Below are 57,671 nucleotides of genomic sequence, written 5' to 3'. Positions count from 1 at the left end.
CGAGCCATTTCTTCCATTGAAGGAAAGTCAATCACATCCAATTTCTGAGCCGACGCTACGACGCGTGGGTCACAGGTATAGATGCCATCAACATCGGTAAAGATTTGGCACTCATTGGCTTTAAGCGCTCCGGCAAGTGTGACAGCACTGGTATCTGAACCACCTCGACCTAACGTGGTGATATCCCCATTTTCATTGATACCTTGAAAACCCGCTACGATGACGATTTGATCTTGCTTCAACAAACCTTCAATCATATCAGTATCAATATGTTTAATCGTTGCGTCATTGTGTTGGTTATCCGTCACAATATTCGCCTGTGCTCCGGTAAGTGAACGCGCCGAATAACCGAGTTTATTCAGTGTCATTGCAAGCAGTGCCATCGACACTTGTTCACCAGCAGAGAGCAAAACATCAAGTTCTCGAGCCGTCGGTACGCTATCGACCTGCATTGCGAGGTCCATGAGTCGGTTTGTTTCACCAGACATCGCCGATACAACTACAACAACTTGATTACCATCATTTTTCGCCTTTATGATGTGTTCAGCTACTGCGTGGATTCTTTCAATTGAACCTACAGATGTTCCGCCAAACTTTTGCACGATAAGGGGCTTTTTCACCAGTCTTCACCTTCCCAAGACCAAAGTCTCATTCGAACCACAATCTACTTATTGAATATAAACTGCAGTAGTTATTACAAAACAAGTGGTCGATTTGAGTGTCATGAAACATTCAATTAAACCACTTGGTTAGGACAAAAAAATTACGCTCAATCAAACAAATGATTGAGCGTAATTTTATAAAGCAACGATTATAGGCGTTCTTCTAGCCATGGCTGCACTGATTGAATCGCTTCAGGCAGAGCTGCTACATCAGTACCACCTGCTTGCGCCATATCAGGACGACCGCCGCCTTTACCGCCAACTTGCTCAGCAACCATTTTAACCAGGTCACCGGCTTTAACTTTGCCAATAAGATCTTTAGTGACACCAGCAATTAAGCCAATCTTATCGTCGTTGATGTTAGCCAGTAAAATCACACCACTGCCTACTTGGTTTTTGATGTCATCAACCATGGTACGTAGGTTCTTGTTATCCGCACCTTCTAGAGCAGCAACCAACACTTTAGTGCCGTTGATATCCTGAACTTTACCCATGATGTTTGCGCTTTCCGCAGCAGCCATCTTGTCTTTCAGTTTCTGGATTTCTTTCTCTAGAGATTTCGCTTTTTGCGCCGACTCAACAAGTTTCTCTTCGTATTTCGCTTGTTGTTCTTCGATCGCATCTAATGCTGCTTCACCTGTTACCGCTTCGATACGGCGAATACCTGCTGCGATACCACCTTCAGAGGTAATCTTAAACAGACCGATGTCACCCGTGTTTGCAGCGTGGATACCACCACAAAGCTCCGTTGAGAACTCGCCCATAGACAGTACGCGAACTTCATCATCGTATTTCTCACCGAACAGGGCCATTGCACCTTTCTGCTTCGCAGACTCGATGTCCATGATATTCGTTTCAATCACGTGGTTGCGACGAACTTGAGCATTCACAAGACGCTCAACTTCTTTCAATTCCGCTGGCGTTACCGCTTCTAGGTTCGAGAAGTCGAAACGTAGGTTCTCAGGTTTAACAAGCGAACCTTTCTGCGCAACGTGCTCACCAAGTACTTGGCGTAGGGCTGCGTGAAGTAAGTGCGTTGCTGAGTGGTTTAAAGAGATAGCCGCGCGACGCTCTGCATCGACAACCGCTTCAACTTCATCACCTTTCGCTAACACGCCTTCCGCTAGAACACCGTGGTGCGCAATTGCGTTACCTAATTTCTGAGTGTCTTCTACTTTGAATAGACCTGACTCAGTTTTAAGTACACCAGCATCACCACACTGACCGCCTGATTCTGCGTAGAATGGCGTTTCACCTAGGATAATGATGGCTTTGTCGCCTGCTGATAAAGATTCAGCTGCTTCACCTTCAACGAAGATTTCAGCCACATTGCTGTTACCTTGAGTGCCCGTGTAACCACAGAACTCAGTCTCAGATGCAGTTTTGATCGTTGCGTTGTAGTCAGTACCAAATTGGCCTGCTTCACGAGCGCGCTGGCGCTGCTCTTCCATTGCTTTCTCAAAACCTGCTTCGTCGATAGTGAAATCACGCTCACGAGCAACGTCGTTAGTTAGGTCAGCTGGGAAACCGTAAGTATCGTAAAGCTTGAATACTGTTTCACCGTCAAGCTCTTTGCCTTCAAGTGCATCGAGTGCTTCATTCAGGATAACCATGCCGCGCTCTAGTGTACGGCCAAAGTTTTCTTCTTCAATACGAAGTACTTTTTCAACAACAGCTTGTTGCTTTTTAAGCTCGTCAGCAGCACTGCCCATCACTTCAGCTAATACACCCACTAGTTTGTGGAAGAATACGCCTTGTGCACCTAGCTTGTTACCGTGACGAACTGCACGACGAATAATACGACGTAGAACGTAACCACGACCTTCGTTTGAAGGCATAACGCCATCAGCGATTAGGAATGAACATGAACGGATGTGGTCAGCGATAACGCGCAGCGATTGGTTTGATAGGTCTTCGTGACCAACAACCTCTGCTGTCGCTTTGATTAGCTTCTGGAATACATCGATTTCGTAGTTTGAGTGAACGCCCTGCATGATTGCAGAGATACGCTCAATACCCATACCCGTATCAACAGCAGGTTTAGGTAGCGGTTCCATCGTGCCATCAGCATGACGGTTGAACTGCATAAATACGTTGTTCCAGATCTCGATGAAGCGATCGCCATCTTCTTCAGGCGTACCAGGGCGACCACCCCAGATATGTTCACCGTGATCGTAGAAGATTTCAGTACATGGACCACAAGGACCAGTGTCACCCATTGTCCAGAAGTTATCTGATTCGAACTGCTTACCGCCTTCTTTGTCGCCGATACGAACGATACGATCAGCAGGAACGCCTACTTTTTTGTTCCAGATATCGAATGCTTCGTCATCTGTCTCGTAAACTGTTACCAATAATCGGCCTTTTGGAAGTTGCAGTGTTTCAGTCAGGAACTCCCAAGCAAACGCAATCGCGTCTTCTTTGAAGTAGTCACCGAAGCTAAAGTTACCTAGCATTTCGAAGAAAGTGTGGTGACGAGCTGTAAAGCCAACGTTTTCTAGGTCGTTGTGTTTACCACCCGCACGTACACAGCGCTGAGCCGTAGTTGCTCGTGTGTAGGCACGTTTCTCGGCGCCTAAGAAGCAATCTTTAAATTGGTTCATACCTGCATTAGTAAATAGCAGGGTTGGATCGTTATGTGGAACCAACGATGAACTGTCTACGATTTGGTGTCCTTTGCTTTCAAAGAACTTAAGGAACGCGTTACGAACCTCATCAGTGCTCATGTACATGCAGCTCTTCCTGAAAATAGTCAAGTTAGAATTTTGCGACATTGTAGACCAAGCAAGCGCTGACGACTAGTTTTCTAAAAGAAAAGAGTAGATTGTTAAAACGAAAGCTAGACGAACAATAAAGCAACACTGAGTGGTGTCCATCACCCAGTGCTGCACAGTGACCCTTAGGTCATTATAGTTACTCCCCCTATTCCACAACTCGCTTAGCCAGCCAATCATCTAGCCATTTCTGCGTGTCTGTAAACCATTTACCACGTAGTCGGCTGACCCCCTTACTCTTAAGCCAATTATAGTTTTGAGGCGGCACATATTTTTGATCTAATAGTACTTGATAGAGCTTAAGCATTTCGTCAGAGTCCAAAATGTGGACACTTCCGTCGGCAAGTCTACGTAATCCAACACCATCAAGCTGTTGTTCTAACGAATCAGGCACAAAGAATAACGCGGGGAAATTATCTTCTAGCGCACTAAATGAATTGGAAGCATCATGATTATGGTGAATTAATTTAGAATCAGCATCTAACTTAAAGCGAGTATTAATATCACCAATCAGCACCCTTAACTCAGGGCTAATATTACCCTTACCAAACTGATACTCGAACCTAAGTCCAGAGTAGTATTTTTGAGAGTCGTAGGCCTGTTTTAATATAGGAGGCATCTCATTCACATTGTCAAATAAGTCATCAAGAATCGTTCGCATCCCCTCCCAGCTCTCAGAGTCCTTAATGATATTCACGAAATCTTCATCAATGGGAAAATTAGCACGGCTTTCCCATTGAACAAAGAAGTTATGATCATCGTACATGGCCCTTAAATCGGGAGTTAAATCGTCAAGACTGCGCCCACTGCGAGCTAAATCTTCTTCAATACGGACTTTATACTCAGACCAACTTATTCTAACTGGAGAATAACTATCCTCAGACAAATTAGAGTAGTGGCTAACAACTGCTAATAGATCATAATCGGCGATCATTAACTTACCGTTGCTTGCTAACGCCAAAACATTAAGGGGTTGGAATGCACCTTGCTCATTGAAGTATTTCACCGTGTATTTGTTATCTGCACCACTAAAATCTAACCTAAAAACAGTATTATTTCTTTCGGTAAGCAATAACGAACCATTCGCCAAAACACTATCAACCTGAATTTTCCCGGCACCCACTAACTCATCAATTCGCGCTGATGAAATTTTCAATGGCACGCTTGATACTAGACCGCGATCAATAACATCTTGTGAATATTTAGAGAACTTAGAGACTCTCTCTGGTGAAGTTCGGATCGAGGCTTTAGAAAAGCTTTGATCTACAGGGATAAAGCCCATCATAGGTCCCCAATCTGATGTCTTCGCTTTAACTTCAAAATTTTTAGTGACAAATTCACCACTTTCGATGAGCGATTCAGCCAATGGGTCAACTGGTCTTACACCAATAGCAATATCTTTCTCATTTGCTATGTTACCTAAAATTGTACGATGTTCAGCGGGCATACCATACCTAAAACCACAACCCGATAATGCACTACCACCTAATGAACATGAATACTGTGGCCGTTTACTAGACAACTTGACAAAATCATCATCTACTGCGTTGACTAGAGTACCTTTTGCATTCAAGCGGTTAGCTTTCCATTTCAGCTTAAACTTCTTGAGTTTACGTCGTCCCCCATTAAGCAAATCGTAAACATCGTTAATTGGTACAATTTCTTTATAAGATTGCTTCAGTGTAGCTACAAATACATCTTTCAATCGACTATATAACCGCTTTCTATCAAGAGAAATAGTACCTAATACTGGAACTTTTCCTTTCCTGAATATCGCACCAATCCCACGAGCAAAGGACTTTGAAGAGTTTTTAAGCGCCTTTAAAGTTAAAGACAATGTGACATCGCGCCCAACAGCTGCCGAAGCTGAAGCCTTAAATATAGGTACAAAAGTCATTATGTCCCCTACTACACCAGCGACTCCAGCACTATTATTCCCCATCTTAAAATCATCTATCGTCCCCCATAAAGGTAATATCGCCTTACCGATACTTTTAGAGAAACGACGAGCCTTTTCTCTACGACTTTCAATACTTTTGAAGATTTCTTTTTGATCAAATAGGTAATCTTTATAGAGTAGCATCAGCCCTCGATAAGTATTTGTAGCACTGCTGTTGTAAATGCCTCGGATACGGAAGCCATCATAATAACAACCTGGCGAATTAAACCCATTCAGACAAGCATCTCTTAGCCCCATAGTGACTGCTTTTACCAAGCTTTCATTCGAGTGTTGGTCCGTATCCACCGACACCCTAGATGTATCAATTAAGTGCTCCAATAGTTCAAACTTATTGCTAGGAAACGTATGGTATCCATAAGGACTGTAACTCCATAAATCACTCGAAAAAAGAGCATAATGGCTTTGATCGTAATATATATTAACTCCATTAACTTTTTTAAACGCTTCTGCAATAACATTTAAGTTAAATGAATAACTTGTACCGTCAGAGCCAAACGCTTTATTAAAATCAATCATTGAGTGGGTTTCATAGAGATATAAGGTGTGCTTCATTGCTAAAAGCTGAGAAATTGCTTTGGCATTACTTTCAAATACTAATTCCCAGTAATTAGTGATATCCGGAATGCTTGAGTAACCTTGTTTGTGCCAAAAAGACTCCTCCTCTTCATAATAATCTTCGAAATCACTGCTGCCAATAACAATATTTCGGATACTGCCCCTATTAACATAGTCTTTCCAGCGTGATTCGATCAAGTTTTGAGGAACCCCGATACTCCACATAACATGACGTGCTATGGTCTCTCTAGTAATATAGAGTCCAAATTCATCCGACTGTTGGTCTTCATTGTACTCTGCATTTAAAAGCACCGAAGCATCTTGTACTTTAGCTGTTTGGTTAACATAGCTTTCGTTCAATCTAAATAAACGCAACGCTTCTTCTGAGGAGAAATTGTTGAGGTTTTGGTATAACTCAACAGCTAGTTGGCGAATATTTACTGGTCGTTCTTCGCCCCCTTGTGCAACATCGAGCCAACCATAAATTGGGTGCTTCATTCGAGTAAGAGGGAGATCAACAGCCTGACCAGAACCATCAGTACTACCGTCACAAATAGCATCCCCATCATTTCCACTACGAATATACGTGTAGCCGCTATCGAATGAGAGACTGACTAAACAAAATAGCACATCATTCTTGTATCGTGTACTAGGATAAATTTGATAGCGATAGCTTCCGTTAGGCAGTAATTGATAAGAAGAGTTGCCTAGCTTGAAGTGTTCATCTACTCCATAGGTAAACTCTAACTGCACCGGAGAGTCTAGCGCTAGCCATTGTTCAGGGGTTAAATCAACGGTGAGCATAACACGCCGTCTGGTTAAACCCGACCTAACTGCACTGATAATCCCTGTGGCTTTGTCTAATACATCTACACTTGCAGGGTTCGTCACAAGGGTATCTAAATAGTATTGATCATAAAGGGTAGCCCATTCATAATCGCTGATTGTACTTTCTATTTCTTCATCAACAATTGTACTTAAACGGCGTGCTAAGGTCGCTTTTACATTTTCTACACTCCCATACGGGTAATAGATATCCTGTCGAAGTTCATCAAATAACATTCTTATAGCTATTAATTGTAGGCGTTCCTCATACCCTCCAGCTGTAGAGCCAAACACCATATCTTTAAAGTGGCCAATGTTATATCCGATAAGTGATGTTGACCCTTTAATCATATACTGGCTTTCATCAACGTATAAAGGTGTACCATTTAACATCAGCTCAACAAAATCTTCTTCTGTAGCCCCAGAGCCTTTATTGATTGAAATATAATACCCCGCAGCCACTTCCTCTGGATTAACAAGAGCATTTGCTACAATATCTTCAAGCGAAGCGGCCTCATAATCTTGTACAAGGCTAGCATAGAGCTCTTTAATATCTTCTTGGCTAAGGTTATTAACTGAATGAGCATTAATGTTAGAGTCTAACTGCAATAACACTGTAGAACGGATAAAATCAAGACTCGCATAGGTTGAATAACTATCTTGTACCAATAGATTTAGAAGAGATCTTCTTAATTTATCTTGGTACTTTAGATTCAAGCTAAAGTCATCAACATCAGCAGCAGAGGAATCAGCTAGACCATTAAGGAGTGTGTTAATTTCGCTACTACTTTGGTGTTTAAATTCATTAATAAATCCCGAAGAGTCAATGCTTAACTCCGTATTGTTAAATATATTTTCAGCCAACTCTAAATATTTTTCATTCTGATAAATCTTTCCTAACTTACGAATGGAATCCTCAATGTCACTAAAATCTGTGTACCCTGATATAGAAGATACTATTTTGTAATATATCGGCAAAGCTAAAGCATTTGCGACTTCATCATCCCCCAGCCAAAGCTGTGAGTTTTCGATATCGTTCAAACGAATAGAACTACTTTTTTCCGTTTCCAAAGGTGTCAAATATCTATTGGGTAAATACACATCTCGACCTAACAAAGTTACTTTATCAAAGTAGCAAGTAGCCCCATCATGCAGGTCAGCATTTAGCAGCACTGAAGTTTCACCGCTATAAGGGAAATGTTCATTGCCAGTATCAACAAGTACCGTTGAAATTGAATCTGAAGAGAACAAAAGCTCTAGTGTAGGTTCAGAGCTTTCATCTTCCGGTGGTATCACTACTGACTCTTTATAACTAAGGTAAGCCGTAACATCGGATTCAGCCTGAGCCTCAATAATGAAGGAATTAGGTATATCGACCCTAATATTGCATCCCATCGAGTGGCCTTCTTCATTCATCCCACTTCTAAACAATGTGAAGTGAAGCTCAGTACTCAACTCTTCTGCTGAGAAAGCAGAAGAAGGGTAAACAACATAAGCTCCCGCTAATGTAAAACCAAATAAAACGTAGAAGGGGAAAAGTCTTAACACTTTTTCTTTGACCATAAAAACACTCCATTATTCAGTACGTCATGCTGAATAATACATCAAAGAAAAACAATTTCCAACAAGTAGAGCTAACTTCAAATCCATATAAGGAATGTCTTTGCACGATGAATAACTTTAATACTCGCTTCTTTGCTTGAAAAACATACCTAATCAGTCCTGCTAAGAGATTCATCCCATAACTAACGTGGCTCAGGTTAGCCAAGAATTTATGCGTGTTTAATTAATCACTTCCTTTCTCTTCAAGTGCATAGCTAATTTGCTCAAAGCTATAACCACGGTACTGAAGAAATCGTACCTGCTTCGCGTATTCTTTCTGATCTATTGCTTTGACACCTTTGAATTTCTTTTCAGCAGCGCTTTTTGCAAGTTCAAACCAATCTTGAGGTTCCTCTTCCATCGCTTTTTCGATGACAAAGTCAGCCACTCGCTTTTGGTTGAGTTCTTGGCGAATACGGCGTTCACCGTGTCCTTTATAGACGTGCTGTCTCACTTGGCTCTTAGCGTAACGAAGATCATCTAAGTAATTATGTTCTAAGCAAAAGTTAATCGCCTCTTGGATTGATTCATCTTCGTAACCTTTTAGACTGAGCTTCTGATACATCTCATACTCACCATGGTCACGACGACTCAGTAATTGAATGGCTGCTTCTTTGCTAGATAAGGTTGGTGGTTTTCTTTGAAACATGGACAATTAATTTTTCAAAATCTAGATACAACAAAGCCCCGCATAGGCAGGGCTTTAATAATCAGTAGAGAGCTCGCTTATAGCTCTTGTTCTGGCATTTCGCCAAGTTCAGCATCATCTGGCTGAGCTTCAGCTGGTGAAAGTAGCATTTCACGTAACTTAGCATCGATAGCTTGTGCAGCTTGCGGGTTTTCGCGTAGGAACTTACCTGCATTCGCTTTACCTTGACCGATCTTGTCACCGTTGTAGCTGTACCAAGCACCCGCTTTTTCAACGAGCTTGTGCTTAACGCCTAGGTCGATAAGCTCACCTTCACGGTTAAAGCCTGCGCCGTAAAGAATTTGTGTTTCTGCTTGCTTAAATGGTGCAGCAATCTTGTTCTTCACAACCTTGATACGAGTTTCGTTACCAACAACTTCGTCACCGTCTTTGATCGAACCGGTACGACGAATATCAAGACGAACAGAAGCGTAGAACTTAAGTGCGTTACCGCCTGTTGTTGTTTCAGGGTTGCCAAACATCACACCGATCTTCATACGGATTTGGTTGATGAAGATACACATACAGTTAGATTGCTTTAGGTTACCTGTTAGCTTACGCATTGCTTGAGAAAGCATACGAGCCTGAAGACCCATGTGGCTATCGCCCATCTCGCCTTCAATTTCAGCTTTAGGTGTTAGAGCCGCAACCGAGTCAACAACCATGACATCGATAGCACCTGAGCGCGCTAGTGCATCACAGATTTCTAGAGCTTGTTCACCTGTATCAGGCTGAGAAACAAGTAGTGCATCGATATCTACGCCAAGTTTCTTCGCGTAAACTGGATCAAGTGCGTGCTCAGCATCGATAAACGCACATGTTTTACCTTGCTTTTGCGCTGCAGCAATACACTCAAGAGTTAGGGTTGTTTTACCTGAAGATTCTGGACCGTAGATTTCTACGATACGACCCATTGGCAGGCCACCAGCACCTAGGGCGATATCCAGAGAAAGTGAACCTGTAGAGATTGTTTCTACATCCATTGCGCGGTTGTCACCAAGGCGCATGATTGAACCTTTACCGAATTGCTTTTCAATCTGACCTAGCGCAGCGGCGAGCGCTTTCTGTTTGTTCTCGTCCATCACTTTCTCCAAATGATTCATCGTATGCTGATGATTCTCAAATCTAAACTCTTCCGTTCAGTCTTATATCCTGAACAATCAATGAAAGTCATTATACTGTTGATTCATACAGTGTCTATACCTGTATGGATTTTTTTTAACTTTTCATGATATCTATCTGATTTTTATTTAATTATATTTTGACTGTCCCTTTTCAGGCACGTTTAGACAGTTCTTCATACAGGGTTCGCATTGCACACTCTACCGCTTGCTGGCGTACTGCTGCTCTGTCACCAGAAAAGCAATGGGTCGCGACTTTTTGCCAACCTTTTTCGTCTGCCCAAGCAAAGCAAACTGTGCCAACTGGTTTTGACTCCGTTGCCCCACCAGGGCCTGCTATCCCACTGATTGAGACACCCACGGATGCCAATGAATTAGATAGTGCGCCTTGCACCATTTCAACCACGGTTTCTTCGCTCACCGCACCATGCTTCTCAAGCGTTTGTTCTCTCACTCCCAGCATTTCCATCTTGGCTTCATTGCTGTAAGTAACAAATGCACGATCAAACCAAGCTGAGCTACCCGCTATGTCGGTAATCGCAGTAGAAACGCCGCCGCCTGTGCACGATTCAGCAGTAGTCATAACTAATTTATTCTTTATTAATGCCTCACCTAGCTTTAGGGACAATAATTGTTGTGATTCCATGTCTAAAAACCTCATTGTGACTTTTCGGCCAAAGGTGATTCACGTATCCTAAGCCGCAATAGAAATTAACGAAAGCAATTAGACCGATGCCAGCCGTGAAAGCCGATCAAAAACACACGCCAATGATGCAACAGTACCTCAAGCTCAAAGCTGAGAACCCAGATATTCTGCTGTTCTATCGGATGGGCGATTTTTATGAGCTTTTCTATGATGATGCCAAACGCGCATCGCAGCTTCTGGATATCTCTTTAACCAAACGCGGCTCATCGGGCGGTGAACCTATCCCTATGGCTGGTGTGCCGTACCACGCGGTTGAAGGCTACTTAGCGAAGTTGGTTCAGTTGGGGGAATCAGTCGCTATCTGTGAGCAAATTGGCGATCCTGCGACAAGTAAAGGACCGGTAGAACGCGCGGTAGTTCGTATCGTGACGCCAGGTACGGTTACTGATGAAGCTTTACTCTCAGAGCGTATTGATAACCTCATTGCGGCGATCTATTACCATAATGGTAAGTTTGGCTACGCTACGCTTGATATCACTTCCGGTCGTTTCCAGTTAATGGAACCTGAGACAGAAGAAGCGATGGCGGCAGAGCTGCAACGAACCTCTCCTCGCGAACTGCTATTCCCTGAAGATTTTGAACCCGTCCAGTTAATGTCTGCTCGCAACGGTAATCGTCGTCGCCCTGCTTGGGAGTTTGAACTCGATACCGCTAAGCAGCAGCTCAACCAACAATTTGGTACAAAAGATTTAGTTGGCTTTGGCGTAGAGCAAGCCAAATTGGGCTTATGTGCGGCAGGCTGTTTGATCCAGTATGTAAAAGATACACAACGTACGGCCCTACCCCATATTCGTTCGTTGACGTTTGATCGCCAAGATCACTCGGTGATTTTAGATGCCGCGACTCGACGTAACCTCGAGATTACTCAGAACTTAGCTGGCGGTAATGACAATACCTTAGCTGAAGTCATGGACCACACCGCCACTGCGATGGGCAGCCGTATGCTGAAGCGTTGGTTACATCAACCAATGCGAGACATTGATACATTGAACCACCGTTTGGACGCCATTTCAGAGCTAAAAGATGAGGCTTTGTTTGGCGATCTTCATCCGGTACTCAAACAAGTGGGCGATATCGAGCGTATTCTAGCGCGTCTTGCTTTGCGCAGTGCTCGCCCAAGAGATATGGCTCGTCTTCGTTACGCAATGCAGCAATTACCAGAACTCTCTGAGTTAATGAGTTCATTGACTCACCCTTATCTAGCAAAACTGGCTCAATATGCCGCGCCTATGGATGAGGTGTGTGAGTTATTAGAACGCGCAATTAAAGAAAACCCACCAGTGGTTATTCGTGACGGTGGCGTCATTGCCGAAGGTTATAACGCTGAACTAGATGAGTGGCGTAAGCTGGCAGACGGTGCAACCGAATATCTTGAGAAAATGGAACAAGATGAACGTGAACGTCACGGCATCGATTCACTCAAAGTTGGCTACAACAATGTTCACGGTTTCTTTATTCAAGTTAGCCGTGGTCAGAGCCACTTAGTACCGCCACACTATGTGCGCCGCCAGACGCTAAAGAACGCTGAGCGCTACATCATTCCTGAGCTAAAAGAGCACGAAGATAATGTACTCAACTCTAAATCCAAAGCACTCGCCCTTGAGAAACAGCTTTGGGAAGAGCTATTCGACTTGCTTATGCCGCATCTGGAGCAACTGCAAAACTTAGCTTCATCGGTGTCACAGATCGATGTGCTGCAAAACTTAGCAGAGCGCGCTGAAAGTTTAGATTACTGTCGCCCGACTTTAACTAAGGAAGCCGGTATTCACATTCAAGGTGGTCGACACCCGGTAGTTGAGCAAGTGATGGATGAACCATTTATTGCCAACCCTATCGAGTTGCACTCTCAACGTAAGATGCTGATCATTACCGGCCCGAACATGGGTGGTAAGTCGACTTACATGCGCCAAACAGCGTTGATTGCCTTGATGGCTCATATTGGTTCATACGTACCTGCAGAATCAGCGCAAATTGGCTCGGTGGACCGCATCTTTACTCGTATTGGTGCATCTGATGACTTAGCGTCAGGTCGTTCAACCTTTATGGTCGAGATGACGGAGACGGCTAATATTCTGCACAACGCAACGCCAAACAGCTTAGTGTTGATGGATGAGATTGGCCGCGGCACCAGCACTTATGATGGCCTATCTCTGGCTTGGGCAAGTGCTGAATGGCTGGCGAAAGAATTGGGTTCGATGACGTTATTCGCCACGCACTACTTTGAGCTGACGGAGCTGCCAAACCAACTCCCTGCATTAGCGAATGTTCACCTAGATGCGGTTGAACATGGCGACAGCATTGCCTTTATGCATGCCGTTCAAGAGGGTGCAGCGAGCAAATCTTACGGTTTAGCGGTAGCTGGTTTAGCGGGTGTGCCAAAGAGCGTGATTAAGAATGCACGCGCTAAGTTGACTCAGCTTGAGCAAATCGGACAAAGTGAAACCTCGCCTACACCAAGCAGTGCAGTCGATATTGCCAACCAATTAAGTTTGATTCCTGAACCAAGTGAAGTGGAAGAAGCATTGTCCAATATCGACCCAGATGACCTAACACCGCGTCAGGCACTGGAAGAGTTGTATCGTTTAAAGAAACTGCTTTAATCGCCCAGAAACAAGAAAGAAAGCAACCAAAAATCCAAGCAAAAACGGCAGCCTAGTTAGGCTGCCGTTTTCTATTGGTTCTATTGCTACAGTTTTCGTCTTAACAACATCAAGGCAATGGTTAAGAACACAAGGCTTGGCATCACCGCACCAAACACAGGTGGAATGTTGTATACCAAACTGAGCGGGCCGAAGAACTCACTGGAGATATAGAAGGTAAAGCCCGCTATCACACCAGAAAGAATACGCGCCCCCATGGTAACACTACGCAGTGGACCAAAGATGAACGACAACGCCATCAGCATCATTACCGCAATCGAGAATGGCTGAGTCACTTTACGCCAAAACGCCAATTCATAACGAGAAGGGTCTTGCTCAGAGGCTTTTAGGTAAGTGACGTAATCATACAAGCCACCTAATGACAACTCTTCTGGTTTCACCGTTACCACCGCCAGTTTGTCTGGAGCTAACGAAGTCGTCCAACTGTATTCTGGCAAGCTCTGCTTAGAAATTTCAACTTCGTCGACCATTTCCGTCACCTGCACATCTTTCATTGTCCAAGTGTTATCTGATACGTAATCCACTTGCTTGGCATGAACCACACTTTCTAGGCGCTTGTTCTCATCAAAGCGCCACATGTTCATGCCGTAGATGGTGTCGTCTTCGACTTTCCCGATAAAGATAAAGTCATTGGCATCGCGCGCCCAAACACCTGTCCTAACAGATAACAGCGCGCCACCTGACGTCGACATCGCTCTTAGGTCACGAGCTGCCTTTTGCGCTTGCGGTGCACCCCACTGACCCAGTAACGTCACCATTATCATCAGAGGAACTGCCGTTTTCAGTACCGAGAGGCCGATATCAAGCTTAGAGAAACCTGCCGCCTGCATAACCACCAGCTCAGAGCTAGAGGCCAACATGCCTAAACCAATCAGAGCGCCTAGCAGAGCCGCCATTGGGAAGAACATTTCGATATCACGCGGAATACTCAGCAGTACGTAAAGCAGCGCTTGCAGCAAATCATAAGTGCCTTGGCCCACTTTACGTAGCTGCTCAACGTATTTGATGATCGCAGACAGGCCGACAAAGGTAGCCAAAACCAAAGAGGTCGTGGCAATAATGGTCTTGCCGATATAAAGATCGAGAATTTTAAACACGACTTACGCTACCTTATTCTTTCTTTGTCTGAGTTTGTCTTTAAAGCGGCGAACAGCAATGCTGTCCATCGAGTTAATACCGATAGCGGTTAACAACAATGCTGCATTGATTGGCCACATACCCACAATGGTAGGAATAGTGCCGTCTTCCAGTGCAGACTTGGTTGCACTGATTGATAAGAAGTAAGCTAAGTAAATCAAAATCGCTGGTCCCATCTTAGCAAAACGACCTTGGCGAGGGTTTACCGCCGACAGTGGCACAACCAGCATGGTTAACAGTGGGATACAGACCACTAATGAGATACGCCACTGTAACTCTGCCTGAGCACGTGGGTCAGGATTGCTCACAAGGTCAAGAGTAGGAATCGCTTCCCAATCACGCCCTTTACGTTTCACATCACGCTGACCAATCAGACCTTCATACTGGTCAAATTCCGTGACCATATAATCAACACGAGTCGGCACGCCTTCATAACGCGTACCATCGTACATACGAATCACCTGACGGCCATCGCTGAGTTCTTTGACTTCCCCTGATTGAGAGAAAGAGACACTCGGTAAGATAGAATCACGCGGACGCATCTGAGCAACAAAGACATGCTGGAGCTGTTTTCCATCAATATCATCGATAAAAACAACCGAAGAACCGTCTGGCGTACCTTGGAAGTGCCCCTTCTTAAGCAGGTCTACGGTATTCTCTGCCTCAACTTCTTCTTGCAATTGCACCAATTTATCTTGGCTATATGGCGCAAAATAGAATGAGTTAAAGCCGGCAATTAAACCAGTGATAACCGCTAGGTACAATGCCGCACGAATCAGGAACTTGTTCCCGATGCCTGTGGCATTCATCACGGTAATTTCACTTTCCGCGTACAAGCGCCCAAACGTCAGCAAAATACCTAAGAATAAACTTAAGGGCAGCATCAAAAGCCCCATCGATGGCATGCTTAACGCAACGTAGTGCATGACCAAACTTGCCGGGATATCACCATCTGAGGCATCAGCCAGTACTTTGATCAATTTTTGGCTGAGGAACACTAAAAATAGGATAAAAAATATCGCTAATTGACTCTTCAGTGTCTCGCGGATCAAATATCTAACAATAATCACGCTGAAATTACCTATACAAAACTTGTTTTTTTAATTGAATCACTATAATTTCCCGTTGAACCTTTTATTTTTAAATTTTTTGGCTAACTGTTAGTACGCTTATTTAAAGATAGTTCCGAGTAAGGAATCAACAAGTAAGATGACATTATCTAACATTTAGTTCTATTTGTCTTCAGGATGTAGGAGTACGCATGGAGTTCAGTGTAAAAAGTGGCAGTCCAGAGAAACAGCGCAGCGCATGTATCGTTGTAGGCGTGTTCGAGCCACGTCGCCTTTCTCCAGTTGCCGAGCAGCTAGATAAAATCAGTGATGGCTATATCAGCTCACTGCTGCGTCGCGGTGATCTGGAAGGTAAACCGGGGCAGATGCTACTGCTTCATCAAGTACCAGGAGTGCTATCAGAGCGCGTTCTACTCGTCGGTTGTGGTAAAGAACGTGAACTTGGCGAGCGCCAGTACAAAGAGATTATTCAAAAGACCATTAATACGCTTAACGAAACAGGTTCTATGGAAGCAGTATGTTTCCTAACTGAACTGCACGTTAAAGGCCGTGACACCTACTGGAAAGTACGTCAGGCAGTTGAAGCGACTAAAGATGGTCTTTACACTTTTGATCAATTCAAGAGCCAAAAACCAGAAACGCGTCGCCCACTACGTAAACTAGTATTCAACGTACCAACGCGTCGTGAACTAAACCTTGGCGAGAAAGCGATCGCACACGGTCTCGCAATCGCGTCTGGTGTGAAAGCATCGAAAGACCTTGGCAACATGCCGCCAAACATCGCTAACCCTGCTTACCTAGCTTCTCAAGCACGTCGCCTAGCGGATGACTACGAGACAGTAACGACTAAGATCATTGGTGAGCAAGAGATGGAAAAACTGGGTATGACTTCATACCTAGCAGTAGGTCGCGGCTCTAAGAATGAATCTATGATGTCTATCATGGAATACAAGGGCAACCCAGATTCTGATGCGAAACCAATCGTTCTTGTTGGTAAAGGTCTAACCTTCGATTCAGGCGGTATTTCACTTAAGCCAGGCGAAGGCATGGATGAGATGAAGTACGACATGTGTGGTGCTGCATCAGTATTCGGTACGATGAAAGCGCTGGCTAAGTTAAACCTACCAATCAACGTTGTTGCGGTTCTTGCCGGTTGTGAAAACATGCCGGGTAGCAATGCTTACCGTCCTGGTGACATTCTAACGACTATGTCAGGTCAAACGGTTGAAGTGCTAAACACGGATGCTGAAGGCCGCCTAGTTCTTTGTGATGCGCTGACTTACGTTGAGCGTTTTGAGCCAGAGTGTGTGGTTGATGTTGCAACGCTAACAGGGGCATGTGTTATCGCACTAGGTCACCACATCAGCGGCGTTATCTCAAACCATAACCCGCTGTCTCACGAGCTAGTGAATGCATCTGAGCAAGCAAGCGACCGTGCATGGCGTCTACCAATGGCAGACGAGTACCACGAGCAGCTGAAGAGCCCGTTTGCTGATATGGCAAACATCGGCGGCCGCCCTGGCGGTACTATCACTGCGGGTTGTTTCCTATCTAAGTTCGCGAAGAAATACCACTGGGCGCACGTTGACATCGCAGGTACTGCTTGGAAGTCAGGCGCAGCAAAAGGCTCTACAGGCCGTCCAGTCTCAATGCTTGTCCAATTCTTGCTTAACCGCAGTGGCCAAGACGCAGAGGAATAATCCTCACAATGTTAAAAAGGGCCGCAAGGCCCTTTTTTGTATCTCACGTAGAGTGGACTGACACCGTATGGCTAACGCAACGTTTTACATTATCCAACCTGACTCCAAGCAAGCAGACGCTGAAGGGTTTGGTGCGTATGTGATGTTTCTAGCCAAGCACTTTTCATCACAAGGCGCTAAGGTTTACCTTAACTGCCATGACAAAACTCAAGCCGAGCAAATCGCAGAGCAGTTCTGGCAAATCGATGCCAAAGAGTTTGTCGCGCACAACTTAGTCGGTGAAGGCCCCAAGTATGCAACCAACATTGAAATCGGTTACCAAGGCGTGAGGCCTTCTTGGAATAGACAATTAGTAATAAATTTGGCGGAAAATGATACAACCTTTGCGAACAAGTTTGCTGAGGTGGTAGACTTCGTCCCTTGCGAAGAAAAAGCCAAGCAACTGGCGCGAGAAAGATATAAAATCTACCGCCAAGCGGGCTATCAGCTACAAACGATCGAGATCGTACACAGCTAACAGCAACAAAATATGCAACCGGTCAATCCTTATAGTTAAGCTCTCCATTTAGAGAGTTCACTTATAAAGATTGACTCAGATTTACCATCAACCAGATAAGATTTTCTCTAAATAGTTGGGCTTAGAGCAAGGCAACCAATGAGTAAATCCCTATGAATATACATTAAGTATTTGATTAGGGTTTGCGAGTGCAGGTAACGCAGCTATCAGTCCAAATATGACGAGAAAAAAGGCGACTATGGAAAAGACATATAACCCAACTTCAATCGAACAAGCTTTATACCAAGCTTGGGAAGAGAAAGGCTACTTCAAGCCACACGGTGACACGACGAAAGAAGCTTACAGCATCATGATCCCGCCACCGAACGTCACTGGTAGCCTGCACATGGGCCACGCGTTCCAAGATACGATCATGGATACTCTAATCCGTGCTGAACGTATGAAGGGTAAAAACACCCTTTGGCAAGTAGGTACAGACCACGCTGGTATCGCAACTCAAATGGTTGTTGAGCGTAAGATCGCTGCAGAAGAAGGCAAAACTAAACATGACTACGGTCGTGATGCTTTCATCGACAAAATCTGGGAATGGAAGAACGAATCTGGTGGCACCATCACTAAGCAGCTTCGTCGCCTTGGTGCATCTGTAGACTGGGACCGCGAGCGTTTCACTATGGATGATGGCCTATCTAACGCTGTTCAAGAAGTGTTTGTTCGCCTATACGAAGATGACCTCATCTACCGTGGTAAACGTCTAGTAAACTGGGATCCAAAACTGCACACTGCAATTTCTGATCTTGAAGTTGAAAACAAAGACAAAAAAGGCCACATGTGGCACTTCCGCTACCCGCTAGCAAATGGCGTGAAAACGGCTGAAGGTAAAGACTACATTGTTGTTGCGACCACTCGTCCTGAGACAATGCTCGGTGATACTGGTGTTGCTGTAAACCCAGAAGATCCACGTTACAAAGATCTTATCGGTAAAGAAATCCTACTTCCTATCGTTAACCGTCTGATCCCTATCGTAGGTGATGAGCACGCAGATATGGAAAAAGGTACAGGTTGTGTGAAGATCACGCCTGCGCACGATTTCAATGACTACGAAGTTGGTAAGCGCAACAACCTACCAATGATCAACATCCTAACCTTCAACGCAGACATCCGTGATGCGGCTGAAATCTTCACGACTAACGGTGAAGCTAGCGATGTTTACTCTACAGAACTTCCTGCTAAATACCACGGCATGGAGCGTTTCGCGGCTCGTAAAGCGATCGTTGCTGAATTCGAAGAGCTTGGGCTTCTAGACGAGATCAAAGATCACGACCTAACCGTACCTTACGGCGACCGTGGTGGCGTAGTTATCGAACCAATGCTGACTGACCAATGGTACGTACGTGCTGCACCTCTTGCTGAGCCTGCTGTTAAAGCGGTTGAAGATGGTGACATCCAATTCGTTCCTAAACAGTACGAAAACATGTACTTCTCTTGGATGCGTGACATTCAAGACTGGTGTATCTCTCGTCAACTTTGGTGGGGTCACCGCATCCCGGCATGGTACGACAACGACGGCAACGTATATGTAGGTCGTACTGAAGAAGAAGTACGTGCCAACAACAACCTTGCACCAGTCGTTGTTCTTCGCCAAGACGATGACGTTCTAGATACATGGTTCTCTTCTGCACTATGGACGTTCGGTACTCAAGGCTGGCCAGAGCAAACTGAAGATCTGAAAACATTCCACCCTTCAGACGTACTAGTAACGGGTTTCGACATCATCTTCTTCTGGGTTGCGCGTATGATCATGATGACCATGCACTTCAACAAAGATGAAAATGGTAAAGCACAAGTACCATTTAAGACAGTTTACGTAACGGGCCTAATCCGTGACGAAAACGGCGACAAGATGTCTAAGTCGAAAGGTAACGTACTTGACCCTATCGACATGATCGATGGTATCGACCTTGAGTCTCTAGTAGAGAAGCGTTGTGGCAACATGATGCAGCCTCAATTAGCGAAGAAGATCGAGAAGAACACTCGTAAGACTTTCGAAAACGGTATCGAACCATACGGTACTGATGCACTGCGTTTCACTCTTGCTGCTATGGCTTCTACTGGCCGTGACATCAACTGGGATATGAAGCGTCTTGAAGGTTACCGTAACTTCTGTAACAAGCTATGGAACGCAAGCCGTTACGTACTAATGAACACAGAAGAGCACGATTGTGGCATGTCACTATCAGCTGAAGACCGTGCAAACATGGAATTCTCTCTAGCGGATAAGTGGATTGAATCTCAGTTTGAGCTAGCAGCGAAAGAGTTTAATGCTCACCTAGACAACTACCGTCTAGACATGGCAGCAAACACGCTTTACGAATTCATCTGGAACCAATTCTGTGACTGGTATCTAGAGCTAACTAAGCCAGTTCTATGGAAAGGCACAGAAGCTCAGCAGCAAGCAACTCGTTACATGCTGATCACTGTTTTAGAGAAGACGCTACGTCTTGCTCACCCAGTTCTACCTTACATCACTGAATCTATCTGGCAGAGCGTGAAGCCACTAGTAGATGGTGTTGAAGGTGAAACTATCATGACTCAAGCACTTCCTCAGTTTAACGAAGAGAACTTCAACGCTGAGATCGTAGAAGACATTGAGTGGGTTAAGACTTTCATTACAGCTATCCGTAACCTACGTGCAGAGTACGACATTGCACCTAGCAAAGGTCTAGAAGTAATGATCAAAGTTGCTAATGAGAAAGACGCAGCGCGTATCGAAGCGAACAAGGTAGTTCTGAACTCTCTTGCTAAGCTAGATAGCCTAACTGTTCTTGCAGGCGACGCTGAGACTCCTGCATGTGCGACTAAGCTAGTGGGTCAATCTGAACTGATGATCCCAATGGCAGGTCTTATCGACAAAGATGCAGAGCTTGCTCGCCTTGATAAAGAAGTGCAAAAGACGCACGGTGAAATCAAGCGTATCGAAGGTAAGCTAGGTAACGAAGGTTTTGTTGCTAAAGCACCTGAAGCGGTTATCGCCAAAGAACGTGAGAAACTAGTTGGCTACCAAGAGACACTAGCGAAGCTTGAAGAGCAGAAAGCAACTATCGCTGCACTGTAATCTTCGCCTCAAGTAACAACAAAAAAGCTGGTCACTGACCAGCTTTTTTTATACCCAATATTTTTTCGTTACTACTTTTAGGCTAGTTTTAATAAGAGATACAGCGAAAAGAGCCTCCTATGATACGCACTCTTCTATTGTTTGCTTTGTTACTCTCTCCATTGTCCAGCAGTGCTGATGAAGAGAGTAAAGTCATCAAAATTGTCGCCGGAGAATGGCCACCCTTTATTGGCGAGAAACTCGAGAACTTTGGCTATGTTGGCGATAAAGTGCAACGCGTGTTCGCCAGTCAGGGCTATCGAGTTGAGTTCCATTTTTTACCTTGGAAACGCGCGTACAAGAAAGCGAGTGAGGGAGAATATGTGGCAACTGCAGTATGGATGTATGCCGAAGAACGCACCGAACATTTCTATTTCAGCTCACCCGTGGCTCAAGAGCAGTTTGTCTTTTTCCACCTCAAAGAGACACCATTTCGTTGGCAAAGCTTGTCTGATGTTGAGGGGCAACACTTAGGTGGTGGGCTTGGCTACAGCTACGGCAAAGGGCTCGACCAATTGATCGAAAACCAAAAAGTACGCATTACACGCGTTGAAGATCCGACCAAAGCCTTTCAGTTACTGAAATATCGCCGCGTTACCCTTGTCCCTGAAGAGAAGCATATTGGTATGTTTACCTTAAGCCGTCTTCCTACTGATATGCAGGATTTGATCACCTATCACTCAAAACCATTTTTGAGTAACAATAGCTATCTGATGTTCTCCAAATCTCACCCAAAGGGAGCGGAATTGCTCGCCATCTTCAATCAAGGTCTGATGTTGATGGAGAATGCTCAGTAACTGACTCAACCGTTCACTTTTTCTCGTATTACACAATTCGATTCTGCGTTTCTCCAGCCACAAAGGCTGAGATATTATCCATTAATATTTTGGCCAGATTTTGAATCGAAGAATCACTGCCCCAAGCAACATGCGGGGTTAGCAGTAGGTTTGGAAGAGTATGGTTTGCGAGTAAAGGGTTACTGTCATCGGCAGGCTCTTGGGTAAAGACATCACAACCCGCCCCTGCTATTCCACCGCGCTTGAGAGCGTCAACCAACGCCTGTTCATCGACTAAACCACCTCGCCCAGTATTGATGAGAATGGCGCTGGATTTCATTGAGGCTAGCTCTGACGCACCAATGCAGTTCTGGGTTTGCTCATTGAGGGGGCAATGCAGTGTGATCACATCAGAAACCGCCAATAAATGCTCAAAAGGTACATAACCGTCACGGCATGTTGTCGCTCCTTTCCGCTCAGCAAACAACACATTCATCCCAATGGCCTTGGCCAAGGTTGCCGTTGCTTGACCCAACACACCACTACCAATCACACCTAATGTTGAACCTGCCGTATCGCTAATTGGATAAGTAAAGAAACAGAACTGCTTATTGCGTTGCCACTCCCCCAATGCAATATCGTTATGATAGCCTTTGAGGTTACGCTTGAGTGCAAACATCATTGCAATGACATGCTCCGGGACAGACTGAGTGGCATAACCTTGAACATTGGCGACCGCAATCCCCAGCTCCTGACAGCACTCAATATCAACATTATTAAAGCCCGTTGCTGCTATGGCGATCATTTTTAAGTTCGGCAGCTGACGTAACAGACTGCAATCTAAAATGACTTTATTGGTAATAACGATCTGCGCATCTTGTAAGCGCTCTAAGCGTTGATCTGGTGAGGTCAAATCATATTCGATCCATTGATGATCGAATGGTAGGTGAGGCAATTCAATATGAGCAGGGATCGTGGCTCGATCGAGAAAAACAACAGTAGGCAGCGACATAAGATCTCCTAGTGCTGCCAATAATTATGAGAGAGTTAGGGCCGAGGCAGCGTTTTATAGTCCGGTAATTCTCGCACAGGATCGAAATAGTTAAAGATCGCACTCTCTGCTTCAAGATAGAAGTCACACGGAACAAAAATACTTTCAAGCTGATGGGTGTGAGGGTGATAAAAACTCAGCTCAGCTGCATGCAGGCCTAACCTATCAGAGCACGTAAATGCTTCACCTTCAGAGTAAAACTCATCACCGACAATTGGGTGCCCTAATGACTGCATGTGAACACGCAGCTGATGTGAGCGACCTGTAATCGGTAGCAACCTAACAATGGTCGTGTTCTCTTCACGCTTAGCCACTTCAAAACGAGTTTGAGAGGGCTTACCATCCTCAAAGCAGACTTTCTGCCTTGGTCGATTCGGCCAGTCACAAATTAAAGGTAAATCGACTTCCCCTTCATGCTGCTCAAGGTGTCCCCACACACGTGCATAGTAGACCTTGTGTGTTAAGCGATACTGAAATTGCTTTTTCAAAGAGCGTTCAGCGTCTTTATGCTTGGCAAACAGCATTAAGCCCGAGGTATCCATATCAAGGCGATGGACCACTTGAATCTCTGGGTACATTTCCACTAAACGAGACCACAAGCTGTCGTAGTGTTCTTCTAATCGTCCAGGAACAGACAACAACCCTGGCGGCTTATTCGCTACCAAGATGTGTTCGTCTTCAAATACGATATCAACCCAAGGTTCACGCGGTGGGTTGTACTCGGTCATTGCCATGAAAGAATCTCTTTCCGATAAATACAAAAACGTCATTCCCGATAGTGACGAAGGAACGTAGTCGGGAATCTCTAACCATTTAAGAGATTCCTGATATCTCGTTCCTCAATTCAGGAATGACGCATTTAGGTCATTCCCGATAGCGACGAAGGAGTGTAGTCGGGAATCTCCAACCATTTAAGAGATTCCTGACATCTCGTTCCTCAATTCAGGAATGACGCATTTAGGTCATTCCCGATAGTGACGAAGGAACGTAGTCGGGAATCTCCAACCATTTAAGAGATTCCTGACATCTCGTTCCTCAATTCAGGAATGACGCATTTAGGTCATTCCCGATAGCGACGAAGGAGTGTAGTCCGGAATCTCTAACCATTTTAGAGATTCCGGACATCTCGTTCCTCAATTCAGGAATGACGAGTGAAGCGAAAATTAGTTGTGAGAGACAACAATCATACGTAACGAATCCAACTGATACTGAGCTTGGCTGATGTAACCATTGAGCTCTTTAATTTGTGCATCAATCGCTTCAATCTCTTCATCACGAATGTTCGGGTTCACTGCTTTCAGAGCCTGAAGACGCTCTAGCTCTGAATTCAAGCTTGCTTGCATCTCTTGTTGAGCTTGATTGCGAATCGCTTCCACTTTCTCAACAATCAGCTTCTCACCCGCTTCAATCATCTGATGAACTTGCGCTTGAACCGATGCCACTAGCTTAGTCGCAATGTGACGACCTACAGGGCTAAGCTGACGGTTAAAGCTTTCAAATTCAACCTGAGCAGATAGGTCGTTGCCCTTACCATCCATCATCAAACGAATTGGTGTTGTCGGCAAGAAACGGCTAATACCACTGCGCTTCGGCGCTTGAGCATCTACCTTGTACACCAACTCAAGTAACATGGTGCCCACTGGCAGCGCTTTGTTCTTAAGTAGTGAAACTGCGGTTGCACCCACGCCTTCACTCATCAGAAGATCAATACCACCTTGAATCATTGGGTGCTCCCAACTGATGAAGTTCATGTCTTCGCGAGATAATGCGGTTTCACGATCAAAGGTAATCGTCGCCCCTTCATAAGGTAGACCTGGGTAGCTTGGTACCAGCATGTGCTCTGATGGTGTTACAACCAGTGCGTTTTCACCTTTGTCATCTTGATCGAGACCAATGGTATCAAATAGGCTTAGAGCAAACGTCACAAGATTCGTATCACCGTCAGTCGCGGCAATCTTCTCTACGATCGCTTGCGCTTTATCACCACCATTAGAGTGCATCTCTAACAGACGGTCACGGCCTTGTTCTAACTGCGCTTTCAACTCTTTGTTCATTGCTGCAGATTCAGCAATCACTTCATCCAAATCACTGGTATCGCCAGATGCCAGCATCTCGATAAGACGATCTGAGTATTTGTCATACACAGTGCGACCAGTCGGACACGTTTCAGCAAAGGCATTCAGACCTTCATCGAACCAACGCGCTAGAATCGCCTGTGATGTCCCTTGAAGATAAGGAACATGAATATCGATATCGCGGTTTTGACCAATACGATCCAAGCGACCAATACGCTGCTCAAGCAGATCTGGGTTGAACGGTAAGTCGAACATCACTAATTGGTTAGCGAACTGGAAGTTACGACCTTCTGAACCGATTTCACTACAGATAAGAACCTGTGCACCGCCCTCTTCTTGAGCAAAATACGCCGCTGCTTTATCACGCTCGAGGATAGACATCCCTTCGTGGAAGACCGTTGCACGGATACCTTCACGTTCACGCAGCGCTTGCTCTAATTGCAGTGCGGTACTTGCGCGTGACGCGATCACTAAAATCTTTTCACTGCGCTTATCGGTAATTTTCTCAAGTAGCCAGTTTACGCGGCTATCAAATTGCCACCAGCTTGAGTCTTCACCTTCAAACTCTTGGAAAATCTCTTCTGGGTAGAGGTTTTTCACCGCGCGAGCTTCTGGTGACATCTTACCGCCAATCATGCCAGACACTCGCATTGAAGTGGTGTACTGCTGAGGAATTGGCATCGGCATTAAGTGAACGTTACGTTTTGGGAAGCCTTTGATTGCCGCGCGTGTATTACGGAACAGCACTCGTCCAGTACCATGACGGTCCATTAGGTTATCAATCAGTTCTTGACGCGCTGCGGCTTTGGCTTCTTCGTCTGAGTCACTTTCAATGATGCGGAACAGCGGTTCAACATCTTGCTCTGAAAGCAGCTCAGTAATTTGATTTTTCGCTTCGTTTTCAAGCTTTTGACCTGAGAACAGCGCACTTACCGAATCTGCCACTGGTGCGTATTGATCTTCTTCTTTCACGAACTCTTCGTAATCAAAGAAGCGATCAGAATCGAGCAGGCGTAGACGAGCAAAGTGACTCTCACGACCAAGCTGTTCTGGCGTTGCTGTTAGCAGTAGAACGCCAGGTGTACGTTCAGCTAAACCTTCAACGACTTGGTATTCACGACTTGGCTTTTCAGGGCTCCACTCAAGGTGGTGCGCTTCATCCACAACCAATAAGTCCCACTCACCTTCTAGTGCTTGTTCAAAACGTTTGCGGCTCTTGCGCAAGAAGTCGAGAGAACACAGGACATATTGCTGAGTATCAAATGGGTTGTCTGAGTCAGCAAACGCTTCGATGCAGCGCTCTTCATCAAAGATTGAGAAATGCAGGTTGAAACGACGCATCATTTCCACCAGCCACTGGTGTTGCAGTGTTTCAGGCACCACGATTAGGATGCGCTCAGCACGACCCGCCAACACTTGTTGGTGAATGATCATACCCGCTTCGATGGTTTTACCTAGACCAACTTCATCAGCCAGCAAGACGCGCGGTGCATGACGGCGACCCACTTCATGAGCAATATAAAGCTGATGCGGAATCAGACCTGCACGCATACCACATAGGCCACGCATTGGGCTCTTGTGCTGCTCATACTGGTTCATCAAAGCGCGGTAGCGCAGTACGAAGTTGTCCATGCGATCAATCTGACCGGCGTACAACTTGTCTTGCGGTTTGTTAAAACGAATTTGGTTACTCAGCATGATTTCACGTAGAACCACACCTTCTTCACCACTGTCTTCTCGAACGCCTACATAGCTAAATAGGCCTTGGTCTTCGACCACTTGCTCAACTTTAAGAGACCACCCTTCTTGGCTGTCGATCACATCGCCAGCATTAAAGGTTACTCGGGTTACAGGCGCATCATTTCGAGCGTACACTCGGTTTTCTTCAGAAGCTGCAAACATTAGTGTCACAGTACGAGCATCCAATGCTACAACGGTTCCTAAACCTAGATCGCTTTCCGTATCGCTGATCCAGCGCTGGCCCAAAGCAAATGTCATGAATCGACTACCTCATCTATTTAATTCGAAAATGGGTCTATAAATATTAGTTGTTCTTACGCAACTTGAAAGGCAACTGACGAGGAAAAATATGTCAGCCATTGCGCAGAAAAAGGTCGCTAATCTTACTTGAAGCTGTGACATTGGTCACGTACAAAGGCCTCAAAAAACAACAATTTTTTACTCAGCTTGAGCTTGACATCAAAGTGTAAGAAATCAGTGGCACTTCTAATAAAGCGAGCTAAAAATCATGCTTATACTTAAAGGTGAGAATGCATCGTAAGCGTCAACTTTCTGGCTGGCACAAGTGATGCATTCGATAAGGATGACGATCAACACGGGTTTGCAGTTTCTGTAGTCAAACCATCAGTGATCTCTGATTACCGGGCTACATTTCTGCAAGCAACCGCAGGTAGACCACTTCATGCCAAGGTATGAGGGGTAAGCAAGCCGCATGTCGGCAAGGAGACGCTTATGGGTGACACAGACCGGAAAATCTTTGTTCTAGACACCAACATTCTTCTTCATGAACCACTAGCCATCTATTCATTTAAAGAACACGATGTCGTCATCCCGATGACCGTATTGGAAGAACTCGACCGTATTAAGGACAGCAAACGCGATGTCGCCAGAGATGCACGTGTTGCCATTCGTGCCCTTGAAGCGATGTTTAAAGACGCCACCCCTGACGAAATCTCAGAAGGGATCCCTATCCATAAAGAGCAAGACGCAACCGGCAGCATTGCGATTCTTGCTGACTTCGAGCTCCAAGAAACCGTCAAAGCGTTCGCCGATAAAGCGGGCGACAACCGAATTTTAAATGGCGTGCTTTACCTACAAAACAAGCGCGCCCCTCGTGAAGTCATTCTGGTAACCAAAGACATCAACATGCGCCTACGTGCCAAAGGTGCTGGTGTTCGTTTCGTAGAAGACTATCGCAGCGACCAACTGATCGATGATGTCCAATACCTCACCAAAGGTTTTCAGCAGGTTGAAGGTGACTTTTGGAGCAACATAGATGAAGTAGAAAGCCGCAATCTAGCCGGTCGCACCTATCACACACTCGCCAGAGATCCTTTTGAACCGACTTACATCAATCAATATGTGATCGATGAAGAGAGTGACTTTGCCGGTCGAGTCGAAGAGATCGATTCCGATAAAATTACCATTAAAGATCTCAGCCGAGAGCGAATGATGCATCGCCGAGCTTGGGATATAACACCGAAAAACATCTATCAAGGCATGGCGCTCGATGCCCTACTCGACCCAGATATCGATCTGGTGATCTTAACCGGGGCCGCTGGTAGTGGTAAAACATTGTTAGCAATGGCATCAGCTCTGGAACAAACCATAGAGAAAGGGATGTTCGACAAGATCATTGTGACTCGAAATACACCCGACATTGGTGAGTCGATCGGTTTCCTACCCGGCAGCGAAGAAGAGAAAATGCTGCCTTGGTTAGCGGCGATCACCGACACACTAGAAGCACTGCATAAAAACGATCACTGCACGGAAGGATCACTCAAATACATCTGTGATAAAGCCAACATCCAGTTCAAATCGATCAACTTTATGCGTGGCCGCTCGATCCAAAATGCGTTTGTCTTACTCGATGAGTGTCAGAACCTGACGGCTTCACAGATCAAAACCATCATTACCCGTTGTGGTGAGGGAACGAAGATCGTCTGCTCGGGTAACTTGGCTCAGATCGACTCCCACTATCTCACCCCGGTGACTTCGGGTTTAACCTACATGGTTGAACGGTTCAAAAACTTCGAAGGCAGCGCTAACCTTCACCTAAATGGTGTGGTTCGTAGTCGCCTTGCTGAATTCGCCGAAGAGAATTTATAGTCACTCATGCCGAGATATAATTCATATCTCGGCATTTATTTAAAATAATTATTCACAAGCACCACTTAGATATGTTTAACTAACTCCATAAGACGAATAAACATTCAAGGACTGGAGTATGGCCTTTAACCTACGTAATAGAAACTTTCTTAAGCTACTCGATTTCACTCCGAAAGAGATTCAGTTTTTATTGGATCTGTCTGCCGATCTTAAAAAGGCAAAATACGCAGGAACAGAGCAGAAAAAGCTCGTTGGTAAGAACATCGCTTTGATCTTTGAAAAAGCCTCTACTCGTACACGCTGCGCTTTTGAAGTCGCTGCGTTTGATCAAGGCGCTCAAGTCTCTTACATCGGCCCTTCTGGTTCCCAAATCGGTCATAAAGAATCCATGAAAGATACCGCTCGTGTTCTTGGCCGCATGTACGATGGCATCGAATACCGTGGTTTTGGTCAAGAGATCGTAGAAGAGCTAGGCGCTTACGCCGGTGTTCCTGTCTGGAACGGCCTAACCGATGAATTCCACCCGACTCAGATTTTGGCTGACTTCCTAACCATGCTGGAGCACGGCCGTGGCAAGCAACTGCACGAAATCAAATTTGCTTACTTAGGTGATGCTCGTAATAACATGGGTAACTCACTGCTGGTGGGCGCAGCGAAAATGGGCATGGACATTCGCCTAGTCGCACCTAAAGCATACTGGCCAGAAGAAGACCTCGTTGCCGCCTGCCAAGCAATCGGCAATAGCACTGGAGCCAAAATAACCCTCACGGAGAACGTTGAAGAAGGCGTACAAGGTTGTGATTACCTCTACACCGACGTTTGGGTTTCAATGGGTGAAGCACCAGAAGCATGGGATGAACGTGTCGCGATGATGACACCTTACCAAGTGAATATGGATGTCATTGCCAAAACAGGTAATCCACAGGTGAAATTCATGCATTGCCTACCGGCTTTCCACAATGATGAAACCACGATAGGTAAGCAAGTCGCAGAGAAATACGGCATGAATGGCTTAGAAGTGACAGATGAAGTCTTTGAGTCAGAACACTCGATTGTGTTTGATGAAGCAGAGAACCGTATGCACACCATCAAAGCCGTGATGGTCGCCACACTTGGTCAATAAAGTTACACCTGAGTCGACACGAAAAGCCTCGATGTAATCGCTTGCGTTCACCAATCTTCAGCGTATAATGCTCGGCAATTTGTCTGGAGGTAGTAAAACAATGCCACGTAATTCGTGCTCTACAAAGCGTATTACACTGGGTAAGCAGAAGTGCTTATCGGCGTTCGGTTTTTCTATTTCCACCGATTTTTAAAGCCTCCCGTAATGGGGGGCTTTTTTATTGCCTAAATTTCATGACTGGGAAGATGATTATGACCAACACGCTTTATAACAAGCACATTATCTCGATTCCTGAGCTTTCACGTGAAGAGCTCGAATTGATTGTCAAAACGGCTGGTGAGCTAAAAGCCGATCAGAAACCTGAGTTAATCAAAAACAAGGTGATTGCGAGCTGTTTCTTTGAGCCTTCTACTCGTACTCGCCTCTCTTTTGAAACGGCAATCCAACGCATTGGCGGCAGTGTGATTGGTTTTGATAACGGCGGTAACACCTCTCTGGCGAAAAAAGGCGAAACCCTGGCTGACTCAGTGCAGGTTATTTCATCTTACGTAGATGCATTTGTGATGCGTCATCCGCAAGAAGGCGCAGCGCGTTTGGCCTCTGAGTTTTCTAACGGTGTCCCTGTAATTAACGCAGGTGACGGTGCCAACCAACACCCAACACAAACGCTGCTAGACCTGTTCTCTATCGCTGAAACACAAGGCCGTTTAGACAACCTTAATGTAGCGTTTGTTGGCGACCTTAAATACGGCCGTACGGTGCACTCTCTGACTCAAGCGCTGGCAAAATTCAACAATGTGCGTTTCTTCTTTGTGGCTCCAGAAGCGCTAGCCATGCCAGATTACATCTGTGAAGAGTTAGACGAAGCAGGTATTGAATACAGCCTGCACACTGACATGGAAAGCGTGGTACCTGAATTGGACGTTCTGTATATGACCCGTGTACAGAAAGAGCGTTTTGATGAGTCGGAATATGCGCACATTAAATCGGCTTACATCTTAACCGCTGAGCTACTGAAAGACGCGCGTGAGAATCTAAAGGTGCTTCACCCACTACCACGTGTTGATGAAATCACTGTAGATGTGGATAAAACCCCACACGCTTATTACTTCCAGCAAGCAGAAAACGGTGTCTACGCTCGTGAAGCACTGCTTGCTCTAGTGCTAAACGAAACCCTGTAATCGAGAGGAGAACAATCATGTCTAAAGAAACTCAATTGCAGGTTGAAGCAATTAAAAATGGTACGGTTATCGACCATATTCCAGCGCAAATTGGTATTAAAGTGCTAAAGCTGTTCTCTATGCACAAATCAGAGCAGCGAGTAACGGTTGGTCTTAACTTGCCATCTTCTGCGCTTGGTCATAAAGATCTGCTTAAGATTGAAAACGTGTTCATCAGTGAAGATCAAGCAAGCAAGTTGGCACTGTATGCGCCACATGCGACAGTAAACCAAATTGAAAACTATGAAGTCGTAAAGAAACTGCCGCTTGAGTTGCCAGAGCAAGTGAACAACGTGTTCGAGTGCCCAAACAGCAACTGTATTACTCATGATGAGCCAGTCGAAAGCAGCTTCAAAGTGTTTGAGAAGAAAGATGATATTCGCCTGAAATGTAAATACTGCGAGAAAGTATTCTCACGTGAAATCGTTACTGAGCGCTAGTTCATAAGTCACCGTTATCGCTGAGATTTTAATCTATCCTCGCTTCACTTAAGCGGGGATTTTTTCTTTACGCAGCACGCAAATCACGGCACACTGAGTTTTCTTATTTCCCCTAAACAGATGGAACATAATAATGACTAAAGTACTTCACACAGAATCAGCTCCAGCAGCTATCGGCCCATACGTACAAGGCGTAGACCTAGGCAACATGGTTCTGACTTCAGGTCAAATCCCAGTAAATCCAGCAACTGGTGAAGTATCAGAAGATATCGCAGTCCAAGCTCGTCAATCTCTAGACAACGTAAAAGCGGTTGTTGAAGCGTCTGGCCTGTCTGTGACTGATATCGTGAAAATGACTGTATTCGTTAAAGACCTAAACGACTTTGGCACAGTAAATGAAGTTTACGGTAAATTCTTCGATGAGCACAACGTAGCAAACTACCCTGCACGTTCATGTGTAGAAGTGGCTCGTCTACCTAAAGATGTCGGTATCGAGATTGAAGCAATTGCCGTTCGTAAATAGTCGACGTAATTGAAAGAGAAAAGCGAGCTTGAGAGCTCGCTTTTTTGTTGCAATCAATAATAGCGGTCACAGCCTAAATGCAATTGAGGGTCATCCATTAAGTCACTGACTTCAACCTCGAACTTTTGGTGAGAGGTGCGCTCTTCGATGACCACGGCCTGAGCACTCTCATCGACCTCTAGTACCGTACCGATTCCTTGTCGGCATTCAACCAACATGCCTTTTTCAATTTCGCTAATATCCATCTTTTTCTCCTCCGTTACTTAAATAAGTGTACAGCTGACTAAGAAGAAAGGATCAAAAAAGCCGACTCGAAAGCCGGCTTTTGCAATTTTTAAGGGACGATTACATTACTTAGCGAAATCTACACCAATTTGAATGTCGCCATTTAGCGTTTCTAGCATGCCATCTAGCGCTGATTTTTCGAAATCGCTCAGTGGGCCGTAGCTTAGGATTTCTTCAACGCCATTTTTGCCTAGCTTCACAGGTTGAGCGAAGAATGGTGCGTGCTCACCGTCGCCTTCAACATAAGCGTATTCAATAACTTCTTCGCCTTGAGCCGCTTTCACTAGCGCTAGACCAAAGCGACATGCTGCTTGACCCATAGAGAGAGTTGCTGAGCCGCCACCCGCTTTTGCTTCAACAACTTCAGTACCTGCATTCTGGATACGCTTAGTTAGCGCTTCCACTTCTTCAGCTGTGAACTCAACGCCTTCAACCTGAGACAGTAGAGGAAGGATTGTCACACCTGAGTGACCACCGATAACAGGCACACGAACGTCACCTGGATCTTTGTCTTTTAGATCTGCAACAAACGTTTCAGAACGGATAACATCCAGTGTCGTTACACCGAACAGACGACGCTTGTCGTAAACACCGGCTTTCTTTAGGACTTCAGCAGCGATAGGCACTGTTGTATTTACTGGGTTAGTAATAATACCCACGAATGCTTTAGGACAAACGTCTGCAATTTTTTGAGCAAGAGACTTAACAATACCCGCGTTCACGTTGAACAGGTCAGCACGATCCATACCTGGTTTACGTGCAACACCCGCAGAGATAAGTACCACGTCTGCACCCTCTAGTGCCGGAGATGGATCTTCACCAGCGTAACCTTTAATAGATACAGGTGTTGGGATGTGGCTTAGATCTGCAGCAACACCTGGAGTCACAGGTGCGATATCGTATAGCGCAAGATCTGAACCTGCAGGTAGACGGTTTTTCAGTAGTAGGGCTAGGGCTTGACCGATGCCACCAGCGGCACCAATAACGGCTACTTTCATCGTAGTTCTCCTTGAGATGACTCTCTTATATATGTTTTGTTAGTCGATTAAAATCGGTGTGTTCAACCTATAGTAATCACAAGATGATTACAAATGATTAACGTCAGCTTTGCGACCTTGCGCAAGCGGTGAGAAATGGTCGTGACGCCTTTTCGCTATTATGTTCTTAATCCTTTTTAATAACAAAGAATTATAAGGTTTCCTGTCAATAAATCGTGCCAAGTTTACAGTGATTTACTAGACAGATTTGAGGTTTATCGTTGGCACATTTTGCATATCTATGCGAGAATATTCACTTGCTTTTTATAAAACAAACATAGAAAGAGAACCATGCGCCATTCAGAAAAACAAGATAACCTCGTTCGCGCTTTTAAAGCCCTACTAAAAGAAGAACGCTTCGGCTCCCAAGGCGATATTGTGGAAGCTCTTAAAAACGAAGGGTTCGATAACATCAACCAATCTAAAGTGTCACGTATGCTCACCAAATTTGGCGCGGTACGTACACGTAATGCCAAAATGGAGATGGTTTACTGCCTACCGGCTGAACTTGGGGTACCAACTGTCTCAAGCTCACTAAGAGAGTTAGTATTAGACATCGATCATAACAACGCATTAGTTGTCATCCATACCGGACCTGGTGCTGCTCAGTTGATCGCCCGCTTGCTAGACTCACTAGGTAAAGCAGAAGGTATCCTAGGTGTCGTTGCTGGTGATGACACAATCTTCATTACTCCAACGCTGTCTATCTCGACTGAGCAACTGTTTAACTCGGTATGTGAACTGTTTGAATACACGGGTTAAGTTGTCAAAATAACAACGTTTTAACTCTTCAATTGCGCTACGCTCCGTAGCGTGATTGAGATCACATCTTAATAAAATCATGTAACTCACCCCGCCCCAACCTAACCACATGATATAAAAGAATTAAAAGACAAAAACTAGCTAAATAGTTTATGAGACCAATCAGCGGTTTTACCTATATTCTTTAACATCCGTGTAATTATGTGCCAATTTTTTGCTATTATTCAGCCACTTTTTCAACATACGGATTGAAAAAGATGCCGTTTCCAGCAAGAGGAAACTCCCGGAGCAACTACACTTGCAATGGGTTAATAATGAATAAAGGAAGGGAAATTCATGGCATTGAACAAACTTATTAAGGTTGGCGCTATTGCTGCTGCAGTTATGGGCGCAGGCGCGGTTAACGCTCAAGAATTCATCACAATCGGTACAGGTTCAGTAACAGGTGTTTACTACCCAACTGGTGGTGCGATTTGTAAGCTCGTTAACAAAGGCCGTAAAGACCACAACATCCGTTGTTCTGTAGAATCGACTGGTGGTTCGATTTACAACGTGAACACTATCCGTGCAGGCGAACTAGACTTCGGTATCGTTCAGTCTGACTGGCAGTACCACGGCTACAACGGTACAAGTAAGTTTGCAGAGCAAGGCCCGTACAAAGAGCTACGTGCGGTATTCTCTCTACACACAGAACCGTTCAACATCATCGCTCGTAGCGATGCTGGCATTGAAAACGTTTCTGACCTTAAAGGCAAACGCGTAAACATTGGTAACCCAGGTTCTGGTGACCGTGCAACAATGGGTGTTGTCATGGACGCTATGGGTTGGACTAACGATGACTTCAAACTGGCTTCTGAGCTGAAAGGTTCTGAGCGTTCACAAGCACTTTGTGACAACAAGATTGACGCATTCGTTTACGTAGTTGGTCACCCGAATGGATCGATCAAAGAAGCAACGACTTCATGTGATGCGAAGCTAGTTTCTGCAACAGGTGCGAAGATCGATGAGATCGTTGCTGGTAACCCATACTACGCATTCAGCACAGTACCTGCGGGCATGTACCGTGGCACTGACAAAGACGTAAACAGCTTTGGTGTTGCTGCGACTATGGTAACAACAACTAACGTTTCTGACGATGTTGCTTACAACGTAGCGAAATCTGTATTTGAAAACTTCGATACATTTAAGCGTCTACACCCAGCGTTCGCAAGCCTGAAAAAAGAAGACATGGTTCAAGCTGGTCTTTCTATCCCTCTACACCCAGGTGCAGAGAAGTACTACAAAGAAATCGGTCTACTTAAGTAACCATTCTTTGTAATCAGGGGGGCAAACGCCTCCCTGATTCTATCAGCGTTATACACTGATAAATATCATTCAATTTAGGAGTTTCACAATTTTGAAACTCTTCCTCGTTTTATACCTAAGAATCCCGTACGACTGAGCAATATTCCATCTTTTGGCTACACTAAAAGATGCAAAATTAGGTTCTCATAACCAAAACTACACGGACCTCTAATAATTAAGGATTTAGTACATGTCGAAGACAACATCTCCGTCTCAAGATGTGCAAGATATGGTCGCTCAAGCCGACACTGGTGCGCGTGCCCCGCAAGGCATCTCTGGTCGCATCTTGTGGTTTGTGCCGCTATGTTGGTCATTATTCCAACTTTGGTACGCATCCCCCCTGCCGTTTATCTTTGATTTCGCCGTACTCAATGATACTGAAGCACGTTCTATCCACCTAATGTTCGCTGTGTTCCTAGCGTTTACCGCTTATCCAGCACTTAAAAATTCTCCTAGAGATAGAATTCCTGCCATTGATTGGCTATTAGCTTTAGCCGGCAGTTTCTCTGCTGCTTATATTTATATTTTCTACACCGAGCTGGCTGGCCGCTCAGGTGCGCCAACAACACTCGATATTGTTATCGCTGTGACGGGTATGGTGCTCCTACTTGAAGCGACCCGCCGTGCGTTAGGTCCACCACTGATGGTGGTTGCTGCTGTATTCTTGCTGTACACCTTTGGCGGCCCACATATGCCAGACGTTATCGCCCACAAAGGCGCAAGCTTGAACAAGGCGATGTCGCACTTATGGCTAACTACAGAAGGTGTCTTCGGTGTTGCTCTGGGTGTCTCAACCTCATTCGTTTTCCTATTCGTTCTGTTTGGTGCCATGCTTGAACGTGCTGGTGCAGGTGCTTACTTCATCAAAGTAGCATTCTCATTGCTTGGTCACATGAAAGGTGGCCCAGCGAAAGCAGCGGTTGTCGCATCAGGCTTGTCTGGTCTTGTTTCAGGCTCATCGATTGCAAACGTAGTAACAACAGGTACGTTTACTATTCCTCTGATGAAGCGCGTTGGCTTCCCAGGAACCAAGGCGGGTGCAGTAGAAGTTGCCGCTTCAACAAACGGTCAGCTAACACCACCAATCATGGGTGCTGCTGCCTTTTTAATGGTTGAGTATGTCGGCATTTCTTACGTTGAAGTTATCAAGGCAGCAATCCTTCCTGCACTGATTTCTTACATCGCTCTTATCTACATTGTTCACCTTGAAGCTTGTAAAGCGGGCATGACTGGCTTACCTCGCCGTCATACACCAAAGCTGATTCATAGCCTACTGTCATTTACCGGCACTATCTTAGGTCTATGTGTAATCAGTGCTGCGGTTTACTACGGTGTGGGTTGGACCAAAGATGTCTTTGGTGATGCAGCTACGCCGATCGTGACGGTTGCTCTTCTGGTTGCTTACGTCGCTTTAGTCAACATTTCGGCTAAGTACGCGAAAGAAGGCGCTATGGAGATCGATGCGGAGTTAACGGAAGTTCCTGATCCAGGCCCAACGATCAAATCTGGCTTGCACTTCCTATTACCGATTGTTGTTCTTGTATGGTGTCTGACTGTTGAGCGTTTCTCTCCAGGTCTATCAGCATTCTGGGCAACGGTATTCATGATCTTTATCTTGATCACTCAACGTCCTTTGATTGCGATCCTTTCGAAAGAAGGCAGCATTGCTGAGCAAACTAAAGCTGGCTTTATTGATCTCGCTGAAAGCTTAGTGTCGGGTGCTCGTAATATGATTGGTATCGGTGTTGCGACGGCAGCAGCAGGTACAGTGGTTGGTGTGGTAACGCTAACGGGTATCGGTCTTGTTATGACAGACTTCGTTGAGTTTATCTCTGGCGGTAACATCATTCTGATGCTGCTATTTACTGCAGTGATCAGCTTGATTTTAGGTATGGGTCTGCCGACAACGGCAAACTACATCGTTGTATCAACCTTGATGGCGCCGGTTATCGTGACTTTGGGTGCGCAAAGTGGTCTGATTATTCCACTTATCGCGGTTCACTTATTTGTGTTCTACTTCGGTATTTTAGCCGATGATACACCACCTGTAGGTCTAGCCGCATTTGCCGCGGCAGCGATTGCCAAATCGGATCCAATTCGAACTGGTATCCAAGGCTTTACCTACGACATTCGAACGGCCATCTTGCCATTTATGTTTATCTTCAATACCCAGCTACTACTGATGGGGATTGATAGTATCTGGCACTTAATGCTGACGATCATATCGTCCGTCATCGCCATGTTGATTTTCTCAGCGGCGACACAAGGCTGGTGGTTTACCAAGAACAAATGGTGGGAAACCGTTGCCCTATTGGTGCTTACGTTTACTTTCTTCCGCCCAGGTTTCTGGTGGGATCAAATTTACCCTGCGAAGGTTCTGCACCCAGGTACTGAGATCGTACAAATCACTGACCAATTGAAGGTAGGTGAAGAGGTAGAGCTACTGGTTGCTGGTGAGAATTTAGAAGGTGATTACATCTCTAAAACGGTTCGTCTACCATTTGATGACCGTGCTGAAGGCGGTGAAGAGCGTATTTCGTCAATGGGCCTTATGCTGAACGATGCCAACGGTCGTATGTTGGTCGATATGGTTGAATTTGGTAGCCCTGCTGAAGCAGCCGGTGTCGACTTCGATTGGGAGATTCGTTCGGTTGTGGTTGACGCTGATCGACCAATGAAAGAGTGGGTCTTTGTACCGGCACTGATTCTTCTGATTGGCCTTGCAATGAACCAAAGAAGACGAGCTCGAAAGGATGAGATGAGCGCGTAACTTAATCAGCCCTACTGACTCAGTAGGGCTACAATTAAGCTAAGGATGCATTTCACTCCCCCTTATGGTGTTTTAAGGGGAATACAAAGAGATTTCATAATGTATAAGCAAATTCTTGTTCCTGTAGACCTCAACGACAAAGGCTTTTCCGACAAAGCGGTTGAACTAGCAGTGTGGCATGCTAAGCACTCTAAAGCCGAAGTTCACTTGTTGAATGTACTTCCTGGTATTCACATGTCGATGGTTGCGTCTTACTTTCCGAAAGATGCCGTTCAAAACATGAAGAGTGATGTTGAAGATCAACTAAGAGAGTTCGCGGTCAACCACATCGATGAAGACGTGGTATATAAAGTACACGTTGGTGAAGGTAAGCCGTATTCCACTATTCTGGATTACGCAGAGAAACTTGGTGCTGACCTAATTGTTATGCCAAGCCATAAACGTTCTAAGATCGACAAAGTGGTTCTAGGTTCAGTTGCGAGTAAAGTAGTCGAAAACTCACCGATCAATGTTCTGGTTGTGAAACCACAAGGCTAAGACTGAGCACACTGCTCTCTGCTCATTAAGAATAAAGGCGCACTCTGCGCCTTTTTTGATCCCACTCGTTTATTAATAGCTAATTCCTATCAAAACTATCGAATCAATCGAATTTATTTAATGAGAATAATTATCAATAATAACCTTATCGAGTTACTGAGATAACAAAGCAGATGACTGCTTACGTTGAACAAGGTTATTACCATGAAAAAGACACTGACATTCGCCGCTATTCACTTCACTATCGCCTTTACTGTCGCGTACGTGCTGACCGGAGATATCTTAATCGGTAGTCTGATTGCCATGGTCGAGCCTTCTGTAAACTCAGTAGCGTTTTACTTCCATGAGCGGATATGGCAAACCAGCCAAGCATTGCAGAATTTAGCTCGCTCAGCCAAGGTGAAAACCACCAGCTTCGCTATCGTGCACTTCAGTGTTGCATTCGGAGTGGTTTACTTAATGACTGGTGATGCGTTTGTCGGTGGGGTAATGGCTGCTATCGAGCCAACCATTAATACTGTGGCTTACTATTTCCATGAAAAAGTGTGGCTACGCAAACAAGATAGCCACTCTTCGAATTGGATGTGTGCACACGCTTAAAGCGGGAAGTGGGTAACGCAAAGGTCCTTGCTCAAGCCCACTTTAAACTGCTGGCTTTGACCATCGAGTGTCACGTCTAATTGATAGAGATCGTTTGGATTAGGTGACTTAGGATCAATATAGACGGGCGCTTCCACTTGGAACAAAGCACTTACATGGTCATTACGCACATCTATTGGTAAGTGATACGTCATGCCATTGAATTTTACCGACGCTGAAATCAAACCAGAAGCATAAGTTTTATAGTGCAGATCCACCATAAACTCACAGCCACCACCATGGTGCCAAATTTGCTCCGTGGTAATGTGCTCTAGGCGAACATGACGAATAAACTGCAGATAAGGCTCTTCCCAAATCCCCATGCGAGAGTCTTTTTTCTGCTGTTGTTCTCCAAGGTGACACAGCTCTGGCTGCTCTTCTTCGAACAGTAAATCCTCTTCCTCTTCTAGGAATAAAATCTCAAAGCGATTACGGCCAAGTTGCATGTATGGACGAATGTCTTTCTTATACTCAGATTGAGAGCCATCACAGTCAAAAACGGCGACGCCATTGAGGCGAACTTCGGCATGATAATCAACACCTGCAATCACCAAATCCACGGCAGGAAATGCCATCATGGCTTCATCCACTTCGATGTCATGCATTAAGTGCCACTCTTGAGCTGCAATCGCACTCTCTGACAAACTGTCAGGAAGCCGAGCGCTCAATGGAGCGGGAAAGGTAATGTCATCTTGAGGTATTGAGAGGTCTGTAAGAGGTGATATTTGCCAAAGACCTGCAAGTGATAGCCGCATATTCCTTCAATCTTAGTGCTATAGAGAGGTCGGAAGATTATAGTGTAGCCTATGGCATAAAGATATAAAAATGCCAGTCACTAGGACTGGCATTCTCAATTCTGTTCTTAAGAGTGATTACTCTTCGTCATCATCTTCTTCAGGGTAAAGTGCATCTTCACCTTCGTAGTAAGTGCCCCAACCGTCATAGATGATGTCGTATTTCTCAGCAAGTTGGATCAGCTTCTCGACTTGCTCATCAATCGCTTCTGGGTTTAGTGCAGATTCCATAGTGGCATCACAACACAGTAGCTTGTTACCATCTTCGTCTTCTGTTTCTTCTGCTTCAAGAACTTCAAAACCCATCTTGAATGCTTCTACTACCGCTTTTTCTAGCGTGTTAAAGTCTTCAGCAAAAAGGTGGTGTTCAATCTCGTATAAAGCATCTGGATCACTGCCATCTTCGAGTAAGGCTTGGATAATATCGCGAGTCTCTTCCTTTTGAATCTCAATTAGTGCTTCAACAGATAGATATTCATCTTCGTGAGACATGTTTCGTGCTCCAGATAGTCAAAAAATAGATCATAGTTAACAGCGATGAAATATCGCATGGATCAGAGGAAATTACTACCCAGAATGTAGCTTGATCGCGATCTTTCTCTGTCACTATCGTCACGATCTAAGCAGATCAACTTCACAAGATGAGAGATTTAACATTTTATTATCAAAGTCGGCATTCAGAGTTATCTGTTTTCAGCGCCCATATACGATGATCAGCGCAGATATGCGTTTTTATCAGCTTTATCTGCATATCAAAATAGAAAGCTCACTGCATAAAAATATGCTTAATCCGGCCTCATCGGTGAATTACTGAATAGCTATGCTGGTTCCTTTAAGAACTCCTCACTCTTGAATTTTTCGTGAAACGCATAGAGACTCAGCCTCACATTGAATGTTTCTAAATCAAAACTTCCGTAATTTTATAGATCTCGCCTCCCACATAAGATAAATCTCTGCTTTATTGAGTTATGACGGTATATCTGGCCACTAATCGAGCTTGCATCTTTATAACAATCTTGTCATAAATACGCTCTGGAATTTATTGTAAGGATACAAAATGAGTAAGTTGTACGTAGGCTCAGAGGTTGGTCAATTAAGACGAGTCTTGCTTAATCGTCCAGAGCGAGCACTCACCCACTTAACCCCATCTAATTGTCATGAACTGTTATTTGATGATGTATTGGCCGTTGAGGCCGCTGGGGAAGAACATGATAAGTTCGCTCAGACGCTAACCGATCAAGGGGTGGAAGTTCTACTTCTACACAACTTACTGGTGGAAACCTTAGAAGTCTCAGAAGCAAGAGCTTGGCTACTCAATACTCAAATTTCTGATTTCCGTTACGGCCCTACTTTTGCCAAAGACTTACGCAGTTACCTTTCAAGTATGGACAACGAGCACCTAGCGACGGTACTGCTTGGTGGACTTGCCTACTCTGAATTGCCAATCAAGTCGTCGTCAATGCTCCAACACATGCATCAGCCTCTGGACTTTGTCATTGAGCCACTACCAAACCATCTGTTTACCCGTGATACGTCATGCTGGGTCTACGGTGGTGTCTCTCTAAACCCTATGATGAAAGCGGCTCGTCAGCGTGAAACTAACCATTTGCGTGCAATCTATCGCTGGCACCCTGTATTTGCAGGCCAAGACTTTATTAAGTACTTCGGTGATGACGATCTTCATTACGACAATGCCAATATCGAAGGCGGAGACGTGTTGGTTATTGGTAAAGGCGCTGTTTTGGTGGGTATGTCTGAACGTACCACCGCACAGGGCGTTGAAAACCTAGCGGCGAATCTATTTAAACATGGCCAAGCCAAAGAAGTGATTGCGATTGAGCTACCAAAACATCGCTCTTGCATGCACTTAGATACGGTTATGACGCACATGGACATCGATACGTTCTCTGTCTACCCAGAGATCATGCGTAAAGACCTGAATACATGGCGACTTTCACCAAAAGATGATGGTGAAATGAAGGTAGAAAAAGTACCAAGCTTTATTCATGCGATCGAAGAAGCGCTTGGCCTAGATTACTTGAAAATCATCACCACTGGTGGTGACAGCTACGAAGCTGAACGTGAACAATGGAATGACGCCAATAACGTACTAACGGTAAAACCAGGTGTTGTGATTGGTTACGAACGTAACGTTTACACCAATGAAAAATACGACAAGGCTGGGATTCAAGTTCTAACTATTCCAGGTAATGAACTCGGTCGTGGTCGCGGCGGCGCGCGTTGTATGAGCTGTCCAATTGAGCGTGACGGTATTTAGTACCTAAAACGATAGAATATAAAAAGGGTTGATGTGAAAGCATCAACCCTTTTTGTTTTTTTAATGAATTTGGCCGTCATCCCCGTGTATGGAATGACCAAATCTACAATTTAGTTATTACTCGGTACCACCGACCGTGATTGAATCAAGCTTCAAGGTTGGCTGACCAACTCCAACAGGAACACTTTGACCGGCTTTACCACATACACCGACACCGCGGTCGATACTTAGGTCATTACCCACCATCGACACCTGCTGCATGGCCTCAATACCTGAACCAATCAAGGTTGCGCCTTTCACTGGGCGAGTGATTTTACCATTTTCAATCAAGTACGCTTCTGACGCTGAGAACACAAACTTACCGGAAGTGATGTCCACCTGACCACCACCAAAGTTTGGTGCGTAAAGACCTTTCTCAACAGTTGAAATGATCTCTTCTGGCGTATGTTCGCCCGGTAACATGTAAGTGTTAGTCATGCGTGGCATTGGCAAGTGAGCATAAGACTCACGACGGCCGTTACCTGTTGGGTTCACACCCATTAAACGCGCATTGAGCTTATCTTGCATGTAGCCTTTCAGCACACCATTTTCAATTAACGTGTTGTATTGACCATTCACACCTTCATCATCCACATTCAGTGAACCACGAAGATCTTTTAGTGTGCCGTCATCGACGATGGTACAAAGATCAGAGGTGACCTTCTCGCCCACTTTACCGCTGAATACCGATGATTCTTTACGGTTGAAATCACCTTCTAAGCCATGACCGACCGCTTCGTGCAGAAGTACGCCTGGCCAACCTGAGCCTAGTACGACTGGCATCATGCCTGCTGGCGCTGCATCAGCTTCAAGGTTAACTAAAGCCATGCGAATTGCTTCATCAGCGTAGTGATACGCGACTTTGGCACCGTCGCTATCCGTTAGGAAGAAGTCGTAACCAAAACGACCACCACCACCTGAGCTACCACGCTCACGGCGATCGCCTTTTTGCGCTAATACGCTGATAGATAGACGAACTAAAGGACGAACATCACCCGCATAAGTACCATCCGTTGCCGCAACTAGCATTTGCTCATGTACACCACTGAGACTTACCGAGACTTCTTTGATCAGAGGTTCTTTGGTACGGATGTAAGCATCTAATTCTTTTAACAGTTGAGTCTTCTGCTCTTTCGCCCAACTCTCTAATGGGTTTTCAGCCGCGTAATACGCTTGGTTGTCAGTACGTTTGAATGCCTGTACTTTGCCATTTTGACCTTGCTGAGCAATGCCTCGAGCGGCAATCGCGCTTTGCTTAAGGCCGTCTAATTGAATTTGATCAGAGTACGCGAAACCCGTTTTCTCACCGGTTACGGCACGAACACCGACACCACAATCAATATTAAAAGAACCATCTTTGATGATGCTGTCTTCCAATACCAGTGACTCATGCCAGCTAGACTGAAAGTAAATGTCTGCATAATCGATTTGACGTGTGGCAATACTTGCCAGCGTATCCGCAACGTCTTGCTCACTAAGGCCGGCTGGTTTTAGCAACGCATCTTCTACGTGGTTTATGGTCATACTTTGCTCTTAATTTTGTAACTGATTGCAGAATCGAGAGTGCTGCCCAATCGGCATCGCCGCTCTTAACTCTTCTACTTGGTTTAGGTCAATTTCGACCAATAAGTTGCTTGGTTGATTCGCTAGTGTCGCAATAACTTCTCCCCAAGGAGAGATCACCATTGAATGTCCCCAAGTCTCTCGACCACATGGGTGAATACCTACTTGGTTTACTGCGACTACCCATGACTGAGTTTCAATCGCTCTCGCTCGTAACAAAGACTCCCAATGGGCCTGTCCTGTCACGGCAGTAAATGCGGCTGGAACAACAATAAGGTTGGCACCTAATCTGGCAAGTTCACTATAGAGTGACGGAAAGCGAACATCATAGCAGATACTCAGGCCCAGGTGCGCAAATGGCGTCGGATAAGTAACGATTTGAGAGCCTGGCATAAAGGTTTCAGACTCTCGGTAACGCTTGTGGCTGTCAGCGACATCGACATCAAACATGTGCAGCTTGTCGTAGTGACTGACTAACTCACCTTGTGGCGAAAAGAGCAGCGAAGTAGTCGTAACGCCGTTTTCTCTTTGAATTGGCATACTACCAATAAGCAGCCAAACCTCATTCTCTTTCGCCATAGATGACAACGCTTGTTGCAATGCGCCTTCAGCCAATCGCTCGGCATGTTGGTGGTAATCCTTACGACTACCAAACACCAAACTGTTTTCCGGTGTCACGACAAGTTGAGCACCTTCTTTGGCCAGGGCCGCCACTTGCTCTCGAATATAGAGCAAGTTATGTTCTGGATTCGGCCCTGAAGTCATTTGTACCATTCCAACTCGTTCCATGAGTGCTTCTCCTTATTGCGCCGAATCCATCAGTTTTTTCGGTAACTTAAATTCACCTCTGCTGCGAGATAACTCTTTAACTATAGGTGCGTCTAGCGGCCCTTTCACTTCATAATTAACCTGAGTGAAGACTTCCACCACCGGCGAAATCACCGTCGTAATCGCTAATACGTATAATGCAGTTTGAGGCGCCACGGCAAAGGCGGTTAGCACTGGTATGCCCGATGTAATATCAGGGGTAAAGTTCACTTCTGCATCGATAGTACGGGTATTAAGGTTAGCTAACCCTTTGATGTTCATTTCACCGGCCACCGCATCCATCTTAATGTCATTAGTTAAGAACACACCGTTGCGAATCGAGCCACTGCCAGTGATGGAGTTAAACGCCATCCCTTTATCAAAGACATCACTGAAATCGAGCTGCATCTTACGAATGATCGAGTCTAGGCTGAAAATACCCAACAGGCGAGCTGCGCCACTAACGTCTGATACGATTCCTTTGCCTAGTTCGGTTTTTACGTCCCCTTTCAAGGTAGACACTCGGCCAGACCAAGGTGAGCCATCCCATTCGACATCCGCTTTAATATCAAACGGTGCTCTCTGGATACCCGAAGAAATACCAAAGCGCTCCATCACCTCACTGTTATTTTCTCCAGACATCGTGATGTTAAATTGGGTGTGGCTTTCCGTCTCATTAAGCTGCCACCAGCCGTTCATATTCGCTTTATTACTGCCACTTTCAAAAGAGAGCGTTTTCCACTCGACTTTCTCACCTTGGCGCTGCAGATCTAAATGCGTTTTACCGACCTTGTAACCTTGCAACCAGAAGTCATCAATCGTTAAGGTGATGTTGGGCACCTGCTGATGGAAAGAGCGTTCAAAATCACTGATCAGAGGTTTCTCTTCTTTCTCCCGATCAAACATGGTCTTGTCTTTTAGCTCTTCATCAAGGGCTGGGATATAAACATGCAATCGATCTAATGAAACTGAAAGGTCATACGGTTCTAGGTACGTCGCTTCACCTTTCGCCTCTTGGCTGTCCAGCGAGGCATACCAGCCTAGTCCTTTGCGCTTAGCACTAAAATCCACATCATTCCAATGGATACCAGCTAACGTCAGCTCTTTCGCATCAATATCAATTCGACTTGGCAGCGGTATGGTTGGCGTATTCATTTGAGCCAAAACCGCCGAAGACTCTGGTTGTTGTCCAGAGAACATAGAGATCCAGCTATCAAGATCAAACTCATCTAAACGAATCTGAGCTTGGTGCCCCGTAATCGGACTAATCTTAAAACTTCCTTTGCCTAGCACTAGGTTAGTCGCTTTTAATACTGGAACGTCGGGCCTGATATCAATTTCCGTTTGATACTTCGCATTTGGCATTTGTAAACGAGCACTCACACTCTGCTGGTTACCTGATGCTTGTAAACGTACTTTATGTTTTTCTCCCGACACTTTGTTCAGTGGCGCTGGGTAGTTACTGCTTACTAACTTAAAGTCTGCGACGGTATCAATCTGGTAAGTGAAACCAACATCATTGAGCTGTAAGTCGATATCCATTTGCCATGGAGCGTGGCCTGACACCGGGTCTATCCATTGGCGACCAATGTACGGCGCAAGAGGCTTCACATCCCAATCGCCCAACACATTTATCGCGACACCGTAGCCTTGGTCGATGTTCTCACCACTGAAATCAATCGACACTTGTTGCGTGAGAAGATCTCCAGATAAGCCTGCCGCACTCACCACATCGTTATCAAATTCAATACGACCCGAGACCGCTTCTAATGTCATTGGTGGTGCATCAATCGTCACGTGGTTCTTGCTTAAGTCCGCATACCCCCAAGCACGCGCTTCTTTATCAGTGTCGAAAGGAATATTGAGCTGAAAGCTAGACTCTACTTTGCCATCCACTTGAACCGCCGTTAGCGCCGCACCAACAGAATCCACCAATGGAGACGCGGTCATATAATCTCGAACAGCATTACCCTGTGCAGTCGCTTTTGCCTCAATCTCAATGTGACCGCCAGGAGCAAGTTCTGGGATACGACCTGTAATTCGTTTCGCGGTTACGTCCATTAAGGTGGCGCTGTGCGAATCTAAGTACATCGCATCATTTTGGAACAACAAATCAAGCTGAAGATCAGTAATCGGAGGCCAGGCGGTATCAAAGCTGAATTTTGCTTGTTTTAACCCAACCCATGCTTGGAACATGCCGTTATTTTGTTTATACGGGAAATCGCCCAGTTCACCATACCAAAGCAGCTTAGCGGTATTAACTCGGCCACCTTGGATAGCGGTACTGAGGTAATCGGTGAGATCTCGTCCAAGTGCCAACGTCGGCAAGTAACGCCACGTTTCACCCGCATTATAGAGGTCAGCTTCTGCATAGAATGAAAGGAATGGACTACGATCATCAGGGAAATCTAAGCGAAAAGCGCCCAAAACTTGTAAGTCTGGCGTTGCGGCCGTCACTTTGTCAGCCCAAAGGCTCCAGCCACTTTCGCGGTTTTGCCACACAATATCGACTTCACCTTGCTTGATGTTGAGCGGCGCTTGAAACACCTCACCATAAGGCAAAACATCATCAATCAAGGTGACTTTCGCGCGCGCCTGCTGCAAATCACCAGACACCGAAGCCGTTAGATGGTGAATGCCCGGTAACAGCTCCCATTGAGACATGGTGCCATTACTTAAATCCGCCGAGTATTTGAGACTATCGACGTTACCGTGCTGCATAGACACGCGAACATCTTCAACCAGACCACCCAAAGCAAATGTATCAAGTAGTTCAGTGGTCGTTTTAGAGTTAGGTGCGAGCTTAACAAGTGGCGTAATCGCCGCGATATCTAGCTGAGAGACGTTGACACGCCATTGCTCGGGTTGCCAGTCAAAGGCAGCATCAAGCTCAGGCCACTCGATATCATCGGTTGTCAGCTGAAGTGAGTGAGCATTTACTTGCCAACCATTTTTGTGCGGTTCAAGCTCTAGTACGCCGGACTCAACCCACAATTCATGACGCTCACCTTCTTGCCAAATCAGCTCTGATGATTCTAATTCTAAGTAAGCGCTAACCGGCTGGCTCTTTTTCAGTGTGAGCCAGCTGCTAAAACTGACTTGCCCCTTTTCAATACCGGTTTCAGTTTGCAGGTACTGAGTTAACCAAGGCGTAACCAGAACATTTTGCGCAGAAACGTAAAATTCACCGCTTACATCAGACAGAGAACCATAATCAACAAAATTGGCTTTCACTCGGGCTGAGTTAATTTGACTGTTCGCTAGGCTGATTTCACCATCGGCCAAGTGATGGCGACCGTCGTTCTGCCATCTCAGTTGAGCGATATCCAGCTGTCGTTTACTGCCATCTAAGCCAACGAAACTGATTTGCGACTCGGTCAATGAGAATGCATCAAGCTGACGTAACAACAGTTGGTCTAGCTGCTGCATCACCCCTTTTTGCTCACCCTGCGGATTGAGCTCAGCGGATTCCTCGCCCTTTTGCCATTTGACCGAAGTGATGTCTAAATTGAGCTGATAAATACGTAAGTCAGCCACAACGGGCTGAAATTGCAGGATCGACTGAAACAAGTCGAGTTCGACTTCTACCGTATCAGAGGAGAAATGAATGCCGCTGCTTTTAGGTGTATTCGCTTTTACACCTTGCAGTGAAATAGAAGGATGAGTATTACGCCAGAAACCATGAATATCCGAAATTTCAAACTCTAAGCCTGACCCTTTATTCACCCACTGCTGAATTTGTGGCTGAAAGTGGTTAAGTTGAGGGAGCGCAATACGCAGAGCTGTTACTGTAATTGCCAGAAAGACAAATACAGTAACAGTCAGCCAAAGAAAGATTTTCGTTATACGAGTTGCAGTCGAGTTCACAAACAACCTTTACATCATGACAACGTCAAACTGTTCTTGGATATAGAGTGGCTCAGCTTGAATCTTAACCTGTTTTCCAATGAAGACTTCGAGCTCAGCCAGAGCATGTGACTCATCACCTTGCAAAGTTTCAGCCACAGCTGGAGAGGCATAAACCACAAACTTGTCCGCATCATAGGCACGATTTACTCGTGTAATCTCACGTAAGATTTCATAACAAACCGATTCAACCGTCTTCACGCTACCACGACCTTCACAGGTTGGGCAGGTAGAACACAGTACATGCTCAATGCTCTCACGCGTTCGCTTACGCGTCATTTCAACCAAACCAAGCTGAGTAAAGCCATTAATATTGGTTTTCACGCGATCTTTAGCGAGTGCATTTTCAAGTGAACTTAATACTCGGCTGCGATGTTCGTCTGCCATCATGTCAATAAAATCGATGATGATGATACCACCTAGGTTACGCAGTCTTAACTGGCGAGCGATCGCTTGAGTCGCTTCAATATTGGTATTGAAAATCGTCTCTTCTAGGTTACGACGTCCAACGAATGCACCGGTGTTAATGTCCACCGTTGTCATCGCTTCCGTTTGATCAATGATGAGGTAGCCACCAGATTTAAGTTCCACCTTTCGCTCTAGCGAACGCTGGATCTCGTTCTCTGTGTCATACATATCAAAGATCGGCTTTTCACCTTCGTAGAGTTCAAGCTTAGCGGTCAATTCTGGTACATATTCAGACGTGAATTCTTTTAGGTTCTCGAACTCTTGGCGAGAATCAACCAAGATCTTGTTCAATTCAGTACCGACAAAATCACGCAAAATACGTTGTGAAAGACCAAGCTCTCCATACAGAGTCGCACGCGTTTTGTATTTGCTACGGCGCTCGATCACTTTCGACCATAAACGCTTTAAGAAAGCCGCATCTTGTGACAACTCTTTTTCGTCTGCCCCTTCAGCAGCAGTACGAATAATAAAGCCGCCATTTTCATCACAGTAGTGACCAACGACTTTCTTTAAACGGTTACGTTCAGATTCACTTTCGATGCGCTGTGACACGCCAACATGACTCGCACCAGGCATGAAAACTAGATAGCGCGAAGGCAGAGTAATATCGGTAGTAAGACGAGCCCCTTTGGTGCCAAGTGGGTCTTTCACTACTTGTACAACAATGTCTTGGCCTTGGCGAACAAGTTCTGAGATATCACGCACTTGAAACTGCTGCTTTTCATTTTCAGCAACACATTCTGTGTGCGGAACAATGTCAGAAGCATGAAGAAACGCGGCTTTTTCTAGGCCAATATCGACAAACGCAGCCTGCATACCTGGTAGTACACGGCTCACTTTGCCTTTGTAAATGTTTCCGACGATTCCACGCTTTGCTTCACGTTCAACATGGATCTCTTGTAGGGTTCCCCCCTCAATCATGGCCACACGAGTTTCACTCGGGGTCACGTTGATCAGCAACTCTGCACTCATGAGCGCACCTCAAATATAAATTATAAAAATTTGTGCAAGAGCTGGTCAGTTTCGAACAATGGTAGGCCTACGACAGCGTAATAGCTGCCCTCAATGCGAGTTACAAATCGCCCACCAATTCCCTGAATACCATAACTACCAGCTTTATCGCATGGTTCACCCGTTTGCCAATATTGTTCTATTTCTTGCTCTGACAGGGTTTTGAACCATACGTCTGTCGATACCACGACAGTTTCTTGAATTTCTTTTGTTGCGATTGTCACCGCCGTCATCACTTGGTGTGCACGGCCTGATAACATCAATAGCATTTGCTTAGCGTGCGCTAAGTCATCTGGCTTTTCCAATACATTGTCATCGCAAACCACGATGGTATCGGAGCCAATAACCACTGATGTCGGCTCCACTTCTACCACTGCCATCGCCTTATCAAGCGACAAACGAGACACATATTCAAATGCATTTTCGGCAGAGTTTTGGCTCTCTTCAACATCGGTTTTTAACACCGTAAATGTATAGCCGAGTTGAGTTAAGAGCTCTTTTCTTCTTGGTGAGCCGGAAGCCAAAATCAGTGGTTTAGTCATTATTTTCTATCTTACATGCCAATGGCGTCTAACACGACGCATTAATAGGAACATCCACGGCCATAAAATACAGTTGATAAGGCCGCTCCATGCCGTCACAGGGTTAAACATCACATCTTGAACCAGATACTCACCAAAGAAGATAAGAACATCTAAAACAACGGACATAACACCTATAAGGATAGCCTGTTGCCACAGCGCCATGTTACGAATCACTAAGAAGTTGAGCGCAATAATGTAGACCACAATCGACATCATCATCCCTCGAATACCCAGTGTTGAACCGAGTAGAAGGTCCCACAGCAAACCGAGAATCATCGCCGTTCCGACGTTCACTCGATGCGGCAGGGCTAATACCCAATAACAGGTCACAAGTAGCAGCCAAGAAGGACGCAATAGATCCAACACTCCGGGCCAAGGAATGGTCTGAAGCGTCAACGCCACTAGAAACGAGCCGAAAATGACAAATTTGCCTTTTAATACACTGTTCGCCATTTTCGATTATTCCTCGTCCGTCACTAGGAGTGTTTGTTGTATTTTTTCCTGGCGCGAATCACTTGGCCAAATCAGCAACAAATAGCGAAGGCGCTCGAAGTCAACAACCGGCTCCGCCTCTATCATGGCAAATTCACGACTGGTATCTCGCTCCACTTCTGCCACGTGAGCAACGGGGAAACCCTCAGGATAAATCCCGCCAAGACCAGAAGTCACCAATAAATCGCCTTCTTCGATATCTAAACTGATCGGAATGTGGTCGAGATTAATCCGATCCGATTGGCCCGTTCCCGAAGCGATAATACGAATGTCATTACGGATAACTTGTAACGGAATCGCACTTAAGCTGTCAGTAAGTAAAAGTACTCGGCTATTGTGAGCAGAAACAAACGTTACCTGGCCAACAATGCCTTTCTCGTTGGCAACGGGCTGGCCGACATACACGCCATCAATCTGGCCTTTATCGATAACCACTTGATGTCGATATGGCGACGTATCGACCGCCATCACTTCTGTCACTACTTTTCGCTCATCACGAATGAATGAAGATCCAAGCAGCTTTCTCAAGCGTTGGTTTTCTTCACGGTATTGATCCAGTAGGAGGAGGTCGTTTTTGAGACGCAGCACTTCACGCTTCAAAGTGCGTGTGCTTTCCATGTAGTCTTGTCGAATATTGAAGCGCTCATAAGCGCCATCAAACATCACTCTTGGGACATCAGCAAGATACTGAATGGGCGCAACCATGCTGTTAAGCAGATAACGCACTTGAGTGAATGCACCTAAACGACTATCAGCCAGCATAAGGCTGGCTGATAGAATAACGGCAAAAAACAGACGTAGCTGAAGTGAAGGTCCCTGGCCAAAAATAGGCTTCATGAAATAGGAGGTCCTTGTATCTTGCCAGCCTCAGCGAAACACTGAGGCTATATGGATTATTCTTCGCTGAACAGATCGCCGCCGTGCATGTCGATCATTTCTAAAGCTTTACCGCCACCACGAGCCACACAAGTCAGTGGGTCTTCAGCAATCACCACTGGAATACCGGTTTCTTCAGTCAATAGACGATCAAGGTCTTTCAGTAGTGCACCACCACCGGTTAGAACCATGCCATTCTCAGAGATGTCTGATGCTAGCTCTGGTGGACATTGTTCTAATGCAACCATCACTGCTGATACGATACCTGTTAGAGGCTCTTGAAGCGCTTCTAGGATCTCGTTTGAGTTTAGACAGAAGCTACGTGGCACACCTTCAGCAAGGTTACGACCGCGAACTTCGATCTCTTCTACTTCATCGCCTGGGTAAGCAGAACCAATTTCGTGCTTGATCTTCTCAGCTGTCGCTTCACCAATCAAGCTACCGTAGTTACGACGAACGTAGTTAATGATCGCTTCATCAAAGCGGTCACCACCGATGCGTACAGATGATGAGTAAACCACACCATTTAGTGAGATAACGGCAACTTCTGTTGTACCGCCACCGATATCGACCACCATTGAACCTGTTGGCTCAGAAACACGTAGACCGGCACCAATTGCAGCCGCCATTGGCTCATCAATAAGGTAAACCTCACGAGCACCTGCACCTAATGCCGATTCACGGATAGCACGGCGCTCTACTTGAGTAGAACCACAAGGAACACAGACCAAAACGCGCGGGCTTGGTTTAAGTACACTGTTGTCATGCACTTGCTTGATGAAATGCTGAAGCATCTTTTCTGTCACGTAGAAGTCAGCGATAACGCCATCTTTCATAGGACGGATTGCAGAGATGTTTCCTGGTGTACGACCCAACATTTGTTTTGCAGCATGACCGACTGCAGCAACGCTTTTGCCCGCACGATTGCGGTCTTGGCGAATAGCGACAACTGAAGGCTCGTCTAGAACAATACCCTGTCCTTTAACGTAGATAAGAGTGTTGGCAGTACCTAAATCGATAGATAGGTCATTTGAAAATATGCCACGAAGTTTTTTGAACATATTCTTCGCTCGTCCTGAAAGAATTATAAGATAGAAAATTGCACTAAATGTACCAATGCCTTGCCGTCACAGCAAGGCATTGAAGTCTAAACATGGACTGAAACCCGCAATTTCTAACAGATTCCTTACTTAAGCAGGAAAAATGACAAAAATTATTGTCCTGTTAGCCCGGGTTCTCCACGGAAGATCACTCGATCGTTACCGCGATAGATACCAAAGGTAACAACCGTGGAAGGATCTTCATCACCTAAGTTACGCCAATTGTATTGCAACCACGGCTGTGCCAAAGTGCTCGCACAACCTGATGAGATACCAGATGGTCGATCTGCTCCGAGCCTCATCCAGAATTGAATTTGTTCTCGAATACCGCTTGAATCAGGGTTCGCGGTAACGTCATCACTCACACCATTATCCACATGTTCCCACGGTGCGGAAGACGAACCAGAGAGTGATGAATCAGAGCTTGAACCATCACTCCATAAAACTTGCTTACAGATATGACTGTCTGGTGTTGCCAATGACGTCGCTGAATCTTGCGTATTGGTTTCAAATCCATTGCCGTTCCAAAACTCGACTCGCAGTGGAACCGATAAGTTATCAGTGGTTGTTCCTCCGACACTGTCCAACACCATACGTCCATAACGAGCTGGGGGCTGATTTGGGAACACCTGTTCGAGCACAGCGCTAGTTTCATTAAACGAAACAGGATCTGCGCCAGAGGTGATCTCTAAACCAAAATCCGTCGTTGTCGAATTGGTATCACTGGTATTGAAAGGACCATTCTCTTCACTGATCAGCGGTGAGGCTGAAGTGTAGTTTCTCTGTAACAACGCATTACTATCACTCACCAACCAACGAGAGTGCCCATCACTATCAGCGCTCCAACTTCCTCCTGAGAGGTCGAAACTCAACTCACTGTCGATGTCATCATCTTGGCTCAAATTGAAACCGGCCAATAAGCTAGGAGCAAACAAGTGATAGTTTTTTAGTGCCTCTGTCGCACCAAGTGAGAATGGCGCAACGCTGACTTCACTGTTTATGTAAGGCTGGTCGAGATAGGCAATTCCACCTTGAGAAGTGGGTGCAGTCCAATCAGACAATTCAATATTAAAACGAGCTGGATAGAAGCGGCCAATGTTTTGCGTATCATTATCTAACGTCATGGTTAGGTACGTCGCACCCGTTTGAAATTCAATCGTCCCTACTTCATTCCAAGTATGTTCAATATTAAGGATTGAAGAGCTGCTAAACGATGGCACCGTACTTGGTGTTACCGAACCTAGCTCCGCGCCACTGGTTGGATAGGCTATCTGATAACTTAACTCCAATGGACCGTTATCTAGTGCGTAGTTACCCGTTAATGGATAAACACATTCGTCAGTGGCTGTACCTTTTGAATCAGGGTGAACAATCGGTCGATAATTGATGTTAAAGGCATGCCCTGACGGAATGAAACCTGGCGTTCCAGTGGTGGTTGCTGGATTCTGATTGGTATCGTCAGCAGACTCTTTCACATCACAAATCGCTATTTTCCAAGGCCTTGCATAGACATCGAATTGACCTTTTAATGCACCGCCTTCTGATGGACACAAATCCTCATCACAGACAAAATTAGGATCTTCAATCTGAACCGTAATATGGCCTGATTCTTTGAATGTTAAATCTGCCAGGCGATTCGAGTCTGATAAATTGGCGGTAAAATCTAAATCGTCCGCAATCGGTGTGATACTCGGCTGGTTATAGCTGAACGCAGAAGTAGGCGACCCCGTGTAACCAAGGTTGATGAGCTGGCCATTGTTACTGCACGCCTTAACCGACACGGTGACTTGGTTGTTCTCGCCTGCGGTAATGTATTGATCATCGACTTCGAACTTATATGGCACATATTTGATTTCATCTTGATCGGTCACCGTTGAGCCATCCGACAAAGTTAGAGAAGCCGTCAGTGGGTAATCTCCAATATTACCGGCATTGTTTTTGGTTACCCGATATTGAGCGATACCATTGGATTCAGAAAGGAACGTGATCCCCAGACTATTCCCGCTTGTTTCAACAAGTGATGGGACTTTTCCTGAGACATAATTATTATCTTTGTCAAAGACATGCACTTCGACGATGTCTGCTGGTGACGATTCACAGGTTAGATGATAGTTAAAAGGCTTGATCTCGATACGCTCAACTTCGGGGTCAGGAGGCGTTGGCTGACAGCTTTGTGGGTAGAACTTATTTTTGATGCCACTTATTGCAATACTGTTTGCGGTAATGCCACCATGAAATTCATTATTGTTACCATTGACGATAAAACCATTGGTCGCATTGGTTGCTCGAGGGTCCACATAGAAAAAGGCATGAAGCTGGTAGTTCATATCGCCACCCAGATCAGGAATTTCAATGGCTGAGTCTTGCCCATGACCAATAAATAACAGCTCTTGGCTATTACCATTGACGTTCACTCTGACGTTTTTCTTTTCGAAATACATTTTTTTGTAGTGAACAACACTCGGTGCCAGTACTTCAATTTGCGCATTTTGCTCCGCAAATTTCAGTTCGTTGAGCCAATACTCCCCACCCGTCAATTGCAATCTAGCATTTTCTTTTATGATGATGTCTTTGTGACGACCACTTGCTAGCTGACACACATCACCATCGTCACAGGTTAGATCATTAGTACCGTGGGTATAGCCCTGAGTCGGCATGGGTAAAGTGTCGAATGTTTTCGTCGCATCGAATGTACAAGCCCCAGTCGTCCCATTTGGGTAATCACATAATGAGCTGTTTAGTGAAAACGAGCTAAATGAATATTGAGGGTCATTGCTTGATGGATAGATCTTATTTTCTTCACCAAGGTGAGTAGTTATGGTTGTAAAGGCACCATATGGCTCAGGTGGCGTCCCTGTGTAATTATTGGTTTGAAGGCCATCTGGTACATAAGAACAGACATCAATGCCTAAAGACTGCTTTTCAAACGCAAAGTAACCAATATCTTCAACAATGTGTCCGCGCCTTGTGTTGTCTTCATCCATGACAACACTGTATTGATTATCTTCTATACGGCAGCGACGCAGCCATCCGCCATGCGAACCGGCCCTTTCTTGCTTCTTAAGGATAATGCCATCAAGTTCGGAAACACTGGTAGAACGCATCACACGGCAACCGTCTCGAACCGCTGTAGACTCTCCTTGGGAGACAGAACGATTGGTACCAAATTCAAATTTAAACTCTCCATCCGTCACCGGTTGGCTTGTTGGCTCAGCGGCTAAAAAGGCAATTTTTTCATTGCTGCTGATCGTGTTCGAAGATGCGCCTAATTCAACAAACAGCCTTACTCTTGTTCTGTTTGGACTAAGCTGACCGGAGGTTTCCCAGTTTGAATTGTTTTTAGACTGCAATTGGTGCAGTACAATAGGAGTCTGGCTAAACGAGCTAAAACCAAAATCCGAAAAATTCACACTTTTCGAGCTATTGCCACTAAAACGCGCCGCTTTGGCTTTAGTGGAGACATGCCCCGCGACTACGCGGTGCCCACCAATTTCTTGCGTTCCCGGCTCCATAATGAAATAACTGACCTCAGTCATAGGTTGGCTATTCCAGGGTTGTCCATTCGAGTCAATCGACAACGCGGCCTCTTGCCTGATCGTTGCTCCTTGCCTTGAAACGCTTTGTACGTATAGCGTCGCCGGTGCATCATCATCAAGCGCGTTTTGATCGACTGTCGGCATAACAAACACAAGAGGAGTAATTTGGTAGTCTTTCTGGAAATCGATATCACACTCACCGCCCGCACAGCTCGCTACGCCAAATTCATAAACCGCATCATTACTGAACTCTGGCGGGATTTCAGGGAACTCGACATCGTCATCACATTTGAGATCACTAACACCGCCCCCTTCAGTCACTTTTATGTCTGCCGCATTGATACTACTCAGATTCGCATCTTCACTATCAATAAGGACCCAGGCACCATTCTGTTCTAGGTAGTAACGCAGCTTTCCTGTTTTATTCGATTGGTGCGTATAGGTGAGCAATACTTCGTAGTTGTTTCCAGGAGAGGTTTCCTGATCATTAATAACAGAAGTCGAGGCACTGTTTGTCCACAAGGTCATTGGGTTCTGACCCTTTTTTTTGGAAGCGATGACATTGTCATTATTTGTGGCAGGCGCTAACTGGAACCAAACGGAAAAATCTTTATTACTGTGTAAGCCTGTACACTCCGACGCACTAAAGTCCGCATAA

40 protein-coding genes (2 of these 40 cut by a window edge) are annotated in these 57,671 nt (G+C 45.3%); 16 read left to right on the top strand and 24 right to left on the bottom strand.

The features are described 5' to 3' along the window. The 6 genes from EJ063_RS17050 to pncC all read right to left on the bottom strand — a co-directional run. A protein-coding gene (locus tag EJ063_RS17050) for an aspartate kinase (protein ID WP_126575539.1) crosses the window boundary here: on the bottom strand, positions 1-620 show its 5' portion. It extends 568 nt beyond the left edge of the window; the window shows 620 of its 1,188 coding nt (coding positions 1-620); it begins with the start codon at positions 618-620; the stop codon falls past the left edge of the window. A 191-nt stretch (positions 621-811) separates the two neighbouring features. After that, positions 812-3,394, bottom strand: coding sequence for an alanine--tRNA ligase (gene alaS / locus EJ063_RS17045; RefSeq protein WP_126575538.1), 2,583 nt, complete (start codon positions 3,392-3,394; stop codon positions 812-814). Between the two features lie 190 nt (positions 3,395-3,584). Continuing rightward, complete coding sequence (locus EJ063_RS17040) at positions 3,585-8,339, bottom strand: anthrax toxin-like adenylyl cyclase domain-containing protein (RefSeq protein WP_126575537.1); 4,755 nt, start codon at positions 8,337-8,339, stop codon at positions 3,585-3,587. Positions 8,340-8,562: 223 nt separating this feature from the next. After that, the gene (gene recX, locus EJ063_RS17035) at positions 8,563-9,027 is read right to left on the bottom strand and encodes a recombination regulator RecX (protein ID WP_126575536.1); all 465 of its coding nucleotides are present in this window, start codon (positions 9,025-9,027) and stop codon (positions 8,563-8,565) included. 77 nt (positions 9,028-9,104) lie between these two features. After that, entirely contained in the window at positions 9,105-10,148 is a 1,044-nt protein-coding gene (gene recA / locus EJ063_RS17030; protein ID WP_126575535.1) for a recombinase RecA, read from the bottom strand. A gap of 193 nt (positions 10,149-10,341) precedes the next feature. Beyond that, positions 10,342-10,833, bottom strand: a complete 492-nt coding sequence (pncC, locus tag EJ063_RS17025; RefSeq protein WP_126575534.1) for a nicotinamide-nucleotide amidase — start codon at positions 10,831-10,833, stop codon at positions 10,342-10,344. Between the two features lie 95 nt (positions 10,834-10,928). Between pncC and mutS the strand changes: the two genes are divergently transcribed. Beyond that, a complete protein-coding gene (mutS, locus tag EJ063_RS17020; protein WP_126575541.1) occupies positions 10,929-13,493 on the top strand; it encodes a DNA mismatch repair protein MutS in 2,565 nt (854 codons plus the stop codon). A gap of 86 nt (positions 13,494-13,579) precedes the next feature. Here mutS and lptG read toward each other — a convergent pair whose 3' ends face one another. Both lptG and lptF read right to left on the bottom strand, forming a co-directional pair. Further along, entirely contained in the window at positions 13,580-14,650 is a 1,071-nt protein-coding gene (lptG, locus tag EJ063_RS17015) for an LPS export ABC transporter permease LptG (protein ID WP_126575533.1), read from the bottom strand. A 3-nt stretch (positions 14,651-14,653) separates the two neighbouring features. Further along, on the bottom strand, positions 14,654-15,760 hold the full coding sequence (gene lptF, locus EJ063_RS17010; protein WP_126575532.1) for an LPS export ABC transporter permease LptF: 1,107 nt from the start codon (positions 15,758-15,760) through the stop codon (positions 14,654-14,656). Positions 15,761-15,951: 191 nt separating this feature from the next. Between lptF and pepA the strand changes: the two genes are divergently transcribed. The 4 genes from pepA to EJ063_RS16990 all read left to right on the top strand — a co-directional run bounded on the left by pepA (position 15,952) and on the right by EJ063_RS16990 (position 21,925). Continuing rightward, on the top strand, positions 15,952-17,460 hold the full coding sequence (pepA, locus tag EJ063_RS17005) for a leucyl aminopeptidase (protein ID WP_126575531.1): 1,509 nt from the start codon (positions 15,952-15,954) through the stop codon (positions 17,458-17,460). Between the two features lie 67 nt (positions 17,461-17,527). Continuing rightward, positions 17,528-17,977: a DNA polymerase III subunit chi gene (locus EJ063_RS17000; protein ID WP_126575530.1), complete on the top strand. Its 450-nt coding sequence runs from the start codon at positions 17,528-17,530 to the stop codon at positions 17,975-17,977. A gap of 238 nt (positions 17,978-18,215) precedes the next feature. After that, positions 18,216-21,089 carry a valine--tRNA ligase gene (locus EJ063_RS16995; protein WP_126575529.1) on the top strand — a complete coding sequence of 958 codons (2,874 nt, stop codon included), beginning with the start codon at positions 18,216-18,218 and terminating at the stop codon, positions 21,087-21,089. Positions 21,090-21,208: 119 nt separating this feature from the next. After that, a complete protein-coding gene (locus EJ063_RS16990; protein ID WP_126575528.1) occupies positions 21,209-21,925 on the top strand; it encodes a substrate-binding periplasmic protein in 717 nt (238 codons plus the stop codon). A 28-nt stretch (positions 21,926-21,953) separates the two neighbouring features. Here the strand turns inward: EJ063_RS16990 and EJ063_RS16985 are convergent, their stop codons facing one another. The 3 genes from EJ063_RS16985 to rapA form a co-directional block, all read right to left on the bottom strand. Next, positions 21,954-22,916, bottom strand: a complete 963-nt coding sequence (locus EJ063_RS16985) for a D-2-hydroxyacid dehydrogenase (protein WP_126575527.1) — start codon at positions 22,914-22,916, stop codon at positions 21,954-21,956. Positions 22,917-22,951: 35 nt separating this feature from the next. Next, the gene (gene rluA / locus EJ063_RS16980) at positions 22,952-23,689 is read right to left on the bottom strand and encodes a bifunctional tRNA pseudouridine(32) synthase/23S rRNA pseudouridine(746) synthase RluA (protein WP_126575526.1); all 738 of its coding nucleotides are present in this window, start codon (positions 23,687-23,689) and stop codon (positions 22,952-22,954) included. A 429-nt stretch (positions 23,690-24,118) separates the two neighbouring features. Then, positions 24,119-27,028 carry an RNA polymerase-associated protein RapA gene (gene rapA, locus EJ063_RS16975; protein ID WP_126575525.1) on the bottom strand — a complete coding sequence of 970 codons (2,910 nt, stop codon included), beginning with the start codon at positions 27,026-27,028 and terminating at the stop codon, positions 24,119-24,121. A 474-nt stretch (positions 27,029-27,502) separates the two neighbouring features. Between rapA and EJ063_RS16970 the strand changes: the two genes are divergently transcribed. The 5 genes from EJ063_RS16970 (at position 27,503) to EJ063_RS16950 (ending at position 32,185) form a co-directional block, all read left to right on the top strand. Next, positions 27,503-28,879, top strand: a complete 1,377-nt coding sequence (locus tag EJ063_RS16970) for a PhoH family protein (protein ID WP_126575524.1) — start codon at positions 27,503-27,505, stop codon at positions 28,877-28,879. 118 nt (positions 28,880-28,997) lie between these two features. After that, complete coding sequence (locus EJ063_RS16965) at positions 28,998-30,002, top strand: ornithine carbamoyltransferase (RefSeq protein WP_126575523.1); 1,005 nt, start codon at positions 28,998-29,000, stop codon at positions 30,000-30,002. Positions 30,003-30,253: 251 nt separating this feature from the next. Next, on the top strand, positions 30,254-31,183 hold the full coding sequence (gene pyrB, locus EJ063_RS16960; RefSeq protein WP_126575522.1) for an aspartate carbamoyltransferase: 930 nt from the start codon (positions 30,254-30,256) through the stop codon (positions 31,181-31,183). A gap of 17 nt (positions 31,184-31,200) precedes the next feature. Continuing rightward, positions 31,201-31,662, top strand: coding sequence for an aspartate carbamoyltransferase regulatory subunit (gene pyrI, locus EJ063_RS16955; protein WP_126575521.1), 462 nt, complete (start codon positions 31,201-31,203; stop codon positions 31,660-31,662). 133 nt (positions 31,663-31,795) lie between these two features. Continuing rightward, entirely contained in the window at positions 31,796-32,185 is a 390-nt protein-coding gene (locus EJ063_RS16950) for a RidA family protein (protein ID WP_126575520.1), read from the top strand. A gap of 53 nt (positions 32,186-32,238) precedes the next feature. On the opposite strand, the gene EJ063_RS16945 is transcribed toward EJ063_RS16950, so the two are convergent. Beyond that, positions 32,239-32,430, bottom strand: coding sequence for a hypothetical protein (locus EJ063_RS16945; protein ID WP_126575519.1), 192 nt, complete (start codon positions 32,428-32,430; stop codon positions 32,239-32,241). 105 nt (positions 32,431-32,535) lie between these two features. After that, positions 32,536-33,468: a malate dehydrogenase gene (gene mdh / locus EJ063_RS16940; protein ID WP_126575518.1), complete on the bottom strand. Its 933-nt coding sequence runs from the start codon at positions 33,466-33,468 to the stop codon at positions 32,536-32,538. 330 nt (positions 33,469-33,798) lie between these two features. Here mdh and argR point away from each other — a divergent pair, with 330 nt between their 5' ends. The 5 genes from argR to EJ063_RS16915 all read left to right on the top strand — a co-directional run bounded on the left by argR (position 33,799) and on the right by EJ063_RS16915 (position 39,520). Beyond that, entirely contained in the window at positions 33,799-34,269 is a 471-nt protein-coding gene (argR, locus tag EJ063_RS16935) for a transcriptional regulator ArgR (protein WP_126575517.1), read from the top strand. A gap of 336 nt (positions 34,270-34,605) precedes the next feature. Beyond that, positions 34,606-35,574, top strand: coding sequence for a TAXI family TRAP transporter solute-binding subunit (locus EJ063_RS16930; RefSeq protein WP_126575516.1), 969 nt, complete (start codon positions 34,606-34,608; stop codon positions 35,572-35,574). A 229-nt stretch (positions 35,575-35,803) separates the two neighbouring features. Beyond that, on the top strand, positions 35,804-38,383 hold the full coding sequence (locus EJ063_RS16925) for a TRAP transporter permease (RefSeq protein WP_126575515.1): 2,580 nt from the start codon (positions 35,804-35,806) through the stop codon (positions 38,381-38,383). Positions 38,384-38,482: 99 nt separating this feature from the next. Continuing rightward, entirely contained in the window at positions 38,483-38,920 is a 438-nt protein-coding gene (locus EJ063_RS16920; protein WP_126575514.1) for a universal stress protein, read from the top strand. A gap of 204 nt (positions 38,921-39,124) precedes the next feature. Next, positions 39,125-39,520, top strand: a complete 396-nt coding sequence (locus tag EJ063_RS16915) for a DUF2061 domain-containing protein (protein ID WP_126575513.1) — start codon at positions 39,125-39,127, stop codon at positions 39,518-39,520. On the opposite strand, the gene EJ063_RS16910 is transcribed toward EJ063_RS16915, so the two are convergent. Next, positions 39,517-40,314, bottom strand: coding sequence for a glycosyl hydrolase 2 galactose-binding domain-containing protein (locus EJ063_RS16910; protein WP_126575512.1), 798 nt, complete (start codon positions 40,312-40,314; stop codon positions 39,517-39,519). The genes EJ063_RS16915 and EJ063_RS16910 overlap by 4 nt on opposite strands. 117 nt (positions 40,315-40,431) lie before the next feature. Beyond that, positions 40,432-40,845: a ribonuclease E inhibitor RraB gene (gene rraB, locus EJ063_RS16905; RefSeq protein ID WP_126575511.1), complete on the bottom strand. Its 414-nt coding sequence runs from the start codon at positions 40,843-40,845 to the stop codon at positions 40,432-40,434. 565 nt (positions 40,846-41,410) lie between these two features. On the opposite strand from rraB, the gene arcA reads away from it, so the two are divergent. Then, on the top strand, positions 41,411-42,631 hold the full coding sequence (gene arcA / locus EJ063_RS16900; RefSeq protein WP_126575510.1) for an arginine deiminase: 1,221 nt from the start codon (positions 41,411-41,413) through the stop codon (positions 42,629-42,631). A gap of 117 nt (positions 42,632-42,748) precedes the next feature. Here arcA and tldD read toward each other — a convergent pair whose 3' ends face one another. The 9 genes from tldD to EJ063_RS16855 form a co-directional block, all read right to left on the bottom strand. Next, entirely contained in the window at positions 42,749-44,194 is a 1,446-nt protein-coding gene (tldD, locus tag EJ063_RS16895) for a metalloprotease TldD (protein ID WP_126575509.1), read from the bottom strand. A gap of 9 nt (positions 44,195-44,203) precedes the next feature. Next, positions 44,204-45,022 carry a carbon-nitrogen hydrolase family protein gene (locus EJ063_RS16890; RefSeq protein ID WP_126575508.1) on the bottom strand — a complete coding sequence of 273 codons (819 nt, stop codon included), beginning with the start codon at positions 45,020-45,022 and terminating at the stop codon, positions 44,204-44,206. A gap of 12 nt (positions 45,023-45,034) precedes the next feature. Next, positions 45,035-48,907 carry a YhdP family protein gene (locus EJ063_RS16885; RefSeq protein ID WP_126575507.1) on the bottom strand — a complete coding sequence of 1,291 codons (3,873 nt, stop codon included), beginning with the start codon at positions 48,905-48,907 and terminating at the stop codon, positions 45,035-45,037. A 9-nt stretch (positions 48,908-48,916) separates the two neighbouring features. Continuing rightward, positions 48,917-50,386, bottom strand: coding sequence for a ribonuclease G (gene rng / locus EJ063_RS16880; protein ID WP_126575506.1), 1,470 nt, complete (start codon positions 50,384-50,386; stop codon positions 48,917-48,919). A gap of 20 nt (positions 50,387-50,406) precedes the next feature. Further along, positions 50,407-50,967 (bottom strand): Maf family protein, encoded by a 561-nt coding sequence (locus EJ063_RS16875; protein ID WP_126575505.1) that lies wholly within the window; start codon positions 50,965-50,967, stop codon positions 50,407-50,409. Between the two features lie 6 nt (positions 50,968-50,973). After that, a complete protein-coding gene (gene mreD, locus EJ063_RS16870; protein WP_126575504.1) occupies positions 50,974-51,462 on the bottom strand; it encodes a rod shape-determining protein MreD in 489 nt (162 codons plus the stop codon). Between the two features lie 6 nt (positions 51,463-51,468). After that, the gene (mreC, locus tag EJ063_RS16865) at positions 51,469-52,338 is read right to left on the bottom strand and encodes a rod shape-determining protein MreC (protein ID WP_126575503.1); all 870 of its coding nucleotides are present in this window, start codon (positions 52,336-52,338) and stop codon (positions 51,469-51,471) included. A gap of 56 nt (positions 52,339-52,394) precedes the next feature. Beyond that, a complete protein-coding gene (locus tag EJ063_RS16860) occupies positions 52,395-53,438 on the bottom strand; it encodes a rod shape-determining protein (RefSeq protein ID WP_126575502.1) in 1,044 nt (347 codons plus the stop codon). 152 nt (positions 53,439-53,590) lie between these two features. Further along, positions 53,591-57,671, bottom strand: partial view of a DUF6701 domain-containing protein gene (locus EJ063_RS16855; protein ID WP_126575501.1) — the 3' portion only. The gene runs 47 nt beyond the window's last position; the window shows 4,081 of its 4,128 coding nt (coding positions 48-4,128); its start codon lies beyond the right edge, outside the window — the gene reads right to left on this strand; its stop codon occupies positions 53,591-53,593.

This window comes from Vibrio aquaticus (assembly GCF_003970385.1).
GTDB classification, from domain to species: domain Bacteria; phylum Pseudomonadota; class Gammaproteobacteria; order Enterobacterales; family Vibrionaceae; genus Vibrio; species Vibrio aquaticus.
The sequence above is the reverse complement of the archived record's forward strand: the minus strand, read 5'-3'. Positions and strand labels throughout refer to the sequence as shown.

Bases quoted from the DNA above. Each gene is read 5' to 3' on its own strand.
- EJ063_RS16875 (WP_126575505.1), bottom strand. From the start codon at position 50,967: ATGACTAAACCACTGATTTTGGCTTCCGGCTCACCAAGAAGAAAAGAG.
- EJ063_RS17000 (WP_126575530.1), top strand. From the start codon at position 17,528: ATGGCTAACGCAACGTTTTACATTATCCAACCTGACTCCAAGCAAGCA.
- recA (WP_126575535.1), bottom strand. From the start codon at position 10,148: ATGGACGAGAACAAACAGAAAGCGCTCGCCGCTGCGCTAGGTCAGATT.
- EJ063_RS16965 (WP_126575523.1), top strand. From the start codon at position 28,998: ATGGCCTTTAACCTACGTAATAGAAACTTTCTTAAGCTACTCGATTTC.
- EJ063_RS17040 (WP_126575537.1), bottom strand. From the start codon at position 8,339: ATGGTCAAAGAAAAAGTGTTAAGACTTTTCCCCTTCTACGTTTTATTT.
- EJ063_RS16970 (WP_126575524.1), top strand. From the start codon at position 27,503: ATGGGTGACACAGACCGGAAAATCTTTGTTCTAGACACCAACATTCTT.
- EJ063_RS16945 (WP_126575519.1), bottom strand. From the start codon at position 32,430: ATGGATATTAGCGAAATTGAAAAAGGCATGTTGGTTGAATGCCGACAA.
- EJ063_RS16890 (WP_126575508.1), bottom strand. From the start codon at position 45,022: ATGGAACGAGTTGGAATGGTACAAATGACTTCAGGGCCGAATCCAGAA.
- EJ063_RS16995 (WP_126575529.1), top strand. From the start codon at position 18,216: ATGGAAAAGACATATAACCCAACTTCAATCGAACAAGCTTTATACCAA.
- tldD (WP_126575509.1), bottom strand. From the start codon at position 44,194: ATGACCATAAACCACGTAGAAGATGCGTTGCTAAAACCAGCCGGCCTT.
- rapA (WP_126575525.1), bottom strand. From the start codon at position 27,028: ATGACATTTGCTTTGGGCCAGCGCTGGATCAGCGATACGGAAAGCGAT.
- alaS (WP_126575538.1), bottom strand. From the start codon at position 3,394: ATGTACATGAGCACTGATGAGGTTCGTAACGCGTTCCTTAAGTTCTTT.
- EJ063_RS16950 (WP_126575520.1), top strand. From the start codon at position 31,796: ATGACTAAAGTACTTCACACAGAATCAGCTCCAGCAGCTATCGGCCCA.
- EJ063_RS16925 (WP_126575515.1), top strand. From the start codon at position 35,804: ATGTCGAAGACAACATCTCCGTCTCAAGATGTGCAAGATATGGTCGCT.
- EJ063_RS16990 (WP_126575528.1), top strand. From the start codon at position 21,209: ATGATACGCACTCTTCTATTGTTTGCTTTGTTACTCTCTCCATTGTCC.
- EJ063_RS16915 (WP_126575513.1), top strand. From the start codon at position 39,125: ATGAAAAAGACACTGACATTCGCCGCTATTCACTTCACTATCGCCTTT.
- rraB (WP_126575511.1), bottom strand. From the start codon at position 40,845: ATGTCTCACGAAGATGAATATCTATCTGTTGAAGCACTAATTGAGATT.
- rluA (WP_126575526.1), bottom strand. From the start codon at position 23,689: ATGGCAATGACCGAGTACAACCCACCGCGTGAACCTTGGGTTGATATC.
- arcA (WP_126575510.1), top strand. From the start codon at position 41,411: ATGAGTAAGTTGTACGTAGGCTCAGAGGTTGGTCAATTAAGACGAGTC.
- rng (WP_126575506.1), bottom strand. From the start codon at position 50,386: ATGAGTGCAGAGTTGCTGATCAACGTGACCCCGAGTGAAACTCGTGTG.
- pepA (WP_126575531.1), top strand. From the start codon at position 15,952: ATGGAGTTCAGTGTAAAAAGTGGCAGTCCAGAGAAACAGCGCAGCGCA.
- EJ063_RS16930 (WP_126575516.1), top strand. From the start codon at position 34,606: ATGGCATTGAACAAACTTATTAAGGTTGGCGCTATTGCTGCTGCAGTT.
- mreD (WP_126575504.1), bottom strand. From the start codon at position 51,462: ATGGCGAACAGTGTATTAAAAGGCAAATTTGTCATTTTCGGCTCGTTT.
- argR (WP_126575517.1), top strand. From the start codon at position 33,799: ATGCGCCATTCAGAAAAACAAGATAACCTCGTTCGCGCTTTTAAAGCC.
- pyrI (WP_126575521.1), top strand. From the start codon at position 31,201: ATGTCTAAAGAAACTCAATTGCAGGTTGAAGCAATTAAAAATGGTACG.
- EJ063_RS16985 (WP_126575527.1), bottom strand. From the start codon at position 22,916: ATGTCGCTGCCTACTGTTGTTTTTCTCGATCGAGCCACGATCCCTGCT.
- pncC (WP_126575534.1), bottom strand. From the start codon at position 10,833: ATGGAATCACAACAATTATTGTCCCTAAAGCTAGGTGAGGCATTAATA.
- recX (WP_126575536.1), bottom strand. From the start codon at position 9,027: ATGTTTCAAAGAAAACCACCAACCTTATCTAGCAAAGAAGCAGCCATT.
- mdh (WP_126575518.1), bottom strand. From the start codon at position 33,468: ATGAAAGTAGCCGTTATTGGTGCCGCTGGTGGCATCGGTCAAGCCCTA.
- mreC (WP_126575503.1), bottom strand. From the start codon at position 52,338: ATGAAGCCTATTTTTGGCCAGGGACCTTCACTTCAGCTACGTCTGTTT.
- EJ063_RS16910 (WP_126575512.1), bottom strand. From the start codon at position 40,314: ATGCGGCTATCACTTGCAGGTCTTTGGCAAATATCACCTCTTACAGAC.
- EJ063_RS16860 (WP_126575502.1), bottom strand. From the start codon at position 53,438: ATGTTCAAAAAACTTCGTGGCATATTTTCAAATGACCTATCTATCGAT.
- EJ063_RS16920 (WP_126575514.1), top strand. From the start codon at position 38,483: ATGTATAAGCAAATTCTTGTTCCTGTAGACCTCAACGACAAAGGCTTT.
- pyrB (WP_126575522.1), top strand. From the start codon at position 30,254: ATGACCAACACGCTTTATAACAAGCACATTATCTCGATTCCTGAGCTT.